The sequence below is a fragment of the Nocardia sp. NPDC058499 genome, from assembly GCF_042719915.1.
Classification (GTDB): domain Bacteria; phylum Actinomycetota; class Actinomycetes; order Mycobacteriales; family Mycobacteriaceae; genus Nocardia.
Map to the genome: position 1 here is coordinate 113,183 of NZ_JBHXMZ010000010.1, position 57,671 is coordinate 170,853.

At 68.5% G+C, this 57,671-nt stretch carries 45 protein-coding genes (2 of these 45 running past the window's edge); 30 read left to right on the forward strand and 15 right to left on the reverse strand.

Annotated features, from left to right (window positions below):
• A protein-coding gene (locus ACFWPH_RS26935) for a class II 3-deoxy-7-phosphoheptulonate synthase (RefSeq protein WP_378754908.1) crosses the window boundary here: on the forward strand, positions 1–163 show its 3' end. 1,223 nt of this gene lie to the left of the window's left edge; 163 of the gene's 1,386 nt are visible here — the last part of the coding sequence; its start codon lies off the left edge, out of view; its stop codon occupies positions 161–163.
• A gap of 245 nt (positions 164–408) precedes the next feature.
• Here ACFWPH_RS26935 and pknB read toward each other — a convergent pair whose 3' ends face one another.
• Positions 409–2,322: a Stk1 family PASTA domain-containing Ser/Thr kinase gene (gene pknB, locus ACFWPH_RS26940; RefSeq protein WP_378755086.1), complete on the reverse strand. Its 1,914-nt coding sequence runs from the start codon at positions 2,320–2,322 to the stop codon at positions 409–411.
• A 141-nt stretch (positions 2,323–2,463) separates the two neighbouring features.
• On the opposite strand from pknB, the gene ACFWPH_RS26945 reads away from it, so the two are divergent.
• Positions 2,464–2,832, forward strand: coding sequence for an Rv2175c family DNA-binding protein (locus tag ACFWPH_RS26945; protein WP_378754909.1), 369 nt, complete (start codon positions 2,464–2,466; stop codon positions 2,830–2,832).
• A gap of 272 nt (positions 2,833–3,104) precedes the next feature.
• Here the strand turns inward: ACFWPH_RS26945 and ACFWPH_RS26950 are convergent, their stop codons facing one another.
• From ACFWPH_RS26950 to ACFWPH_RS26965, 4 genes are all read right to left on the reverse strand, one after another.
• Positions 3,105–4,370, reverse strand: a complete 1,266-nt coding sequence (locus ACFWPH_RS26950) for a squalene/phytoene synthase family protein (RefSeq protein WP_378754910.1) — start codon at positions 4,368–4,370, stop codon at positions 3,105–3,107.
• A gap of 506 nt (positions 4,371–4,876) precedes the next feature.
• Positions 4,877–6,559 (reverse strand): alpha-(1->6)-mannopyranosyltransferase A, encoded by a 1,683-nt coding sequence (locus tag ACFWPH_RS26955; RefSeq protein ID WP_378754911.1) that lies wholly within the window; start codon positions 6,557–6,559, stop codon positions 4,877–4,879.
• Positions 6,560–6,617: 58 nt separating this feature from the next.
• Complete coding sequence (gene crtI / locus ACFWPH_RS26960; protein ID WP_378754913.1) at positions 6,618–8,204, reverse strand: phytoene desaturase family protein; 1,587 nt, start codon at positions 8,202–8,204, stop codon at positions 6,618–6,620.
• A 49-nt stretch (positions 8,205–8,253) separates the two neighbouring features.
• A complete protein-coding gene (locus tag ACFWPH_RS26965) occupies positions 8,254–9,399 on the reverse strand; it encodes a polyprenyl synthetase family protein (protein ID WP_378755087.1) in 1,146 nt (381 codons plus the stop codon).
• A gap of 193 nt (positions 9,400–9,592) precedes the next feature.
• Here ACFWPH_RS26965 and ACFWPH_RS26970 point away from each other — a divergent pair, with 193 nt between their 5' ends.
• Positions 9,593–10,594 (forward strand): methylenetetrahydrofolate reductase, encoded by a 1,002-nt coding sequence (locus ACFWPH_RS26970; RefSeq protein ID WP_378754915.1) that lies wholly within the window; start codon positions 9,593–9,595, stop codon positions 10,592–10,594.
• A gap of 435 nt (positions 10,595–11,029) precedes the next feature.
• Here the strand turns inward: ACFWPH_RS26970 and ACFWPH_RS26975 are convergent, their stop codons facing one another.
• The 6 genes from ACFWPH_RS26975 to ACFWPH_RS27000 form a co-directional block, all read right to left on the reverse strand.
• On the reverse strand, positions 11,030–11,383 hold the full coding sequence (locus ACFWPH_RS26975) for a hypothetical protein (RefSeq protein ID WP_378754916.1): 354 nt from the start codon (positions 11,381–11,383) through the stop codon (positions 11,030–11,032).
• Positions 11,384–11,484: 101 nt separating this feature from the next.
• Positions 11,485–12,642, reverse strand: a complete 1,158-nt coding sequence (locus ACFWPH_RS26980) for a glycosyltransferase (RefSeq protein WP_378755088.1) — start codon at positions 12,640–12,642, stop codon at positions 11,485–11,487.
• Positions 12,643–12,923: 281 nt separating this feature from the next.
• Positions 12,924–13,700: an LppM family (lipo)protein gene (locus ACFWPH_RS26985; protein WP_378754917.1), complete on the reverse strand. Its 777-nt coding sequence runs from the start codon at positions 13,698–13,700 to the stop codon at positions 12,924–12,926.
• Positions 13,701–13,716: 16 nt separating this feature from the next.
• Complete coding sequence (locus tag ACFWPH_RS26990) at positions 13,717–14,559, reverse strand: carotenoid biosynthesis protein (protein WP_378754918.1); 843 nt, start codon at positions 14,557–14,559, stop codon at positions 13,717–13,719.
• Positions 14,556–16,121 carry a phytoene desaturase family protein gene (locus tag ACFWPH_RS26995; RefSeq protein WP_378754919.1) on the reverse strand — a complete coding sequence of 522 codons (1,566 nt, stop codon included), beginning with the start codon at positions 16,119–16,121 and terminating at the stop codon, positions 14,556–14,558. Before ACFWPH_RS26995 ends, ACFWPH_RS26990 begins: the two co-directional genes overlap by 4 nt.
• Positions 16,118–16,738, reverse strand: coding sequence for a GNAT family N-acetyltransferase (locus ACFWPH_RS27000; protein WP_378754920.1), 621 nt, complete (start codon positions 16,736–16,738; stop codon positions 16,118–16,120). Before ACFWPH_RS27000 ends, ACFWPH_RS26995 begins: the two co-directional genes overlap by 4 nt.
• 199 nt (positions 16,739–16,937) lie before the next feature.
• Between ACFWPH_RS27000 and ACFWPH_RS27005 the strand changes: the two genes are divergently transcribed.
• From ACFWPH_RS27005 to ileS, 22 genes are all read left to right on the forward strand, one after another.
• Positions 16,938–17,384 carry an SAV_6107 family HEPN domain-containing protein gene (locus ACFWPH_RS27005; RefSeq protein ID WP_378754922.1) on the forward strand — a complete coding sequence of 149 codons (447 nt, stop codon included), beginning with the start codon at positions 16,938–16,940 and terminating at the stop codon, positions 17,382–17,384.
• Positions 17,385–17,731: 347 nt separating this feature from the next.
• Positions 17,732–18,166 (forward strand): DUF3040 domain-containing protein, encoded by a 435-nt coding sequence (locus tag ACFWPH_RS27010; protein ID WP_378754923.1) that lies wholly within the window; start codon positions 17,732–17,734, stop codon positions 18,164–18,166.
• A gap of 378 nt (positions 18,167–18,544) precedes the next feature.
• Entirely contained in the window at positions 18,545–18,976 is a 432-nt protein-coding gene (mraZ, locus tag ACFWPH_RS27015) for a division/cell wall cluster transcriptional repressor MraZ (protein WP_280416051.1), read from the forward strand.
• A 273-nt stretch (positions 18,977–19,249) separates the two neighbouring features.
• Complete coding sequence (gene rsmH / locus ACFWPH_RS27020; protein ID WP_378754924.1) at positions 19,250–20,227, forward strand: 16S rRNA (cytosine(1402)-N(4))-methyltransferase RsmH; 978 nt, start codon at positions 19,250–19,252, stop codon at positions 20,225–20,227.
• Between the two features lie 235 nt (positions 20,228–20,462).
• Complete coding sequence (locus ACFWPH_RS27025; RefSeq protein ID WP_378754925.1) at positions 20,463–21,482, forward strand: hypothetical protein; 1,020 nt, start codon at positions 20,463–20,465, stop codon at positions 21,480–21,482.
• 140 nt (positions 21,483–21,622) lie between these two features.
• Positions 21,623–23,410, forward strand: coding sequence for a peptidoglycan D,D-transpeptidase FtsI family protein (locus ACFWPH_RS27030; protein ID WP_378755089.1), 1,788 nt, complete (start codon positions 21,623–21,625; stop codon positions 23,408–23,410).
• Positions 23,411–23,501: 91 nt separating this feature from the next.
• Positions 23,502–25,097 carry a UDP-N-acetylmuramoyl-L-alanyl-D-glutamate--2,6-diaminopimelate ligase gene (locus tag ACFWPH_RS27035; RefSeq protein ID WP_378754926.1) on the forward strand — a complete coding sequence of 532 codons (1,596 nt, stop codon included), beginning with the start codon at positions 23,502–23,504 and terminating at the stop codon, positions 25,095–25,097.
• 133 nt (positions 25,098–25,230) lie between these two features.
• Complete coding sequence (murF, locus tag ACFWPH_RS27040) at positions 25,231–26,781, forward strand: UDP-N-acetylmuramoyl-tripeptide--D-alanyl-D-alanine ligase (RefSeq protein WP_378755090.1); 1,551 nt, start codon at positions 25,231–25,233, stop codon at positions 26,779–26,781.
• Positions 26,778–27,854 (forward strand): phospho-N-acetylmuramoyl-pentapeptide-transferase, encoded by a 1,077-nt coding sequence (gene mraY, locus ACFWPH_RS27045; RefSeq protein ID WP_033245102.1) that lies wholly within the window; start codon positions 26,778–26,780, stop codon positions 27,852–27,854. Before murF ends, mraY begins: the two co-directional genes overlap by 4 nt.
• A 49-nt stretch (positions 27,855–27,903) precedes the next feature.
• Positions 27,904–29,370: a UDP-N-acetylmuramoyl-L-alanine--D-glutamate ligase gene (gene murD, locus ACFWPH_RS27050; RefSeq protein ID WP_378755091.1), complete on the forward strand. Its 1,467-nt coding sequence runs from the start codon at positions 27,904–27,906 to the stop codon at positions 29,368–29,370.
• The gene (ftsW, locus tag ACFWPH_RS27055) at positions 29,367–30,800 is read left to right on the forward strand and encodes a putative lipid II flippase FtsW (protein WP_378754927.1); all 1,434 of its coding nucleotides are present in this window, start codon (positions 29,367–29,369) and stop codon (positions 30,798–30,800) included. Before murD ends, ftsW begins: the two co-directional genes overlap by 4 nt.
• Before the next feature lie 77 nt (positions 30,801–30,877).
• Positions 30,878–31,972 carry an undecaprenyldiphospho-muramoylpentapeptide beta-N-acetylglucosaminyltransferase gene (gene murG, locus ACFWPH_RS27060; RefSeq protein WP_378755092.1) on the forward strand — a complete coding sequence of 365 codons (1,095 nt, stop codon included), beginning with the start codon at positions 30,878–30,880 and terminating at the stop codon, positions 31,970–31,972.
• A 38-nt stretch (positions 31,973–32,010) separates the two neighbouring features.
• Positions 32,011–33,480: a UDP-N-acetylmuramate--L-alanine ligase gene (murC, locus tag ACFWPH_RS27065; RefSeq protein ID WP_378755093.1), complete on the forward strand. Its 1,470-nt coding sequence runs from the start codon at positions 32,011–32,013 to the stop codon at positions 33,478–33,480.
• Positions 33,481–33,513: 33 nt separating this feature from the next.
• Positions 33,514–34,179, forward strand: coding sequence for a cell division protein FtsQ/DivIB (locus ACFWPH_RS27070; RefSeq protein WP_378754928.1), 666 nt, complete (start codon positions 33,514–33,516; stop codon positions 34,177–34,179).
• Positions 34,180–34,564: 385 nt separating this feature from the next.
• Positions 34,565–35,857, forward strand: coding sequence for a cell division protein FtsZ (gene ftsZ / locus ACFWPH_RS27075; RefSeq protein ID WP_378754929.1), 1,293 nt, complete (start codon positions 34,565–34,567; stop codon positions 35,855–35,857).
• Positions 35,858–36,141: 284 nt separating this feature from the next.
• Positions 36,142–36,870, forward strand: coding sequence for a peptidoglycan editing factor PgeF (pgeF, locus tag ACFWPH_RS27080; protein ID WP_378754930.1), 729 nt, complete (start codon positions 36,142–36,144; stop codon positions 36,868–36,870).
• A gap of 237 nt (positions 36,871–37,107) precedes the next feature.
• On the forward strand, positions 37,108–37,884 hold the full coding sequence (locus tag ACFWPH_RS27085) for a YggS family pyridoxal phosphate-dependent enzyme (RefSeq protein ID WP_378754931.1): 777 nt from the start codon (positions 37,108–37,110) through the stop codon (positions 37,882–37,884).
• Between the two features lie 181 nt (positions 37,885–38,065).
• Positions 38,066–38,842, forward strand: coding sequence for a cell division protein SepF (locus ACFWPH_RS27090; protein WP_378754932.1), 777 nt, complete (start codon positions 38,066–38,068; stop codon positions 38,840–38,842).
• Between the two features lie 92 nt (positions 38,843–38,934).
• Positions 38,935–39,237: a YggT family protein gene (locus ACFWPH_RS27095; RefSeq protein ID WP_033245431.1), complete on the forward strand. Its 303-nt coding sequence runs from the start codon at positions 38,935–38,937 to the stop codon at positions 39,235–39,237.
• Positions 39,238–39,300: 63 nt separating this feature from the next.
• Positions 39,301–40,146: a DivIVA domain-containing protein gene (locus ACFWPH_RS27100; RefSeq protein ID WP_378754934.1), complete on the forward strand. Its 846-nt coding sequence runs from the start codon at positions 39,301–39,303 to the stop codon at positions 40,144–40,146.
• A gap of 56 nt (positions 40,147–40,202) precedes the next feature.
• Positions 40,203–40,400 (forward strand): hypothetical protein, encoded by a 198-nt coding sequence (locus ACFWPH_RS27105; protein WP_378754935.1) that lies wholly within the window; start codon positions 40,203–40,205, stop codon positions 40,398–40,400.
• Between the two features lie 358 nt (positions 40,401–40,758).
• A complete protein-coding gene (gene ileS, locus ACFWPH_RS27110; RefSeq protein WP_378754936.1) occupies positions 40,759–43,926 on the forward strand; it encodes an isoleucine--tRNA ligase in 3,168 nt (1,055 codons plus the stop codon).
• A 397-nt stretch (positions 43,927–44,323) separates the two neighbouring features.
• On the opposite strand, the gene ACFWPH_RS27115 is transcribed toward ileS, so the two are convergent.
• The 4 genes from ACFWPH_RS27115 to ACFWPH_RS27130 all read right to left on the reverse strand — a co-directional run bounded on the left by ACFWPH_RS27115 (position 44,324) and on the right by ACFWPH_RS27130 (position 54,616).
• A complete protein-coding gene (locus ACFWPH_RS27115) occupies positions 44,324–46,453 on the reverse strand; it encodes a DEAD/DEAH box helicase (protein WP_378754937.1) in 2,130 nt (709 codons plus the stop codon).
• A gap of 67 nt (positions 46,454–46,520) precedes the next feature.
• Positions 46,521–47,837 (reverse strand): BREX system ATP-binding protein BrxD, encoded by a 1,317-nt coding sequence (brxD, locus tag ACFWPH_RS27120; RefSeq protein ID WP_378754938.1) that lies wholly within the window; start codon positions 47,835–47,837, stop codon positions 46,521–46,523.
• Between the two features lie 84 nt (positions 47,838–47,921).
• Positions 47,922–50,723 (reverse strand): BREX-2 system phosphatase PglZ, encoded by a 2,802-nt coding sequence (pglZ, locus tag ACFWPH_RS27125; protein ID WP_378754940.1) that lies wholly within the window; start codon positions 50,721–50,723, stop codon positions 47,922–47,924.
• Positions 50,720–54,616 carry a phage resistance protein gene (locus tag ACFWPH_RS27130; RefSeq protein WP_378754942.1) on the reverse strand — a complete coding sequence of 1,299 codons (3,897 nt, stop codon included), beginning with the start codon at positions 54,614–54,616 and terminating at the stop codon, positions 50,720–50,722. Before ACFWPH_RS27130 ends, pglZ begins: the two co-directional genes overlap by 4 nt.
• A 191-nt stretch (positions 54,617–54,807) precedes the next feature.
• On the opposite strand from ACFWPH_RS27130, the gene ACFWPH_RS27135 reads away from it, so the two are divergent.
• The 5 genes from ACFWPH_RS27135 to ACFWPH_RS27155 form a co-directional block, all read left to right on the forward strand.
• Positions 54,808–55,266, forward strand: a complete 459-nt coding sequence (locus ACFWPH_RS27135; RefSeq protein ID WP_378754943.1) for an excisionase family DNA-binding protein — start codon at positions 54,808–54,810, stop codon at positions 55,264–55,266.
• A gap of 1 nt (position 55,267) precedes the next feature.
• A complete protein-coding gene (locus ACFWPH_RS27140) occupies positions 55,268–55,834 on the forward strand; it encodes a PIN domain-containing protein (protein WP_378754944.1) in 567 nt (188 codons plus the stop codon).
• A gap of 148 nt (positions 55,835–55,982) precedes the next feature.
• Positions 55,983–56,285, forward strand: coding sequence for a WXG100 family type VII secretion target (locus tag ACFWPH_RS27145; protein WP_378755094.1), 303 nt, complete (start codon positions 55,983–55,985; stop codon positions 56,283–56,285).
• 31 nt (positions 56,286–56,316) lie between these two features.
• Positions 56,317–56,613 carry a WXG100 family type VII secretion target gene (locus ACFWPH_RS27150; protein WP_378754945.1) on the forward strand — a complete coding sequence of 99 codons (297 nt, stop codon included), beginning with the start codon at positions 56,317–56,319 and terminating at the stop codon, positions 56,611–56,613.
• 32 nt (positions 56,614–56,645) lie between these two features.
• Positions 56,646–57,671: the 5' portion of a hypothetical protein gene (locus ACFWPH_RS27155; protein WP_378754946.1), read on the forward strand. It continues 624 nt past the right edge of the window; the window shows 1,026 of its 1,650 coding nt (coding positions 1–1,026); the start codon lies at positions 56,646–56,648; the stop codon falls past the right edge of the window.

The following is a 57,671-nucleotide window of genomic DNA, read 5'->3' on the forward strand; positions in this document are numbered from 1 at the left end:
GCATATCGAACTCACCGGTGAAGACGTCACCGAATGTCTCGGTGGCGCCCAGGACATCTCCGATCTGGACCTTTCCGGACGCTACGAAACGGCCTGCGACCCCCGGCTCAACACTCAGCAGTCGCTGGAACTGTCCTTCCTCGTCGCCGAGATGCTGCGGTAGGCCCTGCGGCACCTTCGGTGGGCGAAACCGATCCGGGCGGATGTGCGTCGCCGCGCCGGATCAACAGAACCATTCGGGCCGGCCATCGACCCCGCGGATGATCGACGCACACATACCGGTTGGACGTTCCGGTTCGGCGCCCCCGCCGAACCGGAGTCGACCGGTGGCCGCGCCGAGTTCAGCGAGATGCCCTCGATCGGTTCGGACCCAGCGGACCGGATCCCCGAGCGCGCCGGTGCGCGAAACTACGGCACCGCGACGAGCGAGACCGAGGCGCCGGATTCGACGTTTGCGTTGGCAGCGGGCCGCTGCGAGATCACGACCGAGGAGTCCAGAGGTGCGAACTGGCGCACCTCGACCTGCAAGCCCAGCCCTTCCAGAGTGCGGCGGGCTTCGCTGACGGATTTGCCGACCACCGACGGCATGGTCACCGCCTCGGAGATCAGCAGGGTGACCGAGGAACCGGCGTCGACGGTGGTGCCGACGCCGGGTTCGGTGCCGATCACGCGGCCCACCTCCACCAGTTCGTCGTAGGTGTGCTGCTCACCGGCGACGGTGAGACCGAGGTCTTCGAGTTTCTTGCGGGCCTGCTCCGGGGTGTCGGCGCGGAGATCGGGCAGCTGGACCGGTTCGGACCCGTTGCTCTTCCAGACCTGTACATGCGCGCCCGCGGGCAGCACGGTGCCGGGTGCGGGATCGATCCGGGCCAGGGTGCCTTCGGGCGCGGTGCTGGCGACCTCGCCGGCGTCGACCGGTTGCAGGCCCTGATCGCGGATCAGCTGCTGGACCTCGTCCCAATCGGCACCGGGCGAGACCCCGGGAACTTCCGGTTTACCGCTGGACACCAGGATATCGACGGTCGAGCCCTTGGTCTCCCGGGCACCCGGCCCCGGATCAGTGCCCACCACACCACCGACGGGCACGGTATCGGAGGCCTTGTCCCGGGTCCCGGTCTCGAAACCGGCCTCCTGGAGTTCCGCGGTGGCCTGTTCGACCGTCATCCCGGCGACCGAGGGCACCGAGTTGTAGCGGCCCATACCCAGCCACCAGCCGCCGATCCCGACCAGCAGGGTCAACACCACCACCGCGGCCGTCCAGATCATCCCGTTGCGGCGTTTGGCGGCGTGACTTTCCTGGAAGGAGCTGTACTGGGTGGGGCGCTGCGGCGGAATATAGGCAGGCGGCGGAGGTTCGTTGCGTGGCTGCGCCGTGGTCACCATGCGGGTCGGTTGCGGACCCTGCGCGGCGACGGGTTCGGGCACCGGGCGGGCGACCGGATGGCGGGCGCTGGTGTGTTCCGCCGATTCCTGCGGCGCGGGGACCCGGTAGTCGGGCAGGTTCAGCCGCGCGGCAACGGAACGTAGTTCGGCCACCATCTCCGTGGCGTCGGCGAACCGGTGCCCGGGCTCGCGAGCGGTCGCGCGGGCGACCAGCCGGTCGAATTCGGGCGGTACCCCGGAGATGAACTCGCTCGGGCTCGGAACGTCGTTCTCGACCCGCTGGTAGGCCACCGAAAGCGAATTGTCGCCGGTGAACGGCACCTTGCCGGTGAGCAGTTCGAAGATCAGGATGCCGAAGGCGTACACATCGCTGCGGGCATCGGCGCTACCGCTGGTGACCTGTTCTGGCGAGAGGTAGGCGGCGGTGCCCAGGATAACGCTGGCCGAGGTGGTATTGGCGGCGGCGACAGCACGGACCAACCCGAAATCGGCGATCTTGACATCGCCGCCGTCGGAGATGAGCACATTCTCCGGTTTCACATCGCGATGCACCAGACCGGCCGCATGCGCGACCCCGATCGCGGCCAGCACCGGTTCGGCGACGGCACGAACCGCATGCGGCGGCATGGGCCCGCGTTCGCGCAGCAGCTCCCGCAATGTCCCGCCCTGGACCAGTTCCATCACCAGGAACGGGTACTCGCCGTCGATGCCCTGGTCGTACACCTCGACGAGGGAAGGGTGTTTCAGGCCCGCCACCGCGCGGGCCTCGAACTCGAACCGGGTCAGGAACTGCGGATCACCGGCGAACTTGGGATCCATCACCTTGATGGCGACCTGCCGGCCCAGCCGCGTGTCCACACCCCGGAACACCATCGACATCCCGCCCCGGGCGATCGGCGCGTCGATCCGGTAGCGCCGATCCAGTACGGCGCCGATCAATTCTCCTCCGGCTGTCACGAACCTCTCCACCCTCGTACCGCGTCTGCACGGTCGCCGCCGCTGCGGCTCCCACATGTTATCGGCCGAACCGGTGCGGGTGTCTCACCGCGTGCGAGCGGCCGCCGTCTACGGTTGTCTGCTGTGAGTACCTTTCCTTGCAGTGCCGATGTCCTGCCCGCCTCGGTACCGCTGCTCTCGTTACCCGATGTCGCGAAGAACCTGGGTGTCGCGGTGACCCGGGTGCACCAGATGCTGCGGGACAATCAGCTGCTCGCGGTGCGCCGGGACCGCGTGGCGGGAATCCCGGAGATTTTCTTCGACGAAGCGGGTGCGGTACTGAAATTCCTACCGGGCCTGATCACGGTGATGCGTGACGCCAAGTACACCGACGAGGAGATTCTGGAATGGATCTTCACCGACGACGACACCCTGCCCGGTAAACCGGTAGAGGCGTTGCACGGCCCGCTGGCCCGCGAGGTACTGCGCCGCGCAGCCGCCGATCCCTTCTGACGCTGCCGCTCCGCCCGAGCTCGTAGGAGTGGCAACGCCGTACACCGCTGCCGGTGCGCCGGTCGGTCTCCCTCCGCGTCGTCAACGCAGGGTCGGCGCCGGTCACGCCTGGACTGACGGTCATTGTCGCTCGCTGCCGGCCATCGGTGACCCGCCTGCGCTGCCGGTGTAGACGTGTCTTTCCGACGCGGGTATCGGCGGCCGGCGACAGCGATGTGCTGCCGGCGCACTGCGGGGGTGCCGGCCTTACGCATCGCCGAGGACGCGTAAGGCTACCGGCGCAGCGCGGCGGCGGCTGCCAGCTGCAGTCGGCGAGCTCCCGGGACCACGGCGCGCCGCGCGAACACGTTGTAACCACTGTCTTCGATACGTTCCAGGATGGCCGCGTACACGGTGGCGGCCGCGCGTATACCCGGGCGTACGCGTGGACTGAGCAGCTCGATACCCGGGTGCGCGCGGCGGTACAGGTCGCGGTTGACGGCGATCAGGTGCGCGAGCGCGCGGCGGACCCGGCGATCGGTGCTGCGGGTCCGATGGCAGTACACCAACAGTTCCTCGTCGACGCCGAACGCGGCGAGTTCGTCGGCGGGCAGGTAGATCCGGTCGCGGTCGAGGTCTTCGCCGATATCGCGCAGGAAATTGGTGAGCTGGAAGGCGTTGCCCAAGGCAGCCGCCGCGGGTTCGGCCGCCGCGCGGGGGACGACCGTACCGAGTACCGGAAGCAGTTGCAGGCCGATGGCCGCTGCCGAACCGCGCATGTATTCGTCCAGGGCGGCCATGGTGGGGTAGCGGTTCCGGAACAACGGTGAACCCGGGGCGTCCATACGCATGGAGTCCAGGAAAGTCCGGAAATGGCCCGGATCGATGGCGAACCGGGTGACGGTGTCGGTGAGTGCCAGGGCGATCTCGTCGAACCCGGCGGGCAGCGCGCCGAGCCCGGGTGGGTCCAGCGGGGTGGTTGCGCTGGGCGGGGCCGCGAGCAGCCGGGTCGGGACGGACCGGGGGTAGTCGAATGGCGGGGCAATGCTGAGCCCTGGCTCGGCCGGGGCAGTCGCGTCGGGTCGAGATGGGTGGAGCGGCGTGGTCGTGCTGGACCAGAGGGAGTCGAGCGGGGCGGTCGCGGTGGAGCGGAGTGAGTCGAATGGCGGGGTAGCGCTGAGGCCCGGCGACTCGGCCGGGACGGTCACGCTCGGTTGGGGCGGGACGAGAGGCGCGGCGGGTGACCACGAGGTGCGCAGAGCGAGCTCGACGGAGTCCAGCACGGCCGACGGGGCATCTCGGAGCGCCGGGCCGTCGACGATATCGTCCACCATCCGAGCGAAGGCATAGAGAGCGTGTACGGCGGGGCGCTGCTCGGCGGACAGCAACCGGGTCGCCAGGTAGTAGGTGCGTCCGTGGACGGCGGCCGTCCGGCGGCAGCGGTCGTATGCCCGGCGCAACATTTCGGGGTCGGCGATGCGGAGGGATGCGGTGGTCCAGGCGGCCGGGCGCTCACGCGGTTCCGGGCAGGCATGGTGATCGATATCCTGTCCGCCCACCGCGGCGCCGATCGATCGCCCATGCGTGTCTGCGGCGTTGTGCCCTGTTGAGAGCGCGGCGTTGCGCCGGCTTGGTCGCGCGGCGTTGTGCCCGGCTGGGGGTGCGGCGTTGCGTCCGGTTGGTAGCGCGGTGCTGTGCTCGGTGGGGAGCGCAGTGCTGAAGCCGGCAGCAGCAGGTGCCGTGCCGTACACAGTGGTGGCACCGGGACCGTGCTCGGAGCCGGAGCCGGAGCCGGAGCCGGAGCCGGAGTCGGAGCCGGAGCCGGAGCCGGAGCCGGAGGCGGTGGGCGGGCCGCCCTGCACATTCCTCGATACTCGATTCGACGGGGGTTGTGCCGCCGTCGCCGGTGCCGCCGTCGCCGGTGCCGCCGTCGCCGGTGCCGCCGTCGCCGGTGCCGCCGTCGGCGGTGCTGCCGCGGGCCGGGCGGGTGTTGCCGGGGCGTCTCCGGTCTGCCCTGCGGCGTGGAGACCGAGTTCGCCGGCGACCTTCGGGCCGTGCTCGGAGTTCACGGTCCAGCGGGGACAGTGGGTGTCGTGACCTGCCGGGGCGTTCCGCGCAGGCGCAGCGGATCCACCGTCCGCAGTGAGAGCGCGGCGACGACGGCGGCGAAGGTCGCGGCGGCGACATGCCAGAAGTTGTAGAGCCCGATCGAACCGTCCGGCTGGAACACCAGCATCAACCAGGTGCAGACGCCGACCAGTGTCATGAGCGTGGTGGTCGACAGCGCGAACCCGGCGGCCAGCGCCAGCGGCCACGAGTAGTACCACGGCAGCGCGGCCGGCGACAGGATGACGATCGCGACGAAGGCGATCAGGATCCCCAGCACCGCATCACGTTCGGTGAGTTTGAACCGCCACCAGGTCCACACCAGCAGTCCCAGCAGTGCGGCCATGCACAGCAGGCGGGTCACCTCGAGGGTCGAGCCGAGCTCGAAGGGGGTGATCCAGGTGGTGATATGCGCCAGGATCGTCGGCAGCGACAACCAGTTGATGATCTTCTGCGACCCGGACAGCGCGGTGAGCCAGCCGATCCCGACCCCGGCGATCGCGGACGCCGCCACGAACACCACCGCGAACACCGCCAGGCCGAGCGAGGCGATCTTGGCGAACATCTTCCAGTGGTGCGCCAGGAATTCCCGGCTGGTCGTCGCGAGTGCCGCACGCTGGCCGTCCTCGGCACGCCGGTCGCGTTCGTGCAGCATCCAGATCCACACCAGGAACGGCAGCGCCACACCGGCGGTGGCCTTGATCGCGACCCCGATGGCGACCACCACGATTCCCGCTACATGATGACGTTCCAGGACCAGCGCGATCCCCGCGCACATCAGCCCGACCATCAGCATCTCGTTGTGCACGCCGCCGATCAGGTGGATCAGTACCAGCGGATTGAGCACGGCCAGCCACAGCGCGACCGTGGGCCGGCCACCGAGATGTTTGGTCAGGTACGGCACCGCCCACATCATCAGCACCAGGCCCGGCAGCATGACGAACCGTAGCGCGATGGTGCCGCCCACTACGTTGTCGCCGGTGACCGCGGTGATTGCCCGGCCCATCAGCAGGAATACCGGGCCATACGGCGCGGTGGTGGTGGTCCAGACGGTGCTCACGTTGTCGAGCAGGACGCCGGGGTTGGCGACGGGACCCACCTGGTATGGGTCGAAACCGTCCCGCAGCAGCGCGCCCTGGGCGAGGTAGGAGTAGGCGTCCCGGCTGAACATCGGTACCGCGAACATCAGCGGGGTGATCCAGATACCGACGATGGCGCGTAATTCGTTGAGGCGCACGTCGCCGGAGTGGCCACCGAAGCCCAGTGTGATGCGGCCCAGCCGCACCCAGGCGGCCACCATCATCAGCACGCCGGCCCATACACAGATCATCGACAGCGCGTACCCGTGCCCGAATCGCAGCCAGGACAGGTGCACCGCTTCGAGTATCGGATCGCGTTCGCGCACACTGCCGGCGCCGAACCCACCGAAGGTGATCATGATCGCCCCGATGAAGCCCAGCAGCGCCGCATGTCCTTCCGGGCTGCGCAGGAAATCGGCGCAGAACCGCAACCAGCCCAGCACACCGGGCGCGAAACCGGCCCGGCCGGATACCTGCGCAGGAGCGGGCGCTGCCGGTGCGGGGGCACCGGTGCCGGGGAGCTGGACGGCGGTGGCGGCGGTGTCTGTATGGGGGGCTGGCATCAGTTGTCGGTCCCCCCGGGTGGTCGGCGGTCGCAACCGCAGGCGAATAGGTCGGCGCTCAGTTTACGGCTTCCCTCCGGGAAGACCGCCGGACGGTCGCGGCGGCACGTGTCCGGACTCCGCGATTCTCGCCCACAATGCGCTGTGCCGCGAGTTTTCCCGACAGCAGCGCGGTGGGAACTCCGACACCCGGCGTGGTCCCGCAACCTGCCAGGACCACGTTCTCGCTGCCGCGCGGGAAGTTGCGCGAACGGAACGGACCGGTCTGGCGGAACAGGTGCGCCGCCGAGAACGGAGTCCCGGCGATCATGCCCTGATCCCGCCACGTGGCGGGCGTGTCGAGCCGGTCGACGTCGAATTCGCTCGTAATCCGGTGGTATCCCCGTGCTTCCAGTACCGAGAGGAGTTCGCGCAGATAGGCCGGGCCCAGCCGGGTCCAGTCCAGCGGCGCCGAATCCAGGTTCGGGCACGGCGCGAGCAGCGAGAACGGTTCGTAGCGGACCCCGTCGCGCGTGAGGTACAGGCCGGGATCACTCAGGGCGGGGCGGGTCAGCAGCAGCGACGGGTCGCTCATCGGCCGGCCGCCGCGCCGCGCGGTGATCTCGCGGAAGGTCTGCGCCCAGGCGGCACCGAAGTCGATCGTGTGATGTGCCTGCACCGGCCACTGTCCGGCCACCGCGGCCGGTACGAGCCCGTGGGCGATCACCGCCGACGGCGAGGCCCGCAGGCCGCGGCGCGGCCGGACGCCGAAACGGTCCAGCGATCCGAGATCCGCGGTGAGCACGACCGCATCGCAGGGCAGGGTCCGGTCGCCGGCCGCTACCACCCGCCGCGCGCGGCCCCGGTGGTAATCGATACCCGTCACCTCGGTGCCGAGTTCGAGCCGTCCGCCCGCGGCGGTGAACGCCCCGGCGAGGGTGTCGGCGACGGCGCGCATACCCCCTTCGGGGAAATAGACGCCCAGACCCGTATCCATATGAGGAATGGCGCCGTACACGCCCAGCGCCTGCGCGGGCGCCATACCGGCGTACAACGCCTGAAAGGTGAACAAGCGGCTCAACCGGGGGTCGCGCAAGGTGCGGGTGACGCGCCGGCCCAGCCGGCCGAACGCCCCGAGCGCGATGAGGTCGAGCAGAGCCGCGCGTTTCGCCGGAATCCGGACCAGGTCCAGGGGGGAATCGAAATTCGCCGCCAGGAATTCGTCGTATTCGGCCCGGTAGACCTGCGCCAGCCAGTCACGCAGCCGGCGGTAGCGCACGGCCTCGTCCGGGCCGCAGGCCCGCGCCACCTCCGCGCTCATCCGCTCGGCATCGGAGAAGACGCGCAGATCGGATCCGTCGGCGAAACGGGCGTGATACGCCGGCGCCAGCGGCCGGACCCGCAACGGGGGCATCGCGGTGTCGGTGTCGAGCCCCACGGCGGCCAGCGCATCGTCGACGAGTTCGGGGAGGGTGAGGATGGTAGCGCCGGAATCGATGTCGTAACCGTCGAAACGGTAGCGCCCCATCCGGCCACCGGGGTGATCGGCGCGTTCCACCACGGTGACGGAGCAGCCCGCGCCGGTCAGGTACAGCGCCGCCGATAAACCGGACAGTCCGGCCCCGACCACGACGACACGCTCTACCGGGCCACGCACAGTCCTCATCGGAGTCCACCGAGCGCGCGCCACGCCACCGCCTCCGGGCCCGACCCGCTCATGCCGCGCGCCGGGTGGCGGCGAGCGCCATTGCTTTCAGCCGGTCCTTGGCTACGGGGGTGGCGGAACTGGCTTCGATGGCGGCGAGGCCCTGGTCGGTGAGGGCGGCGATCCGGGTTTCCACGGCATCGACCGCGCCCAGCTCGATCAGCAGCTCGCGCAGTTCGCCCACCTGCTCGTCGGAGAGGTCGGTGCCGATAGCGGCGCGTAACCGGTCGCCGGCGGCGGGGTTGTCCGCCGCGGCCCGCTGCAGCGCCTCGGCGACCAGGACGGTGCGTTTGCCCTCGCGCAGATCGTCACCGGAAGGTTTACCGGTGACCTCCGGATTACCGAACACACCGAGCAGATCGTCACGCAACTGGAAGGCGATCCCGATATCGGTGCCGTAGGTGCGGTAAGCGGCGACCAGCCCCGGATCGGCGTCGGCGAGGGCCGCACCGAGATGCAGTGGGCGTTCGACCGTATAGGCCGCGGTTTTGTACCGGTTGATCCGCAGCGCCGCCGCCACGGATTCGTCACCGCTGGCCTCACCGTGCACATCGAGCAGCTGACCGCCCAGCACCTCGGTACGCATCCCTGCCCAAACCGGGGCGAACCGGCCCAGCGCCGCCGGGTCCAGGCCGCTGCTGTGCACCATATCGTCGGCCCAGGCCAGGGCCAGATCACCGAGCAGGACCGCTACCGATTCGCCGTAGTGCGCGGAATCGCCCGTCCAGCCCTGATGGTGATGGCGCTGTTCGAAGTCCACGTGCACGGTGGGGAACCGGCGGCGGGTGCGGGAACAGTCGATGATGTCGTCGTGGATCAGCGCGCACGCCTGCACCAGCTCGAGCGCGGCGCAGGCCTGGAGCACGGCCGCGGCCCGGTCGCCGGCCGGATCGCCCCCGGCGCCCAGCCAGCCCATCCAGGCGAAACCGGGCCGGGTGCGTTTCCCGCCGCGCAGCACGAACGATTCGAGCGCGCCGACCGCATCGATGAACACCGGACCCAGTTCGGTGACAGCCTCCGCGCGGGTGGCGAAATAGCTGGTCAGGGCCTGTTCGACGGCGGTCGCAAAGGCCGCTGTCCCGGGGACGGCCGAGAGGGGACCCGAACGGGCCGGGGTTTCGGTTCCGGTTCCGGCGGACAGGATGACCTCCCAGATCGTTGCTCGCCATGGGCGCCGGCCATCGAGATGGCCCGCAGGGGTCCCTCCGATGGTGTCCCATGGTGACCCGCCGTCGCGACGGGACCTGATCGCAGAATACGCGCGCGAAGGCGGCCGCCTCGATTCGGTCGGCGGTGCTCACAGCGAGCGCGGGACCGCCCGGACTCGGGTACGGCTTTAGACTGGCCCGGTGACTTTCGACTACGAGCGGGGACTCCCGACCCCTGGCCGGCCGTCTCCCACGTCACCGGACGTCTCCGCGACGCCTTCGGTCGTGCAGAGCCTGGAGCGGCACGCGGGTGGTGCCGTGCCCTTCTCGGTGGAGTTCTCGCCACCCCGCGACGAAGCCGGTGAGCAGCGGTTGTGGCGTGCGGTGCGCACCTTCGAACGGATGCATCCCGCGTTCGTCTCGATGACCTACGGTGCCGGTGGCAGTACCCGCGATCGCACGGTGCGGGTCACCGGGCAGCTCGCCGAGGAAACCACCCTGCTGCCGGTCGGACATCTCACCGCGGTCGGGCACAGTGTCGCCGAGCTGCGGTCCATCGTCGGTGCCTACGCCGATTCGGGGATCAGCAATATTCTGGTCCTGCGTGGCGACCCGCCGGGGGATCCGCTGGGGGAATGGCAGAAACACCCCGCCGGCGTGGAGTACGCCGAAGAGCTGGTGCGGATCGTGCGCGACCTCGGCGATTTCCATGTCGGCGTGGCATCGTTCCCGCAGGGCCACCACCGTTCGCCGGACCTGGAATGCGATACCGCCTACCTCGCCGCGAAACTGCGTGCAGGCGCGGAATATTCGATTACCCAGATGTTCTTCGATGTCGACGACTATCTGCGGTTGCGTGACCGGATCGCCGCCCTGGACCCGGTCGAAGGCGCCAAACCGATCATTCCCGAGCTGATGCCGATCACCTCGCTGCGCACCGTGGAGCGCGCCGAACAGCTGTGCGGCCGCCCACTTCCGGAGCGAGTCCTGGAACGGTTGCGCCGCGCCGCGGGAACCGGTGCGGAGGAGGATCGCGCCGCGGTCCGCGCCGCCGGGATCGAGATCGCCACCGAAATGGGTGAACGACTGATCGCCGAAGGTGCCCCCTGCCTGCATTTCATCACCCTGAATTTCGCCAAGGCCACCAGCGAGGTGCTGACCAACCTCGGTTACGGAGTCACCGCGGCGCCCCTGAGCGCCTGAACCGCGGAGATCGCAATCGGTCCGGCCGGCAGGTTGCCATATGCCCAGGCCGGTGACCTCGGCCGCAGCGTTCGGCCGTTCCCGGGCCGAACAGGTACGGTTTGCCGGCCACGCCCTGTGTGAAGGGCCGCAACCGGGTGTCGATAACGGCGGCGGTTACGGGCGGCCGATGCCGCAGCGGACAGTTCCGGGGACCATCGATGCCGGATGCCCGGATGCCGAGGCGGGCGGGCACGGGAGCTACCGAGCGGCCCTCGTACTCGACCCGACATACCGCAGCCCTATCCGGTGGAGGTCGTAATCGCACCGCCCGGTCGGCCGGGTGGCCCCGCTCGCATGCGGAGTGCACGAGGGACGCCGATCCGCGTGGGAGAGAGGCGATCCCTGTAGGTCCCCGCCGGCCGGACCGATTACCGCTGTGCGTGGGAGGTGCGTCTAAACGATCGGCGCGTGGACGCGGATCGTTGTCCGTTCGCCCTGCCGGAGAACTTCGACGGCATGGTTGTCGTGGCGCAGGATCAGCCCGGGCGCGCCGTCCACGGGATCGAGGATTTCGATCCCGGCGACCCGGTCGCCGTCGTGGTCGAGCCGGTCGCCCGGTTTGGCGGCGATGAACACCCGGCCGTCGACGACCCACCAGGTGCCCGGGACACCGGGCAGCTGCGCGGGCACCTCGCCGAGGTCGTGTTGGGCGAGGGGATCGCGGTGTGCGCTTCGCAGGCGGGTCGAGTAGCGGCTGTGCCACTGTGCCCAGCCGGAATCGACACTGGGATGGACGGCGATGGTCATACGAGCCTCCTCGAACCCGGCCGGAAAGGGCCTGTTGCCCGCCGATCGGTCCGGGCCGGTTCATCATCCGGCCACGGCAACATCGGGCACAAGACCGAGAATCAGTGCGAGTTCATCCCTTTTCCGGGCGGCAGGGGGCGTTCCTTCCAGGTCAGGGCGTTGTGGCGGCGATCGCGGTGTGAGCGTGCCCACAGGAAGAAATAGGCCGTTATTGCCACTGGGTGGGACATTGCGGCGGCCACGTCGCCGGATTCCGGCCGCCGTCCGGTTTCCAGTCCGCGGGCGAGTAACCGTCCGGCGCCGGCGGTGGCATACCCGAACAGCCCCCAGCGCCGCACCGATCCGCGGCCGAGCACGCCGGCCAGCGGAGGCAACCAGTACGCCCAGGCGGCGACCGCCGCGACCACGAGCCCGCCGGGAATCGAACCGCCGTACGCCGACCACAGCCAGCGCCGGTACCCCGCCGCGAGTTCGCCCCCGCCCCGGTACATCCGCGTCCGGGCCAGGCCACCGGCCGCGGCCAGCCCGGTGCGGTAGCCGGCGCGGCGCAGTGCGCGGGCGATATCGAGGTCTTCGGTGGCACTGTCCGCGACCGCCGCGTGACCGCCGATCGCACGGTAGGCGGCCGCGTCGAACACCAGGAACTGCCCGCACGCGACCACGGTGGAGGTCCGTGATCCGCGATCGGCGCACACCACCGGCAGTGTCGAGGCCCACGACCAGCACAGCAGCGGTTGCACCAAGTGCTCGGCGAGAGACTGCGCCTGCTGCTGCGGCCAGGGCGACACCAGTGCGATATCCCGGCGCCGGAGTTCGGCCACCGCCGCGGCGAGGGCGCCCGGTGCGAGCCGGATATCGGCGTCCAGGAACACCAGCACAGTGGTGTCCGCGAGCCGCTCCGCGGTATCGGCGAGCATTCGGCACGCCGCGGCCTTACCGGTCCAGCCCGGCGGCGGTCCGCCGCTCCCGCGCAGCAGCGTGCAGCGTGGGTCGCCGTCGATCGCCTCGACTGCACGTGCGGCGGTGTCGTCGGTGGAGGCGTCGTCGAATACGAGTATGCGCAGCCGTGGGATATCGGTCTGGGCGCGGAGATCCGCGATCAGGGCCGCGATCCGGTCGGATTCGTTGCGGGCGGGGACACAGACCGTCACCGTCTCGGTGATCGGCGCAGCAGTGGCTGACAGCCTGGGCACGGTGAGCCGGTTCCACGCTGTCAGTGCCGCACAACACGCGGACAGCCCGGCTCCCACGGCCACCAGCCGTGCCGGTCGCCGGGATGCCGGCCCGGCGGAGCCTGGTGCTGCGCGAGCCGGCCGGAAGGAGCGTACCGGCCGGCGCGGCGGTGTGGAGCCGGCTGCGCGAGGCAGCGGGGGTAAGCCCGCAGTGTGGAACAGCGCGGACAGGCCCGATGCGCGGGAGAGTGCGGCCGGGTTTGCTCGAGTGGGCGGTGTGACGGAAGCCGGTGTGCGAGCCGATTCGGACGACGGCGGCCGGGCGACCGGTTGGGACGAGTCCGGCCGGCGCCGCCGCGCGGGGGACCTCATGCGTCGTTCTTGACCTGATCCCACCAGCGGCGCAGCGAGAAACCGGCCGGGGCGCCGGAGGGGGGCGGGTTGCGGTAGAGGTAGGCCAGTGCGGCGACGACGGCCGCGACGGCCAGCGTGATCCCGCCGACGATACCGGCCCAGCCGGCGAACGAGCGGGTGTTCGGATCGGCGTAGCCGACCTCGGCGCGGACCGTGCTCACCTCACCGGCGGGCAGTTTCCAGGTGACCACCGCATCGCCCTCCCGGGTGCCGTTGGTTTTGGCGACCCGGGCCGGGAACGCCACACTCAACTGCACATCCGAACCGTGCGGGGCCATGGTCTCCAGATCGACGCGGCCGTTGAGGCTGACCAGGTCGCCGTTGCGCTGGAATTTCAGGTCGAACAGGCCCTGTGCCTGTTCCGACAGCTGGCTGAGCTGTTCGACCTCGCCGAAGTTCAGGTCGTCGAAGTAGATTTCGCTGCCGACGTAACCGTCCTGGTTGTACGGTTCGACCCGCACTTTGGTGGCCAGCGCCTCCGGGGCGGTGAACTGCGGCCCCTTGTCCTCGCTGTTCTCCGGGACGACCGCGGCCACGATCCGTCCCGATACCCGGTCGTTGGACGACAACCCCATCGATGCCTGGACCCGCAGGCAGCCGGCCAGGGCGGGAACCAGCAGAGCGGCCAGCACGATCGCCGCTGTCACCCGCGCGCGCAGGCGGCGCGAGCGCAGAACAGGGACCGGGGAGCCGGGTTTCGCGGTAACGGGACTCGAAGGCACGGATGACATGGTGCCAGGCCGCGACTCACCGACGCCATGCGACGGGCCCGGCCGCGTCACCGGAGGACGAGTCGTCGAGTCCGGTTCCGGCGCGAACCGTCCGGACCAGCAGCGGCACCCCGAGCAGGCCCAGCGCGACCCCTCCGTAGGCGGCCGAGTACGGCAGGCCGAGGAAAACGGCGTGTGCCAGCGCCGATCCCAGCCACGTCCACAGGAACATCAGTACCGGGACGCCCAGCCGCCCGGTGGGCGGGGCGGTTCGTTCCCATACGGTCAGCGCACCGGCGATGAGGCCGGCCACCAGGAACCAGCCGAGATAGTTCGTCCAGGGGATGGCCGCGAGCCCCGGCAGCCCCGAATCGGTATCGGCCCACCGCCACTGCCCGTCGGCCACCATCTGCGGGTCGAGGAACAGATCCCAGCCCACCGCACCCGCCGCGGTGGCGGCGATCCGCGCCGCAGGCGTACGGCACAGCATCCCCGCGACCACCCAGATCGGATATATCCCGCCGGTCCACGCGAGCGGGACCACCAGCGGCACCTCGAACAGTGCCGGGCCCAGCCGTCCGACCGCGTAGTCGTAGGCGCCGAACGGAAACCCGGTCGCGGTGCCCACGGCCTCGGCGGTGAGACCGATACCGGAGACGAGCACACCGAAACCCGCCGCGTATCGCACACCGCGCGTCACTGCCGCGTGCACCAGAGCGGTGCCGGCCGAGGCGAGCACCACCGCCACCGTGACGGCGTCGCGAGCGGACCCACTCGTCAGCGGATAGGCGATCTGCACCGCGATGAGCAGAATCAGGCAACCGGCCGGCGCCGGCTCACGCGGGCTGTCCACCCGGAACTTCGGCACCCCCACGCTCATCTGCGCAGCCACCGCCACCCGCGCCGGCTGTCGTGCAGAACCAGTCGCGCCGCGGTTCGTCCGCTCGCTCCGGAGACCCCGCCGCCCGGATGGGTGGAGGCGCCGGTGAGGTAGAGGCCGGGCGCGCCGGGCACCCGCTGCCCGGACAGTTCCGGTAGCGGCCGCCACAACATCATTTGATCGAGGCTCATCTCGATATGCATGACATTGCCGCCGCGCAGCCCCATCTCGGTTTCCAGATCGACCGGGGTCTGGATATGGCGGCGCAACACCGTCGCCGCGGCACCCGGCGCGTAGCGGTCGAGTTCACCGATGATCCGGTCGGCCTCGGCTTCGGCATGCGCCGCCCAGTCCGTGCCGTCGGCGAGCCGGTAGGGATGCCATTGCGACCACAGCGAGAGTTGATGTTCGCCGGCCGGGGCGATACCGGGGTCCAGTGCGCTGAAACTCATCCCGAGCACCACCGGCCGCGGTGGCAGCCGGCCGCCGAGGGCGTTTCCGTGCGCGAGCCGTAACTCCCGGCGATCGGTGACCAGTAATTGCAGACCGGTCGCGGATTCGGCGGTCGTCGCGCCCGGATACTGCGGTAGCGCGCTGGTCGCGGCCCGCACCACCATGCCGATCCCGGGGCCGACGCGGATCCGCCGCCGCCACCCGTCCAGCGTTTCCGGGTCGAAACCGCCGGCGCGCAGTAGTTCGAGGGTGGTCAGGATATGGATTCCGGCGATCACGGTATCGGCGGTGTGGTCGCGCCCCGCGGCGGTACGGATCTGCCACCGGTCGCCGCGGCGGGTGAGCCCGGTGACCGCGTCACCGGCGACGATCTCCCCGCCGTCGGCGCGCAGCCGGGCCACGAGTGCTTCGGTGAGCGCGCCGCTGCCGCCGACCGCGCGGCCGGGCGGCAGGGTGTGCATGAGTGCCGCGAATCCCACCATCGGTGCGGTCCCCGGCTCCGACATCGGCGGGCCCGATTGCGCACCGAACCAGGCCAGCGCGGCCTTGAGCCGCTCGTCGTCGAACCAGCTGTCCAGCAGCGCATCACCGGTCTGCAGGAACTCCCGCGACAGGGCGCTACCGCCCGCACTGGCGTCCAGGCCCCAGAACGAACGCAGGAGATGGCCCGGGGCCGGCGCGCCCCCGAACGAGCGCATCACCCGGCTTGCGCGCGGTTCCCAGACCGCCACGAAACGCCGGTAGGCGGCCGCGTCACGATCGCCGCAGGCGGCGGCCACAGACGCGCAGGTGCGGTCCAGGTCGCGGTGGAAGACGATCGGGGCGGCGCCGGTATCGGGGCAGGCGGGTACGAAGGCCCACGGGTCGCAGTCGAGATAGCGCAGGCCGAACCGGTCCAGCGCCAGGTCCTCGATGATGCCGGTATGCCGGATCATCAGATGCGCCGATGATCCGCGGTCCACGCGGTGCCCGGGGAAGCGTTCCACGGTCGATACCGCGCCGCCCAGGACGCTGTCGCGTTCCAGCACGCGCACCGGATGGCCTGCCCGGGCCAGGTAACACGCGGCGACCAGCGCATTGTGCCCGGAGCCGACGATCACCACTGTCATGGCAGCGCAAGCGGTAACGGCCGGCCGAGAATACCGAAGCGGCGGCTGTCGCCGGCGAAGACGAAATCGCGCAGTACGTCCTGGAAACCCATCCGCCGGTACAGCCGCCAGGCGCGGTTGTCCTCGGCCGATACTTCGGGCGTGGACAGCAGTACGGCGCGTTCGGGCCGGTCGCGCAGGAGTTTGCGGAGCAGGATCGCGCCGATTCCACGACCCTGAGCGCTCGGATGGACATGCAGTTCGGTGAGTTCGAAATAGTCGCCGAGCAGTCCCTGGGTCGCCGCTTCCGGCCAGCCGGACCGCCGCATACCCGCGTGCACCTGCTGCTGCCACCACTGGTGTGGTCCGCCGCGGTAGCCGTAGGCGATGGCGACGAGCGGCGAGGTGCGGATATCGAAGCCGCCGTTGTCCTCGGGGACCACTGCCGCGACGGCCTGCCAGCCGGCGCGCTGGGTGTGCTCGGTCCACATCGGCGCGCGATGGTGTTCGGTGCCGCGCGGATAGTCCATGGCCGCGACGTACACAGACAGTGCATCGTGCAGGCGGGCGCGCAGGGCGGGGACCGAGAGGTCGACGACGACCGGGGCGGGGAGGTGGTTGGGTTTGACGGCGGTCATTGCGGTATCGGTGGGCTCTTTCGCGGTCGGCGGGGCGGAGCTGGGACTTTCCGGCGGGCGAACATGTCGGTGGTCGTCTCTATATTCAAGCTCGAGCCAAACGTTCGAATACCTGTTCGGCCCCCCCACGGTGCACGCTCAGCCTGCCATACCGGCGGACCGCCGCGGGGGCCGGCAGGGGAGATACGGAGGGACGGCCATGGCGGATCGAAACGTTCACCCGGGTCACTCGGGCCGCGCGGGGATGCTGCTGCAACGCGCCGACGGACTGTTGATGGAAGCGGCGGGGGAGAACGACCCATCGGAGCGATTCCGGGTCGCGTATCTGGCCGCGCTGCGTGGAGCGGGGGCGGTACTGGCACTCACCGGCGCCGATACCGCACCGCGGGCCCGTTCGCGTAACGCCTGGGTGATGCTGCAGCGCGCCGCGCCCGAATTCGTGATGTGGGCGGACTATTTCAGCGGCCATTCCGCTACCCGGGCGGCGCTGGAGGCCGGGCTACCGCGCGACATCGACGAGATCCGCGCCGATGAGTTCTACGCGCGGGTCGGCGCGTTCCTGCACGATGTGGAGGATCTGATAGCACCGGCGGCGCGACTGCGGGCCGCGGGGGACGGGTACGACACGCCGCGTGAGGACATATAGCCGCCCGTACCGCGGCGTCGCGAGCCGCATTCCGTATGCGGCGCCGTCATCGGCCGGGGAGGTCCCGGGTGAGCAGCTGCTGCCGACCGGTCGGCCCGCTCGCGCCGGACGACGTATCCGGGCGCGGGCCACGGCGCGCTTGCGCCTGTGACCGATATCGGCGCGGCCCTCTTACCACGGCTTTCGGTACGTGCCGGGCTCACTGCGATCACGAAGTTCGCTCGGCTGTACCCATATGGTGGTACGGCTCTGGGGGAACTCGTATCATTGGTGACAGATAGCCGCCAAGGGGTTATCTGTCGCCTACCCGGAGGCGACAGCCACGTCCTAGTGCCGGGGGAGGTACCGTGCCACTCTCCGAGCACGAGCAGCGCATGCTCGAACAGATCGAGAGCGCTCTCTATGCTGAGGATCCGAAGTTCGCGTCGTCCGTCCGCGGTGGACGCTTCCGTACGCCGTCGAGTCGCCGCAGACTCCAGGCCGCGGCCTTGTTCGTACTCGGCCTCGTCCTGCTGATCGCCGGAATAGCCCTACCGGTGCGGCCCGGTGGTTTTCCGATCATCAGTCTGATCGGATTCATCGTGATGTTCGGTGCGGGAGTTCTGGTCCTGCTCGGCGGAACGAAGGGCGGACCGGCGGGTGGGGGCGATACGTCCCCGAACGATCCGCCGGCCGCATCGGGATCGTCGCCGCGCGGCGGTGGTCGCGGCCGGCAACGCCGTTCCGGTGGATTCACCGAGCGGATGGAAGACCGGTTCCGTAGAAGGTTCGAACAGGAGTAGTAGCCGGCCGAGGCGAACCTCTCACATATAGCGCGGACCCCGCTTCCCACTTCCCCCCACCGGAGCCCTCCACAGCGCCCCACCGCATGCCCTGACGGTGCGTGAACAGGGGGTTTGCTGGAAGTTGACGGGCGCCGTCCGGTTCTGTGCCCGCGGACGCGCGCAAGGAGGCAGAGTGCGCGAAAAGTTCGCTCGGCCCGTGATAGCTGGGGTGACCTGCGAAATCCGTGAACCGGGGAGCCACATCACCCCGTGTTTCGATTGAAAGTGGGGGAAAGTGGGGTAATGTGGAGCGCGCACTACAGGAGAGGCCGTAAGGCGCTCGGCCGGCCCAGCCGGCCGGCACCATTCGAGGTGGTCCGGTAGGAGGTATCGGGGTTGTTTCTCGGTACTTACACACCTCGGTTGGACGACAAGGGGCGACTCACGTTGCCCGCGAAGTTTCGAGACGATCTGGCGGGAGGGTTGATGGTCACCAAAGGACAGGACCACAGCCTGGCCGTCTATCCGAAGGAAGAGTTCAGTGCGCTCGCCCGGCGAGCTGCTTCGGCATCCCGGAGCAATCCGCAGGCGCGGGCATTCATCCGGGCGCTGGCGGCGGGAACCGACGAACAGCGGCTGGATACGCAGGGCCGGATCGTGTTGTCGGCCGAACATCGCCGGTACGCCAACCTCACCCGCGACTGTACGGTCATCGGTTCGGTGGACTTCCTGGAGATTTGGGACCAGCAGGCGTGGGAGACCTACCTCGCCGAACACGAGGAGGACTACGCGCAAGCGAGAGACGAGGCACTGGGCGGAATCTTCTAGCCCGCGGCGAGTGCCACGCGGCCTCTGCCCGGATGCGGACCCTGACGTACTTCCCCGACGCCAGGTGCCGCTTCGGTCAGAGACCCCGCGGCATTCGTCCGGTCACCGATTTCCTTCTGCCGCACATTCTGTGGCCGTCCCCGTCGCGGTGGCGGCGCCGCATCTCACGCATATTTCCGCACCGCTTCGGCGACGGCAACCAGGCCGGCGTCACGGTCCGATACGACCCGCAGCCGGTCGTTCCGCCGGCAAGGCACAATTCCGGGAGGCCAGGTGAACCGTGAGCAGCACGGCACGCGACACGTTCCCGTTCTGCTCACTCGCGCGGCGGAATTGCTCGACCCGGTGCTCGACCGGCCGGATGCGGTATATCTCGACGCCACCCTCGGGCTGGGGGGCCATGCCGAATACTTCCTGCGGACCCATCCGGCGCTGCGCCTGGTAGGGCTGGACCGGGATACCGATGCGCTGGCGCATGCCGCCGAACGGTTGCGGCCTTTCCGGGACCGGATCACTCTGGTGCACACCCGCTACGACGGGATAGCCGATGCGCTCGCCGAGGCCGGACTGCCCGCGACCGGCTCGGTCCACGGCCTGTTGATGGATCTCGGTGTCTCGTCCATGCAATTGGACGAAGCCGAACGTGGTTTCGCCTATTCGGTGGATGCTCCGCTGGATATGCGGATGGATCCCACCACCGGTCCCACGGCCGCCGATGTGCTCAACACCTACAGTCACGGTGAGCTCGCCCGAGTGCTGAAAACCTATGGCGAGGAACGTTTCGCGAGCCGGATCGCGGCGGAGATCGTCCGCCGCCGGGCCAAGCAGCCGTTCCGGACCAGTGCCGAACTGGTGAGCCTGCTCTACGACGCCATCCCCGCCGCCGCCCGGCGGACCGGCGGACATCCGGCCAAGCGCACCTTCCAGGCCCTGCGGGTGGAGGTGAACGCCGAACTGGAGTCGCTCCGGGCCGCGCTGCCCGCCGCGCTGGACGCGTTGTGCCCCGGTGGACGGATCGTCGTCATGTCGTATCAATCGCTCGAGGACCGGGTGGTCAAACACGAACTGGCGGACCGGGCGAAATCGCGGACGCCGGTGGACCTTCCGGTCGAACTGCCCGGTATGGGCCCGCTGTTCCGGATCCTGACCCGTGGCGCCGAACAGGCGAGCGCCGCGGAGATCGAGGACAACCCGCGCGCGGCGCCGGTCCGGATGCGGGCCGCGGAGAAGATTGCGCAGGAGGCGGTATGAGCCGGCACACCCGCCCGTCCGCGCGCCCCTTATCGGATCCTGTGGGTATATCGAATTCGATTGTCGCCGAAGGAAATATCGAGTACTACAGGGTGTATGCGGAACCCATGTACCGCATCGTGAGCAGGTGTCCGGCGGTACCGGAGGAGAAGCGGTCGGACACAGCGGACGGATACAACACAGAGGCCCGCGCCAGGACGTCGCGAGCCATCACACCGATACGGGGGTGTCTGGTATGAGTGTGGGAACACGTACCGAAATCGGGCGGCCGGCCCGGCGTGCACACAGCGCCGAGCGGGTGAAATCCGGTGCGGCACAGCGGGCCTACGAGCGCCGCCGGCAGCGGGTTACGACACCCGCCGCGCCGGCCGGTTCCGAGCTGACCGGGCGGGCGCCGTTCGTCGCCGCGATTCTGGCCATGTTCGGCTGCGGTCTCGCGCTGACCCTGGTCCTGACCACGCGCGCCGCCGAGGACAGCTACCAGCTCAGCGACGCCCGCGAGGCCAACCGGGTGCTCTCCGACGAACGTGCGGCGCTGCAGCGGGAAGTGGCCGCGGCCGATTCCGCCCCCGTACTCGCCGCCCGGGCCCGGGAACTCGGCATGATCCCCGCCGACGATCCCGCTCGCCTGGTGGTGGCACCGGACGGGACGATCACCGTGATCGGTGAGCCCGCACCCGCCCAGGGACCGCCCGCACCGCCGCTGAACGCGCCGCCGCGGACGGCCCCGCCCAGCGGCGCCGATCCGGGGGAGCGGGTTGTTCCGGTGCCCGTGACGCCGCCGGTGCCTGCCGCGAATCCCGATCCGGGCAATGTGCTGGCCGCCCCCGGCGTGGATCCCGCACAGCCACAGCCGGTGCCCGCCCCCGGCGGGGCGCCGGTACCGGGTCAGCCGCCCGCGGGTGCTGCCCCCGCCCCGGAAAATGCCGGTGCGCCGGTTGCTCCGGCCCCGGAGACCGAGGCGGTACCTCCGGCTGTCCCGGCCCCGGGCGCGCCCGTGGCGGGTGCCCCCGCTCCGGTGGACGGTGCCGCGGTGCCGGAGCCGCCGGTCGAACCGGGCGCAGCCGCCGTACCGCCACCGGCTCCGGTGGGTCCGAACGACAGCTCGGCCCCGGCCGTACCGCCGCCTGCCGGCGCGCCGGTCGCCGGGGGAGGACCGGCTGCCGGTGACGGCCGCCCGGCTGTACCGCCACCGGCTCCGGCCGGGGTGCCCGCAGGGGCCCCGGGAGCGGTTGCCGGGGAGGAGATGCGGTGAATCGGCGCGGGTCGGGACGCGAGCGCGGCGCGCCGAAGTCCCGTACCGCGGTGAACCGGGGTACCGCGAAGGGCCGTCCGGCCGCTGCCGGTCGGCCCAAACGCTCGCGGGCCGGGGCGAAGAAGGACGGGCCGGTGCGGATGCGGCTGGGCGTGGGGCGCGTGATCATGCTCGTCGCGCTGACCGTGGTGGCGTTGCAACTGCTGTGGATCCAGACCATTTCCGCGCCCACACTTTCCGCGCAGGCCGCCGGACAGCGGACCACCTACCAGGATCTGCCCGCCACCCGCGGGACCGTCACCGACCGGCACGGAAAATCGCTGGCACTCACGGTGATCGCCCAGGCGTTGAGCTTCCAGCCGGTACGGGTGCGCAAAGACCTCGCCGCTGCCCGGGCCGCGGACGATACCGCGCCCGAACCCGATGAGCGCCTGCAGGAGATCGCGCGTACCGTGCACGAAGTGCTCGGCCCGGACGGGCCCGACGAGGACGAATTGCTGGACAAACTGCGCAGTGACGAACCCTTCGTGTACCTGGCCCGCAATGTCGATCCGCGCAAGGCCGACACCATTACCGCGAAGTTCCCCGAGGTCGGGTCGGAACGGCAGGACCTGCGCGAATACCCGGGCGGCTCGCTGGCGGCGAATATCGTCGGCGCCACCGGATGGGACGGGCACGGCCGCGTCGGCCTGGAGGGCGCGCTGGACTCGGTACTGGCCGGTACCGACGGGTCCTACACCTACGATCGCGGGTCCGACGGCGCGGTCATCCCGGGGAGCTGGCGTGACCGCCAGCCCGCGGTGGACGGCAACGATGTCGAACTCACCATCGACTCGTATCTGCAGTACTACGTGCAGCAGCAGATCCAGCAGGCCAAGGACAGATCGGGCGCGAAATCGGGGTCCGCGGTGGTCCTGGACGCCAAAACCGGCCAGGTCCTGGCGATGGCCAACGACAATACGTTCAACCCGGCTCTCGGGCCGGAGCACTGGGATCCCGCAGGACTGGACAACCCCTCGGTGACCCAGCCGTTCGAACCCGGTTCGGTGAACAAGGTGGTGACCGCCGCGGCCGCCATCGAATACGGTCTCACCGATCCGCACGAGGTGCACCAGGTGCCCGGCAAGATCCAGATGTCGGGGGTGACCGTCGGCGATGCCTGGGAGCACGGCGTCGAGCCCTACACCACCACCGGGATCTTCGGGAAATCCTCCAATGTCGGCACCCTGATGCTGGCGCAGCGCATCGGGGAGGACCGATTCGCCGATATGCTCGACCGATTCGGCCTGGGCCGGCGGACCGGGGTCGGGTTGCCCGCGGAGAGTTCGGGTCTACTGCCCGCCCGGGACCAGTGGTCCGGGGGAACCTTCGCGAACCTGCCGATCGGGCAGGGACTTTCGATGACGACACTGCAGATGACGAGTATGTACCAGGCCATTGCGAACGACGGGGTGCGGGTGCCGCCGCGGATCCTGCGCGCGACGGTCGCACCGGACGGTTCGCGCACCGAGGAACCGGCACCCGAGGGAGTTCGGGTGGTGAGCCCGGAGACCGCCCGCACGGTGCGGACGATGTTCCAGTCGGTGGTGCAGGACGATCCGACCGGAGTGCAGACCGGCACCGGGGCCGCCGCGGCGATCGAGGGATACCGGATCGCCGGTAAGACCGGGACCGCGCAGAAAGTGGATCCGGACTGTGGCTGCTATTCCAGCGATTCGTACTGGATCACCTTCGCCGGTATCGCGCCCGCGGACGATCCGCGATATGTGATCGGATTGATGCTGGACGCGCCGCAACGCAGCTCCGACGGCAGCGGTGGACAGTCGGTGGCACCGCTGTTCCACGATATCGCCTCCTGGGCGTTACAGCGCGACCGGATACCGCCGTCGCGGCAACCGGAACAACAGTTCGTCCTGCAGGCGTCGTGATTCGGCGAACCGGCTTACCCGGCCCGGACGCGGCGTCGGTAACCTGACTCGTCGTCGTATCCGCGCGCTTCATCATGCAGAGAGGAACCCCGTGCCCGCGCAGTCCAGCCAGCACGTGCTGCGGCCCGCCCGGCCGCCGTCGACCCCGCTGTCCGATCTGCTGGAAACGATCGCCGCCGACCCTGGTCCGGCGGTGCCCGCCGACCTGCGGATCACCGGTATCGAGCAGCGCTCCGACGCCGTGATACCCGGTGATCTGTTCGCCGCGCTCCCCGGTTCCCGCGCGCACGGCGCCCGGTTCGCCGCGGACGCGGTGGCGCGCGGCGCGGTCGCGGTGCTGACCGATCGCGCGGGCGCCGAGGCGGCGGGTGAGCTGCCGGTGCCGGTCGTGGTGCGGGAGAATCCGCGCGCTGTCCTGGGCGAGCTGTCGGCGGCGATCTACGGCCATCCGTCGGAGCAGCTGACGATCGTCGGGATCACCGGGACCTCCGGTAAGACCACCACCTCCTATCTGGTGGAGGCCGGGTTGGCCGCCGCGGGCCGTTCCACGGCACTGATCGGCACCATCGAGACCCGGATCGGCGGTCGTCGCGTACCCAGTGCGCTGACCACCCCCGAAGCGCCGCAGCTGCACGCGATGTTCGCGCTGATGGTGGAACAGGGCGTGGACGCGGTGGTGATGGAGGTATCCAGTCACGCGCTGGCGCTGGGCCGGGTGGACGGTGTGCGATTCGCGGTGGGTGCCTTCACCAACCTGACGCAGGACCATTTGGATTTCCACGCCGATTTCGAAGACTATTTCGCTGCCAAACGCCGGTTGTTCGAGCCGGATTCGCCGGTGGCGGCGCGTACCGCGGTGGTGAATATCGACGATGCGTGGGGGCGCCGGCTCGCCGACGGCCTGGCCGCGCCGGTGCGGGTCCGTACGACCGGTCCGGCGGACTGGTCGGTGGCCGAGCCCGCGCGCACGCACGGCGGTGAACAGGAATTCACCGCGGCCGGTCCCAGCGGGGAGACGGTGGTGCGGTTGCGGCTGCCGGGTGACTACAACGTCGCCAACGGGTTGCTCGCGCTCGCGGTGTGCGCGGCGGCGGGGGTCGATCCGGCCACCGCCGCGCCCGCGCTGGCCACCGTGGATGTCCCCGGCCGGATGCAGCGGGTGGATCGGGGACAGGATTTCCTGGCCCTGGTGGATTACGCCCACAAACCCGCCGCCGTGGAATCGGTGATCGCGACCCTGCGCGCCCATCTGGCCGCCGCGGGCGGTACCGGCCGGCTGGCGGTGGTGGTGGGTGCCGGTGGCGATCGCGATACCGGCAAACGTGGACTGATGGGTGCGGCCGCGGCGCGCGGCGCGGATCTGTTGATCGTCACCGACGATAATCCGCGCAGCGAGGATCCGGCCGCGATCCGCGCGGCGCTGGTGGCGGGGGCGAACAGTGTGCCCGCAGAACAGCGCGGTGAAGTACGTGATATCGGCGACCGGACGGCGGCGATCGAGGCGGCCGTCGGCTGGGCGCACGCCGGCGATGTGGTGCTGGTGGCTGGTAAGGGACACGAAGTTGGACAGGAGATCCAGGGCGTGAAATATCCGTTCGACGACCGGGAGGCGCTCACCGCGGCGATCGCGTCGACCCGGCCGGACCGTCCGCAGGGTGCGAATGCGGAGGACTTGACTATTCCATGATCGACAACACCTCGAGGCGGACCGGCTACCGGTGGAGACCGCGTAGGACCGAGAACATTTCTGGCGGTGGCCGGTGAACCAGGAACCCACCGAGACACCGGACGCCCACGGGCCGGCCAGCTCGTCCCGGCCGATCCGGGCGGGATTCACCCTGCGGGAGGTCGCCGAGATCGTGGGGGGTGAGCTCCACGATGTCGACGATCCCGAGGTGGTCGTCACGGGTTCGGTCGAATTCGATTCGCGCCGTATCGGTCCCGGCGGTCTTTTCGTCGCCTTGCCCGGCGAACGGGTCGACGGCCATGATTTCGCGGCGACCGCGCTCGCGGCGGGGGCCGTGGCGGTGCTGGCCGCCCGGCCCGTCGGTGTTCCGGCCGTCGTCGTCCCGCCGGTATCCGCCGCCTCGACCAACGCGCTTGCACTCGAACACGATTCCGACGGTTCCGGCGCCGCCGTACTGGGCGCGCTGGCGGTGCTGGCCGCGGCCCACGTGCGGCGATTGGTCGCTGCGGGCGGATTGACCGTAATCGGTGTCACCGGTTCCTCGGGGAAGACCTCGACGAAGGATCTGCTGGCGTCGGTGCTGGCTCCGCTCGGCCCGGTGGTGGCGCCGCCGGGGTCGTTCAACAACGAACTCGGACATCCGTGGACCGCGCTGCGTGCCGGTCCGGAGACCCGGTTCCTGGTACTGGAGATGTCGGCCCGCGGTCCGGGCCATATTGCCGCGCTCGCCCGGGTAGCGCCCCCGAGTATCGGTGTGGTGCTCAATGTCGGTACCGCCCATCTCGGGGAATTCGGCAGCCGGGAGGCGATCGCCAAGACCAAGGGTGAACTCGTGGAGGCGCTGCCCGATACCGGTCTGGCCGTCCTCAATGCCGACGATTCGCAGGTCAGCGCGATGGCCACGCGGACTTCGGCGCGCGTGCTGATGGTCGGGCAGAGCGCCGGGGCACAGATCCGGGCCGAGGGAATCACGCTCGACGAGCAAGCGCGCGCCTCGTTCACGCTGCGTACCCCGCAGGGCGACCGCGACCTCACTCTGGCCGTCCACGGCGAACACCAGGTGGGTAACGCGCTGTCGGCAGCCGCGGTGGCACTGGAATGCGGTGCCGATCTCGATACTCTGGTGGCCGCGCTCGCCGGGGCCCGCGCGGTTTCGGCGCGCCGGATGGACGTGCGCACCAGTGCCGCCGGGGTCACGGTGATCAACGATTCCTACAACGCCAACCCCGATTCCATGCGCGCCGCGCTCAAAGCGCTGGTCACCATGGCCCGGTCGGGTGATACCCCGCGCCGTAGCTGGGCGGTGCTCGGGGAGATGGCCGAACTGGGCCCGGAATCGGTGGTCGAACACGACGGCATCGGCCGGCTGGCGGTGCGCCTGGACGTGGACCGGCTGATCGTGGTCGGTACCGGACGGCCCTCCCGGGGCATGCACCAGGGAGCGGTCATGGAAGGCTCATGGGGTGAGGAGTCGGTGCTCGTCCCGGATATCGAAGCGGCCGTACAGTTGCTCGACGCCGAAGTCGAAGCGGGTGATGTGGTGCTGGTGAAAGCATCGCAGTCGGTCGGACTGTGGGCGGTGGCCGAGAAGCTGCTGGCCGGGGGAAGCGAGAACACGGGTGCCGGTACGTCGGCGCCGGGCGGCTCGACCGCCGATGGGGCAGGCACGGAGGCAGTGCGTTGAGACAGATCTTGTTCGCGGCGGCGATCGCACTGACGGTGTCGATCCTGTTGACCCCGCTGCTGATCCGGATATTCGCCCGGCGCGGCTTCGGGCAGGAGATCCGGGTCGACGGACCGGCCAGCCACCAGTCCAAGCGGGGCACGCCCACGATGGGTGGCGTCGCGATCATCATCGGTATGTGGGCCGGGTACCTGGGTTCGCACCTGATCGGAATCGGCTACGACGCCGAAGGGCCCACCGCCTCCGCGTTGCTGGTGCTGGGCCTGGCCACGGCGTTGGGCGTGGTCGGATTCATCGACGATTTCATCAAGCTCCGCAAGGGCCGCAATCTCGGGCTCACGGCGGCCGGGAAGTATCTGGGACAGGTCACCGCCGCGGTTGTGTTCGGTGTGCTGGCGTTGCAGTTCCCGGGCGGTAACGGGCTCACCCCGGCCGGTCGGCAATTGTCGTATGTGCGCGATATCAACACCGTCACCATGAGCGTGGTGGTGTTCCTGGCCTTCATCTGTTTCATCGTCGTGGCCTGGTCGAATGCGGTGAATCTCACCGACGGCCTGGACGGTCTGGCCGCCGGGTCGATGAGCCTGGTGCTCGGCGGCTACGTGGTCATCACGTTCTGGCAGTACTACCACTCGTGCGAGACCAAACCCGAGACCGGCTGCTACAACGTGCGTGACCCCCTGGACCTGGCGCTCGTCTGCGCGGCCGGCACCGCGGCGTGTATCGGATTCCTGTGGTGGAACGCGGCGCCCGCGAAGATCTTCATGGGCGATACCGGTTCGCTCGCGCTGGGTGGTCTGCTCGCCGGTATTTCCGTCACCACCCGCACCGAACTGCTGATGGTCGTCATCGGCGCGCTGTTCGTCGCCGAAGCGGCGTCGGTGGCGCTGCAGGTCGCGGTCTTCCGCACCACCCGCAACCGGCTGTTCAAAATGGCGCCGTTCCATCATCATTTCGAACTGAGCAAATGGGCGGAGACCACGGTGATCATCAGATTCTGGTTGCTGGCCGCGATGGCCTCGGCGGCCGGACTCGCCTTGTTCTACAGCGAATATCTCTCGGCGGTCGGGTGAGCTGACGATGGAGGAACATGCACCGCGGGCCCTGCGTTCGCCGGGGCCCATGCTGGAATTCTTGCGCGGCCGGGAGGTTCTGGTCGCCGGCTGGGGAGTGTCGGGTCGTTCGCTGATCGCGCCGCTGCGCGATATCGGCGCCCGCCCGGTCGTCACCGACAACGGGGCCCACGCGCTGGCCGAGGCGGCCGAACTGGGGCTCGATATCGCCCCGGCGCCCGAATTGGAGAACACCGACTGGTCGCGGTTCGCGCTGGTGATCACCAGCCCGGGCTGGCGGCCGGATTCACCCGTGCTGGCCTCGGCGGTGGCCGAGGGGATCCCGGTCTGGGGCGATGTGGAGTTCGCGTGGTGGGTCGATCAGGCCCGGCTCTACGGCCCGGTACGGAAATGGCTGGTGATCACTGGAACCAACGGCAAAACCACCACCACCGCGATGACCCACTCCATTCTGCGGGCCGCCGGTATCCCCAGTGTGGCCTGCGGGAATATCGGCCTGCCCATCCTCGACGCATTGCGCCGCAGCCCGGGCCCGCAGGTGCTGGCGGTGGAACTGTCCTCGTTCCAGCTGCACTGGGCGCCCTCGGTACGCCCGGAGGCCGGTGTGGTGCTGAACGTCGCCGAGGACCATCTGGACTGGCACGGCGGACTCGACGCCTACGCCGCCGCCAAGTCGCGGGCCCTGCTGGGCCGGATCGGGGTCGTCGGACTCGACGATCCGATCGCCGCGGGGCTGGCCCGCCGGTCCAAGGCCCGCCGCACCATCGGGTTCCGTATCGGTGTGCCCGCCGACGGTGAACTCGGCGTGGTCGACGGCAAACTGCTCGACCGCGCGTTCACCAAGGCGGCGATCCTGGCCGAGTCCAAGGAGATCAGTCCACCCGGCCCGGCCGGTATCGCCGATGCGCTGGCCGCGGCCGCGCTCACCCGGGCGATCGATGTGGCGCCGCAGTTCGTCCGCGAAGGACTGGTGGCGCACAAGGTCGGCCCGCATCGGTCGGCGCTGGTGCGGGAACTGGGCGGTGTCGAATTCGTCGACGATTCCAAGGCCACCAATCCGCATGCCGCGCGTTCGTCGATCCTGGGTCACCAGCACGTGATCTGGCTGGCCGGTGGCCTGCTGAAGGGCGCCGGGGTCGAGGATCTGGTGGAGGAGGTGGCCGAGCGGCTGGTCGCCGTGGTGTTGTTCGGCGCGGACGCCCCCGTGATCGCGGCCGCACTGGCGCGACACGCGCCGGAAGTCCCCGTCCTGGAGCTGGATACGCGAGACCATTCCGGCATGGGTCAGGCCCTCATGAACGAAGCGATCACCGGTACGCCCGATTACGATATCGCCGACGCGGTCATGGCCCGCGCGGTACGTGAGGCGGCGGCGTTCGCCGGGCCGGGCGATACGGTGCTGCTGGCGCCGGCCGCGGCGTCGCTGGATATGTTCACCGATTACACCCACCGGGGCCGCAGTTTCGCCGCCGCGGTCGAGGAGCTGAAGGACGAGGACCTCGGGCGGCGGTTATGAGACCGCGCGGTACGCGACAGGTACAGGTCGGCCGGTTCGGCGCCTGGCTGGCGCGACCGCTCGCCTCGTTCCACCTGGTGGTCACCATCGCCATCCTGCTCACTGTGCTGGGCCTGGTGATGGTGCTCTCGGCGTCGAGCGTGGAATCCTACGCCGACGGCGGATCGGCGTACGCGTTGTTCGTGCAGCAGGCCATGTACGCGGTGATCGGCGCGGTGCTGTTCTACCTGGCGCTGCGGATCCCGCTGCGCTGGCTGCGGCAGATATCGTTTCCGCTGTTCGCGGCGTCGGTGCTGCTACTGGCGCTGGTTCTGATCCCGGGAGTGGGCAGTACCGTCAACGGCGCGCGCCGCTGGATCGACCTCGGCCTGTTCTCGATCCAGCCCTCCGAGGTCGTGAAGGTGACCTTCGTGATCTGGGGCGCACACCTGCTGGTTTCGCGTCGCGCGGCGGCGCGGGCCGCCAACGATCCCGGTGGGCTCAAGAACCTGCTGGTTCCCTTGGTGCCCGCCGGGTTGCTGGTCTGCCTGCTGATCGTGCTGCAACCGAACCTGTCCACCACCATCGCCATGGGTATCGTCCTGCTGGCCCTGCTGTGGTTCGGCGGTCTGCCGCTGCGGCTGTTCCTGGCGATCCTGGCCTCCGGGGCGATCGCCGCCCTGGTGCTGGCGCTGTCGGCCGGTTACCGCTCCGACCGGATGCGGGCCTTCTTCAATCCCGGAGACGATCCGCAGGGCGTCAACTACCAGGCCCGACAGGCGATGTACTCGCTCGCCGACGGCGGGCTGTGGGGTCGCGGGCTCGGGCAGAGCCGGGCCAAATGGAGCTATCTGCCCAACTCGCACAACGATTTCATCTTCGCCATCATCGGTGAGGAACTGGGTTTCCTGGGGTGTGCCCTGGTACTGGGCCTGTTCGCGCTGTTCGTCTACACCGGTTTACGGATCGCGGCGCGTTCGGTGGACCCCTTCCTGCGGCTGCTCACCGCCACCGCCACCACCTGGATCACCGCTCAGGCACTGATCAACATCGGGTACGTGGTCGGCCTGCTGCCGGTCACCGGCCTGCAGCTGCCGCTGGTTTCGGCCGGTGGTTCGTCGCTGGCGCTGACCCTGCTGATGTTCGGCATCATCGCCAACGCCGCCCGGCACGAACCCGAGGCGGTGGCGGCCCTGCACGCCGGGCAGGACGGCCGGGTCAGCCGACTGCTGCGCCTGCCCAAACCGGAGATCTACCACTCGCCCCGGTCGCGTTCGGGTACGCCGGCCGCAGGCGATAGATCGCCCGCCCGCGCGACCCCGCGCGACGGCGACCGGCCGCGTACCCGCACCCGGGCCAACAGCCGCGGTACCGATACGCTGCGGGCGACGCGGGCCTGGGAACCCAGCTATTCGGTGACACACGGACGAGAACGGGGAAAGTACAGGTGAGCGCAGCTCAGTCCGCCCACGAGGATTCGACCCGGCCGGACGCGGACCGGGCGGATCCGGCGCCGCGTGCGGACGGGATATCGGTGATCGTCGCGGGCGGCGGCACCGCGGGACATATCGAACCGGCCCTGGCCGTGGCCGATGCGTTGCGCCGGCTGGCCCCGGGGACCCGGGTGACCGCGCTGGGCACCCAGCGCGGTCTGGAAACGACGCTGGTTCCCGAGCGCGGCTACCCGCTCGAGCTGATCCCGCCGGTGCCGCTGCCGCGGAAACCGAGTACGGATCTGCTGCGGCTGCCGGGCCGGGTGCGGGCCTCGGTGGCGCGCACCCGGGAGATCATCGACGCGGTCGGCGCCGATGTGATCGTCGGATTCGGCGGCTATGTCGCGCTGCCGGCGTATCTGGCCGCCGGACCCGGTGTGCTGCGCCGCCGGCGCGCGGTGCCGGTCGTGGTGCACGAGGCCAATGCCAAAGCGGGTATCGCGAACAAGGTCGGTGCCCGCCGGGCCGCGCGCGTCCTCGCGGCGGTTCCGGATTCGGGACTCCACGCGGACGTCGTCGGGATCCCGGTGCGGTCGGCGATCACCTCGCTGGACCGGGCCGGACTGCGGGCGCAGGCCCGCGACCATTTCGGGTTGCCCGCCGAGGGACCGGTGCTGCTCGTGTTCGGCGGGTCGCAGGGCGCGCGGTCGATCAACGACGCGATCTCCGGCGCCGCGCCGCAACTGGCCGCGGCCGGTATCTCGGTTCTGCACGCACACGGTCCGAAGAACACCCTCGAAGTGCCCTCCCCGGATCCGCGCGCCCCCTATGTCGCGGTGCCCTATCTTTCGCGGATGGACCTGGCGTATGCGGCTGCCGACGCAGTGGTCTGCCGTAGCGGCGCGATGACCGTCGCCGAAGTGTCGGCGGTGGGCCTGCCTGCGGTGTATGTGCCGCTACCACACGGAAACGGCGAACAGGAACTCAATGCCAGGCCCGTTGTCGCCGCCGGTGGTGGCAGAATCGTCGGTGACCCGGAACTGTCCGCGAAGTATGTGATCGATGAGGTGATACCGCTGCTCACGGATCCTGCACGCATTGCCGAGATGGGCCGCGCCGCCGCCGGTGCCGGTCACCGCGCCGCCGCCGACGAGGTCGCGCGGATCGTGCTGCGGGCGGCGGGCCGGTGAGCGAGGACCAGGTGACGGCGGTTCCCGCCGGGCCGGCCATGCTCCCTCCGGAGCTGCTCCGGGTACATATGGTCGGGATCGGTGGCGCCGGGATGTCGGGGATCGCCCGGATCCTGTTGTCACGCGGGGGAGCGGTTTCCGGTTCCGATGCCAAGGAGAGCCGGGGTGTGCTGGCTCTGCGGGCGCGCGGGGCGCAGGTGCGGATCGGGCACGACGCCGGGGCCCTGGATCTGCTGCCCGGCGGCCCGACGGTGGTGGTCACGACCTACGCCGCCATCCCCAAAACCAATCCCGAACTGGTCGAGGCCCGGCGCCGCGATATTCCGGTGCTGCTGCGGCCCGCCGTCCTCGCCGCCTTGATGAGCGGGCATCGCACCCTGCTGGTCTCGGGGACACACGGTAAAACCTCCACCACCTCCATGCTCATCGTCGCGCTGCAGCATTGCGGTCTCGACCCGTCGTTCGCGGTGGGTGGTGAGCTCAACGAAGCGGGTACCAATGCCCATCACGGCAGCGGCGATACCTTCGTCGCCGAGGCCGACGAGAGCGACGGATCGCTGCTGCAGTACGACCCGGATGTCGCCGTGGTCACCAATATCGAATCCGACCACCTCGACTTCTTCGGCTCCGACGATGCCTATGTGCAGGTTTTCGACGATTTCACCGACCGGCTCGCCGCGGGCGGCCTGCTGGTGGTGTGCCTGGACGATCCGGGCGCGCGGGCCCTGGCCGAGCGGGTCGGGCCGCGGCTGGCCGAGCGCGGAGTCGGGGTCCTCGGTTACGGTTCCGGGGACCTGCCCGATGCGCCGGTTCCGGTGGGGGTCCGCCTGCACAGCTGGGAGCCGCGGGATGTGGGCGGTATCGCTCAGTTCCAGCTCAGCGGCGAACCCGCGCCGCGTACCCTGCGGCTGTCGGTACCCGGCCGGCATATGGCGCTCAACGCGTTGGCCGCGCTGCTCGCCGCGCGGGCCGCGGGCGCCGATATCGACGAGATCATCCAGGGACTGGAAGGTTTCGGCGGCGTCCATCGCCGGTTCCAGTTCGTGGGCCGGGAGAACGGCGTCCGCGTTTTCGACGATTACGCCCACCATCCCACCGAGGTCCGCGCCGTGCTCGGCGCTGCCGCGGAGCTGGTCGATCAAGAGGCGCGCGACGGTGCGCGGTCGCGCCGCGGCCGGGTGATCGTGGTCTTCCAGCCGCATCTGTACAGCCGCACCGCGACGTTCGCCGCCGAGTTCGGGGCCGCACTCGATCTGGCCGACGAGGTGGTGGTGCTCGATGTGTTCGGCGCCCGGGAGGAACCGTTACCCGGTGTCAACGGTGCCCTGGTCGCCCAGTCGGTCGGCAAACCCGTGCACTATCAGCCGGATATGTCGCGGGTGGGCCGGCAGGTGGCCGGTCTGGCCCAGCCCGGCGATGTGGTGATCACGATGGGCGCCGGGGATGTCACCATGCTCGGCAGCCAGATCCTGGACGGACTACGCGCGCGTCCGCAGTACGGGCGGTGACGCGGAGTGCGGTCCGGGGCGCGGCGATTCGGGATGTTCGGGTCACGGCGTTTCCGGTTGTGGGCGGTGCCCGCGGTAGCGCTGGTGCTCACCTTCGCCGCGCTGGCGTGGTTTTCGCCGATGCTGTCGGTACGCGAGGTGCGCATCGAAGGGGCGGGGGCGATCCCCGAGGATCGGATCCGGGAGTTGCTGCAGATTCCGGATCAGGGATCGATTCTGCGGATCGATACTGCCGCAATGGCCCAGCGGGTGGCGAGCATTCCGAAGGTGCGCAGTGCGCGTGTGCAGCGGGTGCTGCCGTCGACCGTGCGGGTGCGGATCGAACCGCGCACTCCGGTGCTGTATTACGACACCGCCGAGGGGGCGCATCTGCTCGACGCGGACGGGATCGAGTACGCCATCGAGCCCGCGCCGATCGGAGTTCCGAAGCTGGAGACCGAGAAACCCGGCAGTGCGGACGCACTCACCAGGGCGGCGATTGCCGTGGTGAGAGTGCTGCCACCGGAATTGACGGTGCAGTTGGACAGCGTGCGCGCAGAAACCGTCTCGGATATTTCGCTGACACTGCGCGACGGTCGCACTGTACTGTGGGGCAGCAGCGAGGACGGCGAACGCAAATCGGCGGTGGTGCTACCGCTGCTGACGCGTCCGGGAACCGTGTTCGACGTCTCGAGTCCCAGTCTGGTCACGGTAAAATGAGTTCTGCCAATCTTGTTCGGTTCGACCCTGTCCGGTTCGCCGCGCCGCGGCGTCCCCGTGGGTTCGTGCGGCGATTACCCGCCGCGGGTGCCGGGGGCGTACCACGATGTGGGCGCGGGCCGTACGGCAACCGTTCACGATACGACGGGCACCGCCCGGCCGGCGGCGAGTTCGCCGAAGAAACTGCTGATCGTCTCGGCGCGCCTGCGAGCGGATCGAGACGGCGGCGAATAGCGTTCGGCACCAGTCGGATACTTGACATAACTCCAACCCTATGGTTGAGGTTCAGGGTTCGCCCGGATCACGGTTCGCGGATTGCGATCAGACGGACCGGTACGGGGTATCCGGAAACGACAGACTTTGGATCGAAGGAAGGCGAGAGCTCATGACGCCCCCGCACAACTACCTTGCCGTGATCAAGGTCGTCGGTATCGGCGGCGGCGGCGTGAACGCCGTCAACCGAATGATCGAGCAGGGCCTGAAGGGTGTCGAGTTCATCGCGGTGAACACCGACGCCCAGGCACTGCTGATGAGCGATGCCGACGTGAAGCTCGATGTCGGGCGTGAGCTCACCCGGGGACTCGGCGCCGGCGCCGACCCGGAGGTCGGCCGTAAGGCCGCCGAGGATCACAAGGACGAGATCGAAGAGGTGCTCAAGGGCGCCGATATGGTCTTCGTCACCGCGGGCGAGGGCGGCGGTACCGGTACCGGCGGCGCACCCGTGGTCGCGAGTATCGCGCGCAAACTGGGCGCGCTGACCATCGGCGTGGTCACCCGGCCGTTCTCGTTCGAGGGCAAACGCCGCGGTAACCAGGCCGAGGTCGGCATCAATATGCTGCGCGAATCCTGCGACACCCTGATCGTGATCCCCAACGACCGGCTGCTGCAACTCGGTGATGCGGCGGTGAGCCTGATGGACGCCTTCCGCTCCGCGGACGAGGTACTCCTCAACGGTGTGCAGGGCATCACCGACCTGATCACCACCCCGGGCCTGATCAACGTCGACTTCGCCGACGTCAAGAGCGTGATGTCCGGCGCGGGTAGCGCACTGATGGGTATCGGTTCCTCCCGGGGGGAGGGCAGATCGGTGAAAGCGGCCGAGGCGGCGATCAACTCGCCGCTGCTGGAGGCCTCGATGGACGGTGCGCACGGCGTCCTGCTCTCGATCGCCGGCGGTTCGGACCTCGGCCTGTTCGAGATCAACGAGGCCGCGTCACTGGTGCAGGAAGCCGCCCATATCGAGGCCAACATCATCTTCGGTACGGTGATCGACGATTCGCTCGGTGACGAGGTGCGGGTGACCGTTATCGCCGCCGGGTTCGACGGCGGCGGGCCGACCAGACGCACCTTCGATACGGCGAGCAGCCGGGGATCGCTGGGTTCCGGGCGGACCGCGGAGATTTCCGCGCAGTCCGCGCGCAGCGCCGAACTCGGCCATTCCCGTACCGCCGAACTCGGCGCGGCCCGCAGCCACTCCGAAGAACCCGCGTCCATCCGGTCCTCGGATACCGGTTCGTCGGTCGCCCGGGGCCCGGCGCCGAGCTACCGGGATACCGAACGCGGCCGCCCACCGGTGGATCCGACTCTCACACACAACAGCCGGTCGCATATCCAGCCGTCGCCGGAACTGCCCGACGATGACGACGACGTCGACGTCCCGGATTTCATGCGCCGCTGAACCACCACGGCCGGACCGGCATCCGGCGCTGCCCGATAGCGGCGCCGGCAATCCGCCGGGCGTACCCGCCGTGTTCGGGACGGCCCGGCACGTCTCGCCGGACCGGTTCTTCGCCGGGCTCGGAGTGGTGGCCGGTGTGTTCCGCCCTCTGCGGCCTGTGCCGTATCGCCCAGGCATGCCGGCCGGGTCCCGCGGCGCACCCGCCCGTTCGAGTCCGCACGTCGGGTTCGCCGTGAGCTGTCGGTGAATGGGCTACACGCGGTATGCCCATTAGGCTCGACATCATGACTGCGCCACCGGTACTCACCGTTCGACGGGTAGTGACCACCCGCGCGGGGGGTTTCTCCGCGCCACCCTACGATTCGTTCAATCTCGGCGACCACGTCGGTGACGACCCGGAAGCGGTGCGGCGCAACCGCGCCCGCCTGGCCGCCTCCCTGGACCTACCCGCCGATGATCTGATCTGGATGGATCAGATCCACGGGCGGACCGTGGCGACGGTCGACGGCCCGCGCACCGAACCGGTGCCGGGCACCGATGCGCTGGTCACCGCCCGGCCCGGGCTGGCGCTGGTGGTGCTGACCGCCGACTGCGTGCCGATCCTGCTCTCCGACGACGAAGCCGGTGTGATCGCGGCGGTCCACGCGGGCCGGGTCGGGGCGCGGATCGGCATCGTGCCCCGCGTGCTGGAGGCGATGGTCGCCGCCGGGGCGCGACCCGAGCGGATCGGTGCGCTGCTCGGGCCGGCGGCCAGCGGCCGGCAGTACGAGGTGCCCGCCGAGATGCGCGCCGATGTCGAGGCGCACCTGCCCGGCAGTGCCACGACAACAGTGCGCGGTACACCGGGACTGGATCTGCGTGCCGGGATCCGTCGTCAACTCACCGCGGCCGGGGTCGGCGCCGTCGCCGAGGACGCGCGCTGCACCATCGAGGACACCACTCTGTTCAGCCATCGCCGCGGTGCGCCGACCGGGCGGCTGGGCAGCGTTATCTGGATGGAGCCCGCCGCCTAGCTGTTCCTGCATCGTCGGGAAATCTGCAGGGGATCCGGCACTGCGCGGGTGCGGTGCCGGCCGCGAATCCGGTGACCGAGTGCGGAGGAGAAGATTCATGAGCGCAGCGATATGCCGAAGCCGGATCGGCGTCGGCCGATGAGCGGGACCGGGAGTGCCGCGCGCGGTGCACGACGCCACGGTCCGGGGGATTCGGCAGGTCGCACGCCCGGCGGTGGACCGCGGGAAACAACCGGGGTGGGTCATCGGTCCGCGGGCCCAGCTGTCCCGGACAGCGGACCGCCGGACCCGGGAAGCGCGACCCGCACCGATGTGCTGGCCCGCCGGCTCACCGGGCTGCTCGCCCGCATCGATGCTGCGTGCGCGGCCGCGGGACGCGATTCCGGCGAGGTGCGCCTGCTCCCGGTGACCAAGTATTTTCCGGCCTCGGATATCGCCGTGCTGCATCGTCTGGGCCGCCACGACTTCGGCGAGAACCGGCCGCAGGAGGCCGGTGCCAAAGCGGACGATCTGCGCGAGCTACGGCCACTGCGCTGGCATCTGATCGGCCGGTTGCAGCGGAACAAGGCGCGGCAGGTGGCGCGCTGGGCGTACGCCGTCCAATCGGTGGACAGCGAACGTCTGGCGACTGCCCTGGAAACGGCGGTCGCCGCGGCGCTGGACGCCGGTGAGCGGTCCGAGCCACTGGAGGTACTGATCCAGGTGAGCCTGGACGCGGACCCGGCCCGCGGCGGCGTGGAACCCGCCGGTGTCCCGGCGCTGGCGGACCGGATCGCGAGTTCCGCCGAACTGCGGTTGGCGGGGATTATGGCTATTCCGCCGCTGGTCGCCGACCCGGACGCGGAATTCGCGCGGCTGGCCGAGGTCCACGGCCGGTTACGCGCCGCGCATCCCACTGCCACGGAACTGTCCGCCGGAATGTCCAATGATCTTGAAAGAGCTATTGCCCATGGATCGACGTGTGTGCGTGTCGGTACCGCCCTCATGGGCGAGCGACCGATAACCTCGGCGTAGCAAACAAACCTCATCAGTCACATTCGACACATATGCTGGGACACGACGAGGGCTGAGCAAGACTTCAACACCCGGCCGCCACCGGGGCCGAAGGAAGGTCGACCAGAATGAGCGAGCGCAGCGAGCGAGTAGTGGGCGCAGCCACGAGCGTGGTCGTGACGGAGCCGAGTGAGGTGCGGTCATGAGCACACTGCACAAGTTCAAGGCGTACTTCGGCATGGTTCCGCTCGAGGATTACGAAGACGACTACGTCGACGATCGCACCCCCCGTGGGGTCGAGGATCGCGGCGGACGCCGGCCGCGTGACTACTCCGACCGCGCTCCCCGCGACTACGACGACCGTCCGGACTACGACCGGTACGCCGAGGACCGTTACGACGGTCCCGACTACCGCGATGCGCCGTACAAGGCCCCGTACCAGCCCAGCTACCCGCCGCCGCGGCGGGACGACTACCCGGGCGACACCTACGCCGACGATTACGAGGGTCCGCGCCGCCCCACCCGGATCGACGCCGCCGCGTCCGGCCGGTATCGTCCGGGCGGCGGCGCCTCCCTGCGTGGCGCGACCAGGGGAGCGCTGGCAGTCGATCCCGACGCCGAGGAGCGACGGCTGGCCGAACGGGTTCGTCCCGAACCGGCCGCCGCCCGCCGTCCCGCGATCTTCGAGGACGGAGGTCCCTTGTCCAAGATCACCACGCTGCGCCCGCGTGATTACAGCGAAGCGGCGATCATCGGCGAACGGTTCCGGGAGGGGAACCCGGTGATCATGGACCTGGTCGACCTCAGCAATGCCGATGCCAAACGCCTGGTCGACTTCGCCGCCGGGCTGGCGTTCGCCCTGCGCGGCTCGTTCGACAAGGTGGCCACCAAGGTGTTCCTGCTCTCTCCGGCCGATGTCGACGTATCGGCCGAGGAGCGCCGCCGGATCGCCGAAACCGGTTTCTACAACCAGAAATAGCGGCTGTCGCGCCCACAGCGGGCGCGACGTTGCCGGGACCGAAGTCGGCGCGGGCATTTTGCACCGCGCCGATTTTGCGGCAGAGTGAGACCGTGGCCTTGTTCGCGGTGCTGTACTTCGTACTGTTCATCTTCTGGCTGTTGCTGATCAGCCGGGTGATCGTCGAGTTCATCCGTAGTTTCGCCCGCGACTGGCGTCCCACCGGGGTGGTCGTCGTGATCCTCGAGGTGATCTTCACGATCACCGATCCTCCCGTGAAGCTGTTGCGACGGCTGATACCACCGGTCTCGCTGGGCGGAATTCGACTGGATTTGTCGATTATGGTCCTGCTGTTCCTGGTGTTCATCCTCATGTCCGTCGTCAGCGGCCTCGGCGGGTCGGTAGCTCCGGTGTGACAGAATGGTCCGAGAAGACTTGCCAGAGCCGCTAGATCTGACAACGCGCGAAGGGATCCTTCCATGCCGCTGACCCCAGCCGATGTGCACAACGTCGCGTTCAGCAAACCGCCTATCGGGAAACGCGGCTACAACGAGGACGAAGTCGATGCCTTCCTGGATCTGGTCGAACAGGAACTTTCCCGCCTGATCGAGGAGAATGCGGATCTTCGCCAGCGGGTTGCCGAACTCGACGCGGAGCTGGCCGATGCCAAGAGCAGCCGCGGTCCGGCCGGTGCCGGGCTCGGTAAACCGGTGCAGCAGGCGCCCCCGCCGGAACCGGTGAAACCGCCGGTCCAGGCGCCGCCTTCGGCCCCCATCCCGGCGGTTCCGGCCGCGCCTGCCGCGGCGGATGCGGGCGCCGACGCGAATATGCAGGCCGCGAAGGTGCTGAGTCTGGCGCAGGAGATGGCCGACCGGCTCACCAGCGACGCGAAAACCGAAGCCGAGAATTTGCTGGCCAATGCCCGCGCCAATTCCGAGCGGCTGGTCAACGATGCGCGGGCCCGCTCGGAAGAGATGGTCGCCGACGCCCGGCACAAATCCGATTCCATGCTCTCCGATGCGCAGACCCGGTCCGACAGCCAGCTGCGGCAGGCCAAGGAGAAGGCCGATGCGCTGCAGGCCGATGCCGAGCGCAAGCACACCGAGATCATGGGCACCATCACCCAGCAACGCAATGTCCTCGAGAGCCGGATCCAGACCCTCAAAACCTTCGAACGCGAGTATCGGGTGCGCTTGAAATCGTATCTGGAATCGCAGCTCGAAGAGCTGGAGAACCGTGGGTCGGCCGTACCGGTGGACGAGGGTGACTCCTTCGATACCGGGGCCAACCAGCAAGCTCTCGCATCGTTCGGCCAGGGCGAGTAAGCGCTCGATACCGCTGGGCGCGAACGGGCACCCGGCCTGCTGTCCTGGGGGTCAACATGCTTGTCTTGACACTGGCGCTCGCCGCGATCGGCCTGGTTCTGCTGATCCTGTCGCTGACCACCGGGTCGGTGATCTGGGCCTGGGGCTGCATCGTGGTGTGTGGACTCGGTGCTGTGGTGTTGCTGGTGAGCGCGCTGTCGATGCGCGCACCCGAGGAGGAGCTGCCGCCGCGGGACCAGCACGCGAAACAGTGACGAGGACTACTGCGAACGAGAACCGAACTGTCCTTCCGTGGTGCGCGGCGGGGCGGGCCTTATAAGTAGTTGACCGTCACGGTTAGAATCAAACCTGATAGGCGATGATCCGGCCATCACCGGGGAGCTTTCGGAAGAACGGCGCCGTGCAGCGGATCTCGTGCGCTGCCGCACACGCTCAGTAGAGCCGAACGGGGTCAGCCCGTCACAGCTGGAAACGAGTGGTCCGCCCGCCCCGCCGGGCAGGTGGACAAGCGGGGTGGTACCGCGGTACCGGAGCACCGATTGCGCCGGTCGTCGTCCCCGTGCCGGATACGAGAGCGCTGCGGCGCCGGGCACGAGGAGATGTGAATCCGCGATGGCGGACGAGAATTCCAGCAGCAGCGCATACCCCCGCGTCGATCTCGGCGGCGGACCGGGCGTGACCTTCCCCGAGATGGAACGGGCCGTTCTGGACGCATGGGCCGCCGACGGAACCTTCCGCGCCAGCATCGACAACCGTGTCCCCGCACCGGATGCGGCCGGATCGGCCGGCGCCGGCGAGTTCGTGTTCTACGACGGCCCGCCGTTTGCCAACGGTCTGCCGCACTACGGCCATTTGCTCACCGGATACGTCAAAGATGTCATCCCACGTTTCCAGACCATGCTCGGGAAACGGGTCGATCGGCGATTCGGCTGGGACTGCCACGGACTGCCCGCGGAAATAGAAGCGGAGAAGCAGCTCGGTATCACGGACAAATCACAGATCGACTCGATGGGTCTCGCGGAATTCAATGCGGCGTGCAAGAATTCGGTACTCCGCTATACCGGGGAATGGCGCGACTATGTGACCCGTCAGGCGCGCTGGGTGGACTTCGACAACGATTACAAGACCCTCGATCTCGACTTCATGGAGTCGGTGATGTGGGCATTCAAATCGCTGTACGAGAAGGGCCTCATCTACCAGGGTTTCCGGGTGCTGCCCTACAGCTGGTACGAGCAGACTCCGCTGTCGAATCAGGAGACCCGGCTCGACGACGCCTACAAGATGCGCCAGGATCCGGCGGTCACCGTGGATATGGTGCTGCGGGTACCGGCCGAGCATCCGCTGGCCGGACTCGACGGTGCGGCGGCACTGGTCTGGACCACCACCCCGTGGACGCTGCCGTCCAACCTCGCGATCGCGGTGCACCCGGATGTGCGCTACGTGCAGGTGCGCGGTGTCGACGGTAAGCGCTATCTGCTGGCCGCCGAACGGCTCGGCCACTACGCCCGCGAACTCGGCGAGGAACCTGCGGTACTCGGTGAATACGACGGCGCCGCGCTGGTCGGACTCGAGTATCGGCCGCCGTTCGACTTCTTCGCCGGCCATCCCCGGGCACACCGGGTGCTGTCGGCCGACTATGTCGCCACCGACTCCGGTACCGGCCTGGTGCATCTCGCGCCCGCGTTCGGTGAAGAGGATATGGACGTGTGCAGCGCCAACGGGATCGAACTGGTGCAGCCGCTCGATCCGGGTGGCAAGTTCACCTCGATGGTGCCCCCGTACGAGGGGCTGATGGTCTTCGACGCCAACCCAGTGATCATCAAAGACCTCAAGACTGCGGGGAAACTGCTGCGGCACGAGACCATCGAGCACTCCTATCCGCACAGCTGGCGGTCGGGGCAGCCGCTGATCTATATGGCGGTGCCGTCCTGGTTCGTCGGGGTGACCGAGTTCCGTGACCGGATGGTGGAGTTGAACAAGCGGGTCAACTGGGTGCCCGAACATATCCGGGACGGCCAGTTCGGCAAATGGCTCGAAGGTGCCCGGGACTGGAACATCAGTCGTAACCGCTACTGGGGCAGCCCGATCCCGGTGTGGACCTCCGACGATCCCGCCTATCCCCGTATCGACGTCTACGGTTCGCTCGACGAACTGGAACGCGATTTCGGGGTCCGCCCCACGGATCTGCACCGGCCGATGATCGACGAGCTGACCCGGCCCAACCCCGACGATCCGACGGGGCGCTCGACCATGCGCCGGGTGCCGGAAGTGCTGGACTGCTGGTTCGAATCGGGTTCCATGCCCTTCGCCCAGGTGCACTACCCGTTCGAGAACAAGGACTGGTTCGACTCCCACTTCCCGGGCGATTTCATCGTCGAGTACAACGGGCAGACCCGCGGCTGGTTCTACACCCTGCATGTGCTGGCCACTGCGCTGTTCGACAGTCCCGCGTTCTCCAACGTGGTCGCGCACGGCATCGTGCTGGGCGACGACGGCCTGAAGATGAGCAAGTCCAAGGGCAACTACCCGGACGTGAACGAGGTATTCGAGCGCGACGGCTCCGACGCCATGCGCTGGTTCCTGATGAGTTCACCGGTACTGCGCGGCGGGAACCTCATCGTCACCGAACGCGGTATCCGGGAGGGTGCGAGCCATGCGCTGCGGCCGCTGTGGAACTCCTGGACCTTCCTCCAGCTCTACGCGCCCGAAACCGGCACCTGGCGGACGGATTCGGCGAATGTGCTGGATCGCTACATCCTGGCGAAGCTGGCGCAGACCCGGGACGCGATGACCGCGGCGCTGACGGAGTTCGATATCGCCGGCGCCTGTGAGGAGCTGCGGACCTTCGCCGACGCGCTCACCAACTGGTATGTGCGCCGATCGCGTTCGCGCTTCTGGGCCGAGGACCGGGACGCGGTCGATACCCTGCACACCGTGCTGGAGGTCGCGACCCGGCTGGCGGCGCCGCTGCTGCCGCTGGTGACCGAGGTGATCTGGCGCGGTCTCACCGGGGGCCGGTCGGTGCATCTGGCCGATTGGCCCGCCGCCGATACGCTGCCCGCCGACCCGGAACTGGTCGCGGCGATGGACGAGGCGCGCACCGTGTGCTCGACCGTGCTGAGCCTGCGCAAGGCGCAGCAGCTGCGGGTCCGGTTGCCGCTGGCGGAGGTGACCATCGCCGCCGCGGACGCCGACCGGCTGGCACCCTACGCCGATATCATCGCCGACGAGGTGAACGTCAAAAAGGTCGATCTGACCACCGATGTCGCCGCGCACGGCCGGTTCGAGCTGGCCGTCAACGCCCGGGCGGCGGGGCCGCGGCTGGGTCGCGAGGTCCAGCAGGTGATCAAGGCGGTCAAGGCCGGGGAATGGACGGAAAGCGCCGACGGTGTGGTCACCGCGGCCGGAATCGAGTTGCTGCCCGAGGAGTACACGCAGCGGCTCGTGGCCGCCGAGCCGGAATCCACCGCGGCGCTGCCGGGTAATGCCGGACTGGTGGTGCTCGATTCGGTGGTCACCGAGGAACTCGAGGCCGAGGGCTGGGCCCGCGATCTCATCCGGGATCTGCAGGAGACCCGGAAATCGCTGGGCCTGGATGTTTCCGACCGGATCACCGCGACGCTCGAGGTTCCGGCGGACCGGCAGGAGTGGGCGCGGACCCATCGGGATCTCATCGCCGGTGAGGTCCTCGCTGTCGAGCTGGAATTCGGTCCGGTCGGTTCGGATGGCGCCGAGCTGGCAGGTGGGTCACGGGCCCGGATCGCGAAGGTGAGCCACTAGGCAGGCGGACCTCGCCGAGGCTGTTGGCGATGTGCGGTGGTGTGCGCCCGGCACCACTGCACATCGCCGATCCCCTGGTTTCCGGAGTCAGCGGCTGGCACCCGGGATGCCGGAGCCGGATTCCCGGACGATCACCGCACCGCCTGCTGAACGGCTATGCCGGGCGGACGGAATTGGCCGGCCCTGCTTCGCCGCACAGCGTCGACGGAGCTGCGGTTGCTCGTGCGACCATGCCTGGAGGACGCTGGTGCCCGAGATGTTATGGCCATGACCGGGATCAGCTAGGCGGATCGTGAGATAGACGCCCGGGACCGGCCGGAGCTCCCAGTCAGCGGTCACGCGGACGGCTTCTCGGAATGGATGCGAGTAAAAGCGAGCCGCCTCCGTGTGTGAACGCTCAAGCGATGCGGAGGAACCGTACATTCTCACTGAGTACTCGGCGTGCGCCGTCGAGATCGGCGAGTCGAGCGGAGGCGGTTGCCACGGCGAGATCGGGTGGGAGCACATCGGAGAACTTCAGTCCGTCCACAGCCCGCCTATCAACGGTGGGCAGTTCGAGATCGGGGAGTGCGGTGCGTGCTGTCGTGAGGGCAATCAGCCATTCCTCGGCAGTGAGGTCGGGCCGAAGCGGAATACCGAAATCATCCGGTCTGCGCCCCGTGGTAGCTGTCGGTAGCCCGGCGGCCAGCGTGGCATTGGCGCGATATCCGGCCCATGTCCACCACCGCGTTGCGGCGGGCCCGGAGTGTAGGACTGTCGTTCCGTCATCGATCGTGCTGTCGCCCCGGGCGGCACGCAGTTCCGCGAGTCTGGCTGTTGCTCGCCCTGTGAGGTCGACAGGAGGATCAGCTCCGCGCAGTACCGCGCGGATCGCGCGAGTGAATTCGAACGAGAGTCCGCGGATTCCTCGATCGGACCATTTCGCGACGCCCCCGCCGTCCGCGGGCTCGACGAACACCCGGCGTCGCTTCCAATCGATGTAGCCCACCTGCCAACTGCGCCCGGCGAGCAGCAGACGACGGGCGCCCGCCCGGTCGTCGGTGAGCGCGCTGGGATCCGCTTGTCCGATCTCCTGACGGCCGGCGAGCACAGTGAACTGGGGTGGGGCGGTGAACGCGGCGGTGAGCTCCAGGAAGTGCCGGGTGCCGAAGCGTTTCTCGGCGGCAGGCCCGATATGTAGTAGCCCGCCGTCCTCGTCGAGGTAACCGTTGGCGAGGAGATGTCGCAGGATGGGGGCAGCGGATGCGTCGAATGGAGCTAGTCCGTTCCATTCTTCGGTCCATATCCGGTCGCCGAGGGTGCCGTGTTGGAGTGTGACTGCTAGTAATTGCTGCGCGACGAGGTGGCGGGGTTGTGTGGGGGGTGTAATCGGCTCGACCCATCCGCGTGCCCACAGCAGTAGTAGACCGGCGGCTTGAAGTAGCGCGTCCTCGGTAGTGGCGAGGAACAGACAGTTGCGAGTGGTCCCGGTCCGGCGGCCGGTGCGTCCGATGCGCTGCAGGAATGAGGCGACGGTGACGGGCGCGTCGATCTGGATCACCCGGTCGAGATCGCCGACGTCGATGCCGAGTTCCAGTGTCGAGGTGGCAACGATGACACAGTCACGGGCTTCGGCGAAGGCGAGTTCGGCGCGGGTCCGTTCGTCGATCGACAGCGACGCGTGTGACAGAAACACCGTTACCCCGCGTTCTCGCAGGGCGGCGCCGAGCTCTTCCACCTGGCGTCGGGAATCGCAGAAGACCAGGCGTTTTTCGCCCAGATGCAGAACTGCGATCACCTTCGCGGCGTTGTCCAGCGAACCGACATAGTCGAGCTCCACCTCCCCGGTCGGAGCGGACGATGCGGGAATTTCCGATACAGGCAGAACAGCCGGCGCGACGACCTGCCCGGGTCGGCTACCCGCTCCCGACCCCTGTAGCCAAGTGAGCAGTTCGTCGGGGTTTCCGACAGTAGCGGACAACCCGATGCGCTGGATCGGTCGCCCGGTGAGACGTTGCAGCCGCTCCAGTACCGCCAGCAGATGCCAGCCGCGATCGTCTCCGGCGAAGGCGTGCACCTCGTCGACTACGACCGCACGGACTGTACCGAGCAGGATATCGTGCTCGGTTTTCGTACCGATCAGCATTGCTTCCAGCGATTCCGGTGTGGTGAGCAGGATATCGGGTGGATCGCGCCGGATTCGATTACGCCGGGAAGGTGTGACGTCGCCGTGCCAGAGCGCTGCGTGCCGGCCGATCCACTGCGCGTAGCTGTCGAGCCGGTGCTCGAGGTTGTTCAGCAGCGCCTTGAGCGGACAAAGGTACAGCACCGATATTCCGGCCCACTCCTGGTTTGTCATCGCTGTGAGGAGCGGAAAACAGGCGGCTTCGGTTTTCCCGCCGGCGGTGGGCGCCAACAGGATCGCGTCCGCGCCGTCGAGTATCGGTGCGATGGCGTCCTGCTGGAGCGGGCGTAGACCCGGCCAGCCGAGGGTGTTCACGATGTGGTGCATTACGACCGCGTCCAGCCGGTCCCAAGGCCCGGTCATGGGATGTCCATCGGCAGGGGCGAGGACACTGCGTGGTCGCGGTCTGCCGCCGGTACGCCCGACTCGGTCATACGTCGAGGTCGATATCGTCAGCGCGGACGAGATTTCGTTCGGTCTCGGTGAGTTCGGCGGTGTCCACCGTGAGCCTGTAGTGTTCGCGGGGGTCGAAATCCGGGAATTGGTCGATGCGGTCCAGTACATCGCCGACGAGCTTCTTCAGGAAAACTCTAGGAGCCACGCCCACCTTGCCGCCGAGGCTTCCCGTAACCGCTCGGGCCAGGTCGGCGATGTAGGCGTCGTCGGCTACCCGGCCGATCCGGTCGGCGTTGCCGCTGCCCTCGGCGTACAGGTTCCGGATCCGCTCACCCAGTGCCGTCAGTGATTCCTTGGTGAACCCGGGCAGCCGTAGCTGTACCGCACGGGGGTTGTCGAAGCGGGCATCGGTGGTGAAATCGGTGGCGACGCGCTGCGCCAACGGCGCGAGCCGCTGGACACCCTGCGGACCGTCGAAGAAGGCGGGCGTCCCGGTGATCAGTAGATACAAGCCGGGAAACCGGCCGGAGTGCACTTCGTCGATCAGTTGACGCAGCGCATTGAGAGCCTTGTCCCGAGCATCGGAACGTACCCGCTGCAGGGTCTCCACTTCATCGAGCACCAGCAGCAGTCCACAATGGCCGCTGTCCCGTAGGACAGTGAGCAGGCCCTGTAGGAAGCCGAAGGCGCCGAAATGGTCGAGATCACCTCGCACGCCGGCAGCCCGGCGGGCCGACGCAGCGACGTTGGGTTGTCCGCCGAGCCAGGCGAGGACCGCGGCCGCGGTCGGCTCGTCGCCGGCGAGTAATGCGCTGTGGTAGCCACGAAGGGCGGCCGCGAACGACGGCGCGTGCCGCGATACCTCGACCAGCCGGGCGTCCATCAGTTCGTCGACCGCCGCATCGAGACCGTCGTCGGTGGCACCGGCAGCCAGCGCGTCCTCTTCGAGCGCGTAGAACCAGGCGTCGATCACCGATCGCAGCGCACTCGGCGGGAAGCTGGTGGTGGTGAGCCGTTCGGTGAGCCGCCGATACACGGTCTCCAGTTTGTGCAGGGGCGTTTCGGTTTCGGAGATCTGCACTTCGGCGACGGCGAGATTGCGCCGTTTCGCCTGTTCGCCGACCCATCGCGCGAAGAACGTTTTACCGGAACCGTATTCGCCGCGGACCGCCTTGAATACCGCGCCGCCGGATTCGATCACATCGAGTTCGGCATCGATGGCCGCGGAGAATCGTCCGAGGCCGGTGGCGAGTAGATCCAGGCCGCTGTCGGGGACAGCTCCGCGCCGGAGAGCATCGATGACGGCGCGCCGGCGGACCGCGCTGACCTCGCCGGTCTTCGGACTACTCACTGTGCCAGTCTCGCATGTCCGGCGCCCCGCCCCGGGCGGCAGTGTGGCGGGGTTCCGGCCCGGAGATCGGTTCCGGACACATGGTCACAGCTCGAACTGCTCACGCAAGAGCTTGGTGTTCAACCGCAGGGTACGGCCGTCTTTCAGCGGTTCCAGGACCTCGATACTGTCGACATTGAGCACCTGTTTGAGGATCGCCGCGAATCCGGCGGCCCGGGCGACCGGGTGGCCGGCGCGTTGTGCGAGGGCAGTGATCGGTTGTGGCCCCTCGAGTAGCGCGCGGATCGCCGCCTCGATTTTCGCGGCCGGTGGTTTCCGAGCGGGTTGTCCGAGTTGTACCTCGTAGACCTCGGAAGCCAGCAGCCGATCCACCAGGTCCTCGGAAGCGGTTCCGGCGCTGACAATGCCGGGGGATTCGGCCGGAATTTCGAAGCTCATCTGGTCGGTGCTGTTCTCGGCGATCCGGCGGTTCGTGGCGCGTCGTGTCTGCGCGGTCGGGACGGGCGGTGCGGGCAGATCCGGGACTTCGCCGGTCCACCAGTCCGGAGCGCGCTCGGCCAGGATCTGTTTCCCGTTGGGCGGTTTGGTGCCGAACGGAGCGTAGGCCAGGATCGGGATGGTGATCTCGGCGAGCGCGGCCCCGCCGTGGTATCCCGCTTTCTGCGCGGTGTAGCGCGAGTCGGTATCCCACAGGGCGACGATGCTCGCCCCGGATCTGCCGTCCCACACCACGCGGGGCCCGCTCAGCGTGACCTCCGTTTCGCCGAGACGGTCCGGCGCGGCCGCGATGCGGTGCCGTGCGGACCCGACACCGGTGCCGTCCACTTTCACACCGTGCCGGTCGATGACGTGGCCGTGGTCGCTGGTGATCAGCACAGTCATCTCCTGGGCGGCGGCGATGGTGAGCAGCGCCTGCAGGTCGCCGATCTCTTCGATGCGCCAGTCTGCGTCGTCCGGTTTGTGTTCTTTGGCGAGCCGGTCGTCGACAGTGTTGAGCACCACCGCAACGTGCGTACCGGGATCGTTCAGGGCGGTCAGCAATTCCGGTCCGAACTGGTCGCCGGCCTCCGCGGCGCGCAAATCGTTCTTGTGGAACACCGCCGCCGCCCGGGAGCCGCGGAATGGATGTTTCGGGAAGAGCCGCTTCTCGTCGTCCTGGTCACCCTGCGTCAGCTTCCCTGCGAACAGTGAGGTCCGCGAGACTGCGGTCAGCGAGGGCAGCGCGGCAGCCATGGCCCTGCGGTGACCCGGCGGTGCGGGGGTGGGGTGCGGGTCGAACTCGCTGAAGTTCGCCGGCATCTGCTGAGCTATCCGGGTGGCGATGGCCGCGCTCATACCGTCGATCACGATGAGCAGCACCCGCCTGTCGGCGGCCACAGGTGCGACCACCCGATCCAGGAAATCTTCCACGGTCAGCAGCTCACCGGGAGCCGCACCCGAGGATGTCCAGCCCGCGAGGGTGCGGGAGAACTCATAGTCGAATTCGCGCCGGAGTGTGCGCACCCGATCGGCGAGCGCGGTGAACGCCATCCGCAGTCCGGGATCGTCGTCGCCGCCGGCTTCGAGGTAGTCGAGCGCGCGATCGGCCCAGGCGGTATCGGTCATCTGACGGTGCAGGGCGGAAGCGACCGAATCCGCGGTCGGATCGGGTTCGGTGGCCAGCCATCGGGAGAGGCGAGCAGCCATCACGACCCGCCGGAAGCGGGTCCGGTGATCCGGCGTGCAGGCATGCGCACGCAGCGCCCGGACCGCGGCGTCGATCTCCTCGGGTGCGTCTCGTATGAGTGCCGTCCCGGCCGCGGTGAACAGTGCGTCCAGGCCGGACCGCAGGGTGGGGCTCGCCGCCGCGGCGGATTGTGCCCCGAACTGGCGCACCAGTGTCTCGGCCTGCCGCAGTGCGGTATCGGTGATCCGGCGCGCCTCCTGCACGACGCGGTCCGGGCCGCCGTCGGGGTCGTCGGCGGGGATGCGGGCCCGGGTGAGCTGGATGCGCAGATAGTTCTCGCAGGTGGTGCCGTAACCGGCGAGTACGGCGTCGAGGGCGGCGCCTGCCGTCGGTGGGGGTTCGCCGAGCCAGCGTTCCATGCGTCCGCGGGCCCGGTAGGTATCGCTGTCGGCGGATGCGTGCTGCCACAGCGCCGCGCACAGCAGTCCGTAAGCCAGGGATTCGGCGCCGTGCCCCGCCCGGATCAGTGCGGTGAGCACGCGGCCTGTCGCGCCGCCCTGCTCCGCTTCGCCGAGGAACCCGCTGAGTCCTTCGCATTCGGCCGGCCGCAGGGTGGTGAGCAGTTCCGGCATCCCCGGGCGCTGTGACCAGGCGAGCAGCGTTTCCGGGTCGATCCGTCCGGTCGTATCCAACCGCAGGCGGCGGATCGCGAGGGCGGCGAGTGCGTGTTCACGGCCGAGTACCGCGGTGGGAGCCGTGGCCCGCCAGCCAGTGGGACCGGCGGCGTCGAGTAGTGCTTCGCACGCCCACTCCTCCCTCTTCAGGCCGGCGTCCACTGTGGTCGCGCCGAATGCCTCTGCGACGATCTCCCACCGGTCCACCGCGTGGATCCGGCCACGGTAGGAGCGGACCAGGATCGCCGGATCGAGTTCCTGTTCCTCTGCATCGGTGAGCACCACCAGCAGGCCGCTCCGGGATCCACTCGTATGAGTGAGGACCTGCTCGTGAACCGCGAGCGGTGAGGGGGCCACGATGATTCGGGCGCGACCTTCCCCCACAGGTAGATCGGCATCGCCGTCCCACAAGGGTTCTCCCCGCAGTAACAAAACCTGGGCGCCCGAGCCGTGCAAGGAGCCGGCGAGTCCGGCCCGCGTGCCCAGGTATTGGGCGATCGTGTTGCCGGCCAATCGCAGGGCGGTACCGCCGGCCGATACCGTCATTCCACCACCCGCCAGCTGATTTCGATCGTGGCACCTGGCTCCAGGGCAGCGAGTTCCGCGCTCAGTTCGGCGGCGGCGGTCCGTGCTGTCCCCCGGTGCGACCCACTGCGTCGCGGGGCTGCGGCGGCTGCGCCGGTATCGGCCGCTGGAACTCGCGGATGACTGGTGTCGGTATCGAGTGCGATATCGGTCGCCCGCGGCGCTGGAGGTGCGGGCGGCGGAGCGGGTGGTTCGGCGCGTGCCGCGGCACGAGCGCGCACGGCCGCGAGTTCGGTGATCTGCGTGGTCGCCGAACGCAGGGCCGCAACGAGATCGGCGGTGCGCTGATCGGTGCGTGCGGTGTTGCGCAGCGAATCGAGCAGCGCCGCACCTTCCGGACCCAGATACTCGCCCATTTTCAGCGTGTCCCAGCTCGCCTGGGCGAGGGCAGCCGCGACGGCATCGGCAGTGGCGAGGGAGGTGCCGTAACGGTCCACGCTCACCGCGGGCAGCTCCACCGCGGCGAACATTTCGATGGTCTTCTTCGCCGCGGCCGCACCACCGGCACCGCCCGCCACCGCCTGGAGCAGTTCGGTGCTGCGGCGGGCCAGTGCGAGCCGGCCGGTGGCGTCGGTATCGTCGAGGCCCAGGAATTCTGCGTGCTTCTCCAGTTGCTCCACGAGGCGCAGTGCCGGATCGCGGTGCCGCCCTGTCGCTTCGGTGATCTGGCGGGCAAGCTGATGCACCAGCCGTCCGCGGCGCAATGTGGGAGTTTTTGCGCCGAACAGCACCTCGAAACGCTGCCGCGCGGTCTCCCAGACCGATTCCTCGGGGAGCGGCTGAGTACGCAGCGCGTCGGTGGGGGTGCGGATCTGATGGAGTTCGGGGGAATCCGGCAAGGGTGAGCCGCCGCGCACCCAGACCCGGTCGTCCATTTCCGCGAACGCGGCGATCACCAAGTTCTTGACGTGTGGTTCCAGACCGCGCGGGTTCGGCAGGTCGGTCCAATCGCCGAGCGAGATCACCGTCAGATCACCGGTGCTGCCGTGCGTTTGCGCCGATTGCTTGAAATGCTCGACCCATCGCCGAGACAGTTCGAAATACGCTTCCTTCTGCTGTCCGAGCCCCAGCGGCTGGGCCAGGCGCCGCATCAGCGCCCGGTCCTTCGCGGGCACCTCCACGCGCCCGTCCCGCGATTCGGCGGCTGAACGAATGTGAGTGAGAACGGTTTTCGTATCGGCGGCGCGGACCCCGGCGCCGGTGCGGTCCGGATCCAGATCCGGGTGGTCGGGGAACTGGTGGGCCATCAACTTCCCGGCGATATCACGAATCCCCTCGCGCATGGACTGACCGATAGGCAGTGTCAGGCCCGCTACCTCGGGCAGCGGATGGAAGTGCTGTTCGATTTCGGTGGTGACATCGATCTTCTCGGCCAGTCCGTAGGCCTGTTTGAAGACGGCTTTCAGCTGGCCGCGCAGGGTTTCGCGCTGCGACTGCAGCAGTTGTTTCGCGGCGGCGCGGTTATCGGCGTTGAGATGCTGAGCGTACTGGGTGTCGAACCGGTGCTCGTCGGCCAGTGCTTTGTCGATCACCACGAGCCGGCCGAAATCGGCGCGGCGTTTCTTGGACAGGTGGGTGGGCAGCCAGGCCACCGCCCGTGCCGGGTTGTCCTGCTGGCGTTCCCGCAGTGCCCGCATCCGGTTGGCGTCTTCGATCGGGGTGCGCGGGCCCTCGTCGTAGGGCAGGTCGATGACGATTCGCCAGCGGCCCTCGATGGTGGGTTGCAGATCGTGATCGGGGAGCGTGTCTTCGTCGGAGACGTTGCCGAAGATCACTTCGGCCACCCGCTCCGAACCGCGCCAGGTGAAGCGCAGTTCGTCACCGGCATGCCCACCGACCTCGGTGATCCCGAGTTCTTCGATCAGCAGTTGTTTCGCCAGGCTCGCCCGGTTGTTCGCATTATCGTTCACCTGGGCGTTCGCGATCACGGAATCGACATCGACCCCTGAGAGCTCCAGCCGCACACCCGGATTGGTCTGGGTGCCGACCTTCTTGATCTCCGGGAACCGGCCCGCCCATTCCTCCACCCGGCCCTGGATGATCCCGACCTCGGCGCCCGGGATCGGAGTCACCACGGAACCGTGGTTGAGCGCCGCGAGTCGCCGGATGGTGAGTTCGCGCAGCGCGGGCACGGTAGGGGCGAGTGCGGCGAGCAGGATGGTGCAGATCAGCCGGTTCTGCCCGATGAACTGACGACACCGCCCGGCTGTCTGAGCGTCGGCGTCGGCACGGCCGGTCCGATAGGCGCGGATATCGTCTTCCGTGAGTTCCTGCGAGTCGAGTAGATAGGGCCGCAGCCGGGTGCGATACAGCTTGTCGGCGGCATCGAACAGAACCTTCTTATCTGCTGTGAACGGCCGGTCGCCGCCGCGGGCGAGCTGCTCGTACAGGTCGCCCACCGGCACCAGATCGCCGAGGCGCAGATCGTCGCGGTGATCGGCGAGCAGCTGGCCCATGATCTTGAGGCCGGTACGAGACCGTTGCAGAGCCGCCGAGATATGCACCAGTGTGTCGAGGAACGCGGGGGAGAACGGGTAGCTGAGCCGGAACGACGACTCGTCGGCCCCGGTGGTGCCCTTATCCGACCCCAGCAGCGTGTCCCAGACCTGCGGGCCGAGCTTCTTGGTGCGCTCGAACGCGGCGTCGATCTGTGCCGCGGCTTCGTCGCCGCGCGGGCGCAGCAGCCGGGTCCGGGCGATCTCGGGCAGGTTGCGGTCTTCGAGCCGGATCACATCGAACCGGCCGGAGGCGAGGTTCAGTGTGTCCTGGATGGAGGCTTCGGCCGCGCCGGACAATTCCTCGCCGACGAGTTCACGCAGGTCACGCTGCCGGGCGATGAACGAGACGATCGGGATGGCCCGGCGGGTGTCACCGCCCTCTTTCAGATTGGTGATCTTCCCGGCTTCGTTCGAGACGAATTTCTGGTCGTGGATCAGTCCGGCGAGCCAGAGGATCAGTTCGTCGAGAAACAGGATCAACCCGTCGTAGCCGAGGGATTTCGCATGCTGGGAGATCACCCCCAGCCCGGCGTCGAGCGAGACGAAGCCCTGTTCGTTCTCGGCGGCGTCCCGGATGAAACCGGGGAGCAGGGTAATGGTGGCGTCGTTGACGAGCTTGCCTCGGAAATCCTGGGGAGTGGCGGGCTCCACGAGATTCGGTTTCGGCGCGGGTCGGTCTTCCCGGCCGTCGTCGTAGTACTCGGCGGCCGAGAGCGCCAGGTCGAGGTTGTCGGTGGTCCAGAACGCCGGTGAATCGGCATCCCCCCACTCGTCTTCTTCGCCACCTGCCGAATTCCGGTTGAGGGCAGTGAGAAAAGCGCTCTCGCCCATGGTTTCTCGAAGGTGACGCAGACTGGTGAACAGCGCGTCGGTGCGGTACACCAGCGGTACCGAAGCCTCCGGGTGTAGCCGCTGCACGTGGTCGACGTAGCCGCCGAGCACCCGCTGTTCCATCGTTTTGGCGCCGATCATGTGATACGGAACCATCAGGAACTTCTTGTCACCGTCGAGCAGCCAGGAGTGTTTGGTGAGCAGCTGATCGAACTCCGTCCGGCTGCGGGCGGCGGTGTCGCCGTGGACCAGCGCGTAGAGCACCGCCATGAAATGCGATTTACCGGCACCGAAGGAGCCGTGCAGGTAGGCGGGTTTGGAGGTGTTCCCGTCGAGCGCCGATTTGATCAGCGAGAGCGCTTCGTCGAAGTTGCCGGCCAGTCGATCGGTCACGACGTAGTCGCGTAATGCCTGCGTCCGATGGCCCTCGTCGGTGACCGCTTTCGCCAGCTCGAGCACGAAATCGGAGGTGCTGATCGACTCCCTGATATCGATCAACTCCCGCAACAGCGGCTGCTGGGCCATACACTTCCCTCCCTGATCTGGCGGTACTCGGTGTGCGGAGCCGCCCCTGTGCGCGATCCCGAGCGCGTGGTGGCTCGGCCTCCGTACCCGCACTGCATGGTACGTCGCGAACACCGGACGAACGTTACCGATCGCAGTGACGAGTGTTTCGTTTATTTCGTTTATTGCTATACTGGTGAGGGAGGTGAGCCATGACGGGTGTACATACTGCAAAACGGATCGCACCGGGCGCGATCGATGCCGATATCGCCGCGCGGGCAATGCGCCGCATCCGCGACTATCTCGCCCGGCATCCCGATGAGGACGTCATTTCGGTCGGCCGGGAGGTCGGCAGCGATGATGCCTTGGTGGTGCCACGCGCCGTGGTCGATCTGCTCGCCTTCGTACTGGCGGAAGCGGCAGGTGGCCGGGGCGTCACCATTGTGCCCTCCGATGCGGAACTGACCACGCAGCAGGCCGCGGACATGCTGAATGTCTCGCGGCCCTATCTGGTCGGTCTGCTGGAATCAGGTGAAGTCCCGTTCCGCCTGGTGGGCACCCATCGACGCGTCCGGTTCGATGATCTTCGTGCTTACCAGCGCCGGCTCGAAGAGTCGGGTCGCGCGGCGGCCGACGAGCTCTCCGAGTTGGGTCAGGAACTGGGTATCTGACATGGCCTGCGTGGTCGTTTACGACGCGAATGTTCTCTACGGCAACACTTTGCGGGACATGTTGATACGGGTCGCTCGGTCCCGTCTGGTGCAGGCGAAATGGTCTGAACGAATCCTCGACGAGGCGCTGGAGAGTCTGGCGGCGCGCCGCCCGGATATCGAGCGAGCGAAGCTCGACCGGCTGCGGGTGCTGATGAATGCTGCCGTCCCGGACAGTCTGGTCACGGGCTACGAACCGCTGATCGAAGGACTGAAGCTCCCCGATCCGGATGATCGGCACGTATTGGCCGCTGCGATAAAGTGCCACGCGTCGATGATCGTTACGTGGAACCTCTCCGACTTTCCACTGGAGAGCCTGCATCCGTGGGATGTTGAGGCGAAGAGTCCCGACGAGTTCCTTCTCGAGCAGATCAGCATCGACGATCGGCGAGTGTGGGCGTGTGTCCAGCAGATTGCGGATTCGCGGCGCCATCCTCCGGAAACAGCCGAGGACGTGCTCGACGCACTCGATCGAGCGGGAATGCTGGAGTCCGTGGCCGCTCTCCGTTCGGGGCGCTGGATATCCTGACGGTTGATCAACCATCGGATCCGGAGGAGCGGACTTGTCGGTGCTGTTCTCCGGACGGTTGTGTCGGTAGGCTTGGATCGTTCTGCGATGGGCGACAGCCGCCGCGCAGGATAGCCGAGATCGTGATCGTAGGGGGTTTGGCGGCGTGGTGGAGGGTGAGCTTTCTGTAGTTCCTGAGGAGGTCAGGAACATAGGCCGTGTCGCTTATCGTATTGCGACCGAGCTTCGATCGGGAGCATCGACGCTGGATTTGGACGTGACGACACTCCTGGGTTCCTGGACCGGGACGGCAGCCGATTCGTATCGCGCGGCGTGGGCCGAGATGCGCGACAGTTCCGAGGTCGTGTGGAACGAATTGTTCGAACTGGCGGAAAAACTCGGAGTTACCGCCGACAACTATGTCCAGACCGACGACTCCACTGCAGCTGTCGTGTCCAGCCTGAATCTATGACCACTGACGTTCCGATCGAGGAGTAGCCACGATGACCGGTGAATTCGGTGTCGACCCAGCCGCACTGGATGACTTGACCGCGCGCCTGCGGGGATACCAAGGCTTTCTGGAAGATTGTCTGTCCGGCCTGGAATCGCATATTCGCGGGATGGACCCATCTTGGTCGGGGCTGGCCGCGACGGCGTTCAACGATGCCCATAGGGACTGGAGCAGGGAAGTGCAGGACATCCGGGACAGCGTGACCGACCTGGAAAAATCCGCGGCAGCTGCGCATACCAGTTATACAAATGCTGCCACTGCAAACGCGGGAATCTTCCGCCGCCGCTGATTCGGCCCGGCGACGTTCGGAGGCAACCATTCATGGCACCCCCCATTCAGGTGGATCCCGAGGTCTACTACGCGTGCGCGCGAGAACTTCTCGCCGAATACGGCACCCTCGATAATGCGGTCGCGCAGGTTCTCGTTCCTCAGCTGGCCGATACCTATGGTATGGGCGGCAACGACCATGTCGCTGGCCACTGGAACAGCGAATACCGGAGAGTCGCCGACCATATGATCGCGACCCTCGTGTCGTACGGGAACGCGCTTCTCACATTCAGCGATATGTTGAACCTCGCCGGCTACAACTGGGCGACGGCGAACTACGACGCCGACCGTAATCCGAACAAGGGGCCGCAGCCGGCGATGCCGCCGCCGCGCGTGGGGCAGAAGATGGACACTGCCCGTGTCGAGATACCGGACGCCCAGCCCGCCCCTTATACGACACACGACCGTGGGCTCACGGCTCAACCGGCCGCGCTCGCCGACCAGCTCCTCACCGCGCTGAGGCAGAACAACACCCAGATCCCCGAGGGCGACACAGCCGCCCTCGGCAGAGCCGCGGCGGGATGGCAAGCGTTCGCCGACCACAACGCCTGCTCCGGCGGGGGAAGCCGGCTACAGGGTCTCATCGGGACCTTCGCTCCGGTTCGGACCCCGGAAGCGCCCGATGTCCTCGACGATCTCACGATCCTGCGAGACGGCGCGAACGCTGTCGGTGCCGCCGCAAAGGGCTTTGCCACTGCAGTGCGAGGCTTCGAAACCGGGCTGGCGGATTTCCGATCCTGTCTATCGCGCACAGTCCCCGGCGCATTCCCCGATGCGGTGGCATCGGGATCGATACTCGACGCCGCGGTATTGATCGCATGCTCCGGTGAGGTCCCCGCCGAGTCGGTCCGCACCGGTGCGGCGGCCCTCGCGGCCGCGGTGTCCGGTCATGACCTCTACGCCGTGACCGCGCAGCCTAATTTCCCCGATACCGATGCTCTGCCTACGATCCAAGCGAAGCTGGAAGAAATCGCCCAGTCGCCGATCGACGAGCTCGCCAATCGCGCCACTTGGAACTCC

Excerpts from the sequence above, each read along its gene's own strand:
- ACFWPH_RS27000 (WP_378754920.1), bottom strand. The coding sequence starts at position 16,738 with ATGACCGCCGTCAAACCCAACCACCTCCCCGCCCCGGTCGTCGTCGAC.
- ACFWPH_RS27150 (WP_378754945.1), top strand. The coding sequence starts at position 56,317 with ATGACCGGTGAATTCGGTGTCGACCCAGCCGCACTGGATGACTTGACC.
- ACFWPH_RS27105 (WP_378754935.1), top strand. The coding sequence starts at position 40,203 with ATGCTTGTCTTGACACTGGCGCTCGCCGCGATCGGCCTGGTTCTGCTG.
- ACFWPH_RS27135 (WP_378754943.1), top strand. The coding sequence starts at position 54,808 with ATGACGGGTGTACATACTGCAAAACGGATCGCACCGGGCGCGATCGAT.
- ACFWPH_RS26955 (WP_378754911.1), bottom strand. The coding sequence starts at position 6,559 with ATGCCAGCCCCCCATACAGACACCGCCGCCACCGCCGTCCAGCTCCCC.
- ACFWPH_RS26990 (WP_378754918.1), bottom strand. The coding sequence starts at position 14,559 with ATGAGCGTGGGGGTGCCGAAGTTCCGGGTGGACAGCCCGCGTGAGCCG.
- ACFWPH_RS27115 (WP_378754937.1), bottom strand. The coding sequence starts at position 46,453 with ATGACCGGGCCTTGGGACCGGCTGGACGCGGTCGTAATGCACCACATC.
- pgeF (WP_378754930.1), top strand. The coding sequence starts at position 36,142 with ATGACTGCGCCACCGGTACTCACCGTTCGACGGGTAGTGACCACCCGC.
- ftsW (WP_378754927.1), top strand. The coding sequence starts at position 29,367 with ATGAGACCGCGCGGTACGCGACAGGTACAGGTCGGCCGGTTCGGCGCC.
- ftsZ (WP_378754929.1), top strand. The coding sequence starts at position 34,565 with ATGACGCCCCCGCACAACTACCTTGCCGTGATCAAGGTCGTCGGTATC.
- ACFWPH_RS26995 (WP_378754919.1), bottom strand. The coding sequence starts at position 16,121 with ATGACAGTGGTGATCGTCGGCTCCGGGCACAATGCGCTGGTCGCCGCG.
- ACFWPH_RS27090 (WP_378754932.1), top strand. The coding sequence starts at position 38,066 with ATGAGCACACTGCACAAGTTCAAGGCGTACTTCGGCATGGTTCCGCTC.
- ACFWPH_RS27030 (WP_378755089.1), top strand. The coding sequence starts at position 21,623 with ATGCGGCTGGGCGTGGGGCGCGTGATCATGCTCGTCGCGCTGACCGTG.
- ACFWPH_RS26985 (WP_378754917.1), bottom strand. The coding sequence starts at position 13,700 with ATGTCATCCGTGCCTTCGAGTCCCGTTACCGCGAAACCCGGCTCCCCG.
- murC (WP_378755093.1), top strand. The coding sequence starts at position 32,011 with ATGCTCCCTCCGGAGCTGCTCCGGGTACATATGGTCGGGATCGGTGGC.
- ACFWPH_RS26975 (WP_378754916.1), bottom strand. The coding sequence starts at position 11,383 with ATGACCATCGCCGTCCATCCCAGTGTCGATTCCGGCTGGGCACAGTGG.
- ACFWPH_RS27025 (WP_378754925.1), top strand. The coding sequence starts at position 20,463 with ATGAGTGTGGGAACACGTACCGAAATCGGGCGGCCGGCCCGGCGTGCA.
- ACFWPH_RS27005 (WP_378754922.1), top strand. The coding sequence starts at position 16,938 with ATGGCGGATCGAAACGTTCACCCGGGTCACTCGGGCCGCGCGGGGATG.
- ileS (WP_378754936.1), top strand. The coding sequence starts at position 40,759 with ATGGCGGACGAGAATTCCAGCAGCAGCGCATACCCCCGCGTCGATCTC.
- ACFWPH_RS27140 (WP_378754944.1), top strand. The coding sequence starts at position 55,268 with ATGGCCTGCGTGGTCGTTTACGACGCGAATGTTCTCTACGGCAACACT.
- ACFWPH_RS27100 (WP_378754934.1), top strand. The coding sequence starts at position 39,301 with ATGCCGCTGACCCCAGCCGATGTGCACAACGTCGCGTTCAGCAAACCG.
- pglZ (WP_378754940.1), bottom strand. The coding sequence starts at position 50,723 with ATGACGGTATCGGCCGGCGGTACCGCCCTGCGATTGGCCGGCAACACG.
- ACFWPH_RS27070 (WP_378754928.1), top strand. The coding sequence starts at position 33,514 with ATGTTCGGGTCACGGCGTTTCCGGTTGTGGGCGGTGCCCGCGGTAGCG.
- crtI (WP_378754913.1), bottom strand. The coding sequence starts at position 8,204 with ATGAGGACTGTGCGTGGCCCGGTAGAGCGTGTCGTCGTGGTCGGGGCC.
- murD (WP_378755091.1), top strand. The coding sequence starts at position 27,904 with ATGCTGGAATTCTTGCGCGGCCGGGAGGTTCTGGTCGCCGGCTGGGGA.
- ACFWPH_RS27130 (WP_378754942.1), bottom strand. The coding sequence starts at position 54,616 with ATGGCCCAGCAGCCGCTGTTGCGGGAGTTGATCGATATCAGGGAGTCG.